Genomic DNA, 57,671 nt, shown 5'->3' with positions numbered 1-57,671 from the left:
TTATTTGAGGAAGGAGTGCGCCGATGAACCGATACATGCTGTTCCTGATTGCCCGGCGAATTGGCGCCGGCATCCTGACTTTGCTTATCGTCTCGGCGGTGGTGTTTTTCATCACCAGCCTGCTGCCGGGCGACGCAGCGCAGATGATCCTCGGCCAGAACGCCACGCCGGAAACGGTTGCGGCGTTACGGCAGCAGCTGGGTCTCGATCAGCCTTTGCTGATGCGCTACTTCCACTGGCTGACAGGCATGGTGCAGGGCGACTTTGGCACCTCGTTTGCCAGCCATTTGCCGGTCTCGCAGCTGGTGGCGCAGCGCATTCCCGCCACCTTTGAACTGGCGGGTATCACCACGCTGATCTGCGTGCCGCTGGCGCTGATTATCGGCATTATTGCGGCGATGAATCGCGGTTCACGGCTCGATCGGGCGCTGGTCATCGGCACCATGGCGACAGTTGCCGTGCCGGAGTTTCTGGTGGCGACGGTGGCGGTGCTGATTTTTGCCGTCAAGCTGCACTGGGTGTCAGCGATGTCGTTCGGCAGCCCGGATAGCGACCTGCTGAGTTACCTCAAAGCCTACGCGCTGCCGGTGCTGACCCTCTGCTGCGTGCTGGTGGCGCAGATGGCGCGTATGACGCGGGCAGCCATTATCAACCAGCTCGACAGCCCTTATCTGGAGATGGCGCTGCTGAAAGGGGTTTCACCGCTGAGAGCGGTACTGCGTCACGCACTGCCTAACGCGGTCGGCCCCATCGCCAATGCCATTTCACTCAGCCTCTCCTATCTGTTTGGCGGGGTGATCATCATCGAAACTATCTTCAGCTATCCCGGTCTGGCCAGCCAGCTGGTGGATGCGGTCAGTAACCGCGACCTGCCGGTGGTGCAGCTCTGCGTGATGCTGTTCGCCGCCTGCTATCTGGTCCTGCTGCTGGCGGCAGACATTCTGACTATCGCCTTTAACCCGAAATGGAGAAGCGCATGAATATTCTCTCGTTGCCCTGGCGTTTCTTACAGTCGCTCTCCTGGTCGGGACGGCTGGGTCTGATAATGTCGCTGTTCTGGCTGCTGATGGCGGTATTCGGCACCCCGCTGGCCCCGCACAGCATTGATGACATCGGCGGCGGCCCGCTGATGGGCGGCCTGACGTCCGATAACCTGCTTGGCACCGACTACCTTGGGCGCGACATGCTGAGCCGGATTCTCTATGGCGCGAAGTTCTCTATCGGTCTGGCGCTGAGTGCGGCGCTGCTGGCCAGCCTGATCGGCACGCTGCTGGCGCTGCTGGCAGCGGTGGCGGGGCGCTGGCTGGAGGAGTTACTGGGCCGCGTCAACGACGCGCTGCTGGTACTGCCGGGTAAAGTGCTGTCCCTGATGATAGTCGCGGTATTTGGCTCCTCACTGCCAATGCTGATCCTCACGGCGGTCTTCACCTACTGGCCGGGCGCATTCCGTATCGCGTTTGCCATGGCCAGCTCGCTGCGCAGCATGGACTACGTCCGGGCGTCACGGCTGCGGGGCGAAAGCCGCTGGTATATCGCCATTCACGATATCCTGCCCAACATGGTGCACCCGATGCTGACTGACTTTGGTCTGCGCTTTGTCTACATCGTTCTGCTGCTGAGCGGCCTGAGCTTCCTCGGTCTGGGTGTTCAGCCGCCCTACGCCGACTGGGGCACGCTGGTGCGTGAAAATATGCAGGGGCTGTTTGACGGCTCGCCTGCGGTGCTGATGCCCGCGCTGGCGATTGCCAGCCTGACAATTGGCGCCAACCTGTTTATTGACAGCCTGCAGGCGATGCGTCCGATGACGCTGGCGAAGGAGGGAGCATGAACGTGACACCACATACCGCCATGCCGGTGATTTCGGTGGATAAACTGCGCGTCACTGCGCAGACCGATCGCGGCGAAGAGATCGACCTGGTTTCCGATATTCACTTTACCGTGCAGAAGGGCGAGGTGCTGGCGCTGATTGGCGAATCCGGCTCAGGTAAAACCACTATCGCGATGGCGCTGATGGGTTACGCCCGCAGCGGCTGCCGCATCGCCGACGGCAACATTCACGTTGCCGGCACCGACGTTAACAGCCTGACGCCGGGGCAGCTGCGCGCCTTTCGCGGCAACAAAGTCGCTTATATCGCCCAGAGCGCGGCAGCGTCGTTTAATCCGGGCATGAAGATCCTCGACCAGGTGATTGAGCCGGTGGTTATCCACGGCACCCTGACCCGCAAAGCGGCAAAAGCCAAAGCGATTGAGCTGTTCCGCGAACTGGCGCTGCCCAACCCCGAGACTATTGGCGACCGCTTCCCGCACCAGGTGTCGGGCGGTCAGTTACAGCGTCTGATGACGGCGATGGCGCTGATTGGCGATCCTGACGTGGTCATCCTTGATGAACCTACTACCGCGCTGGATGTGACCACGCAGGTGGAAGTGCTGAAGGCGTTTCGCCGCGTGGTGGTGCAGCGCGGCGTCACGGCGATTTACGTCAGTCACGATTTAGCCGTGGTGGCGCAGATGGCAGACCGGATACTGGTGCTGCTGCGCGGCAAAATGGCGGAGTATGGCAGCACCGCGCATCTGATCGGCGCACCGCAGGCGGAGTACACCCGCTTACTGATGGAGGCGGCGCGGCAGAAAGAGCGGCCCAGCAACTGGTGCCCGGTTGCCGCCGATATTCAGCCGCTGCTAGAGGTGCGCGACCTCAGCGCAGGTTATGGTCCGCGCGGCAGCGATGGCTACCCGAAAGTACGCATTCTGGAGGATATCAATCTCAGGCTGTGGAAAGGGCAGGCGATTGGCATTATCGGTGAGTCAGGATCAGGTAAAACCACTCTGGCGCACGCCATTGCCGGACTCAACGCTCCCAGCCACGGCCATATTCTGTTCAACGGCCACTACATCTCAGGCGATATGCAAAAACGGCCTGACAACGAGCTGCGCCGCATTCAGTATGTATTCCAGATGGCAGACACCGCGCTGAACCCGGCTCACAGCGTTGAACGCATCCTGTCGCGTCCGCTAACGCTGTTTCACGGTCTGAACGGTGCGCCCCGACAGCAGCGGCTTTATCAGCTGCTGGATCTGGTGCAGCTTCCGCGCAGCGTGCTGTGGCGCCGTCCCTGGGCGCTCTCCGGCGGGCAGAAGCAGCGCGTCAATCTGGCGCGCGCGCTGGCGGCTGAGCCGGATCTGATTCTGTGTGATGAAGTGACCTCGGCGCTGGATACGGTGGTTGCCGCCGCCGTCCTCGACTTAATCAGCGAACTGCGCCGCGAACTGGGACTCTCGGTGATCTTCATCAGCCACGACATGCATGCGGTACGCGCGGTGTGTGATGAAATCGTGGTGATGAAGAGCGGTCGTATCGTCACCCAGCTGGCGCGCAGCGACTACGACAAGCCGACCAGCGAGTTGTATTTCGAGCGGCTGAAACGCGCGGTGCCGGAGCTGCGTCAGGGCTGGCTGGATGAGCATGAAGAGATTTTAAAAGCAGAGTGAGTTGCCTGAAGCAACTGGCACCCTGATTAATCCGCCGGCACAGCACTAATGTAATGCGCGGGCGGCACGGGTCAGCACACAGCGGTGATATCGCTCTGCGCTGATCAGATACTGACAACAGAGGTAGTCTTGTTATGCCTGCACCGATTCGTTATGTACAGGACAGTGCGAATTTTCCCGATTCCGCCGATGTAGTGGTTATTGGCGCCGGTATCGCCGGAGCCGCCGCCACCTGGGAGCTGGCGAAGCAGGGACTGAAGGTCGTGCTAATCGAAAAAGGCCTGGTAGGAGCGGAGCAGTCGAGCCGTAACTGGGGCTGGTGTCGCCAGCAGAACCGCGATGAACGTGAATTGCCGCTGATTATTTATGCGCTGCAACGCTGGGGTGAGCTTAACGATGAAACCGGCGAAGAGCTGGGTTTCCGCCGCAGCGGCCTGGTTTACGCCACGCAGGAAGAGTCGGACATCGCGGCCTGGGATAAGTGGATCCAGATGGCAAAAGGCTATGGCGTGCGCAGTTCGATTCTCACAGCGGAGCAGGCCAAAGCGATGACGCCCGGCAGCACCACAAGCTGGCGGGGCGGTCTCTCAGCACCTACCGACGGTCACGCCGAACCTCGTCTGGCTGCGCCCGGGCTGGTGGCGGGCGCGCTGAAAAAAGGGGCGCTGCTGTTTCAGCAGTGCGCGGTGCGCGGGCTGGATATCGCCGCCGGACGGGTCAGCGGCGTCTGGACCGAGCGTGGCCTGATCAAAACCAGCCGGGTAATCTGTGCCGCCGGGGCCTGGACCTCCATGTTCTGCCGTCGTCACGGTATTGATCTGCCGCTGGGCAACGTGATTGGCACCGCCTTCCGCACGCAGCCCATTGAGCAGGCGATTGCGATGCCGCTTTACACGCCAGGCTTTGCCTGTCGGCCACAGATGGACGGCAGCTACACCGTATCCGTCTCGGGTCGCGGTCGGCTGGAGCCGGGGGCGCAGGGGCTGCGCTATGCCCGCCAGTTCTATCCGACGTTTAAAAGTCGCCGCAAGAATCTCACCCTGAATCTTGGCCTTTCGCCGTTCTTCAATGGCCCGGAAGCGATGGGTGGCTGGGCATTTGACCGCGAGTCGCCGTTTGAGCGCATGCGCATTCTCGATCCGGCAGCCGATGCAACGATCGTAGAAGAGGGACTGGCGGCGATGCGGCGTGAATATCCGGCGCTGGCGAACCTGCGGCTGGCGCAGTCGTGGGGCGGCATGATTGACAGCACCCCGGACGCGATTCCGGTGATCTCCACCGTGGCGAAATTGCCGGGGCTGGTGCTCTCGGCGGGCTACAGCGCCCACGGCTTTGGTATCGGACCGGGTGCCGGACGACTGGCTGCCGATCTGGCGACCGAAGCCACGCCAGTTGTTGATCCCACCCCTTATCGCTACAGCCGTCTGGTTGACGGCAGCGGACTTGAAACGCCAGGCATGATGTAAGGAGACCTGCAATGAGCCCGAAAATACGCGCAATGACGCCGGACGATCTCGACCACTGTTTCACCTTAACTCAGGCACTGAAATGGCCCCACCGACGCGAAGACTGGGCGCTGGCGCTGCAGCTGGGCGAGGGCACAGTGATTGAAGAGCAGGGCAAGCTGATTGGCAGCGCCGTGCTCTGGCGCTGGGGCGACAGTGCCGCCACGCTGGGACTGATCATTGTCGATAACCAGCAGCAGGGGCGCGGCCTGGGCAAACAGCTGATGCTGGCGCAACTGGAAAAATTGCCTGATTGTAACGTGCGTCTGCACGCCACCGAAATGGGCAAAGGTTTGTATGAGAAGCTCGGGTTTGTCAGTTGCGGTGAGATTCGCCAGCACCAGACCCGCGCCGTGACCACGCTGCCAGAACCCGTGATCCCGGCTGGGCTGCTGCTGCGTCCGGCAACACTGGCCGACCACGCCACCCTGGTGACGCTGGATCAGCAGGCGCACGGTATGCATCGTCCGGCACTGTTCGACCACCTGCTGCGCGACTGCCAGACGGTGCTGTTGCAGGATGACCAACAGCAAATTCAGGGCTTCGCCAGCCTGCGCCGCTTTGGTCACGGCTGGGCGATTGGCCCGATCATCGCGGGAGACTTCGCGGTAGCGAAGGCGCTGGTCGCCTCGCTGATGCAGTCGCTGCAGGGGGAATTTCTGCGCATCGACACCGATGCCGCGCTGCCGATGGCCGCCTGGCTACAGAGCCTCGGCATCCCTCAGGTCGATGCGCCTGCGACTATGGTGCGCGGTACGCCCTGGACGCCGCAGGGTATGCAGGCGTTTGGACTGATGACGCAGGCGATGGCCTGATGCATATCGTCTATAAATCGGAGCCGGAACGTGGCCGCATCTGGCAGCGCTGGCTGGCAGCGCAAGCGCCTGACATTCAGCTGCATATCTGGCCTGAGACCGGCGATCCAGAGCAGGCTGAGGCGCTGGTTGCCTGGCAGCCACCGGCTGACATCACTGCGCTTTTCCCCCGGCTGAAACTGCTGTTCTCCGTGGGTGCCGGGGCCGATCAGTTTGACCTTGGCGCGCTACCAACCGAGCTGCCGGTGATAAGAATGATCGAACCAGGCCTGACCCAGGGCATGGTGGAGTATGTCACCTTCGCGGTGCTCGGCCTGCATCGCGACATGCCGCGCTATTTTCATCAGCAACGCCAGCAGCAGTGGCTGGCACACGCGGCATTACCTGCCGCGCAGCGTCGGGTGGGCGTCATGGGACTGGGCGAACTGGGCCAGGCCGCACTGCAACAGCTGGTGGAGCTGGGCTTTGACTGCGCCGGCTGGAGCCGCACACCGCGCCAGATTCCCGGCGTCCGCTGCTGGCACGGTGACGATCAGCTCGGGGCGTTTCTGGCGCACAGCGAGATTCTGGTCTGCCTGCTGCCATTGACTGACACCACACAGGGTCTGCTTAACCGCACCCTGTTTAATCAATTACCACAGGGCGCGGCGCTGGTGCAGGCCGGGCGCGGCCCCCAGCTGAATCAGGACGATCTGCTGCAGGCGCTGGAGAGCGGACAGCTCCGTGCCGCCGTGATCGATGTGACCGACCCGGAGCCGTTACCGTCGGGCCATCCCTTCTGGCACCATCCCGCCATCTGGCTCACACCCCACGTTGCCAGTCAGACGCAGAATGAGAGCGCCATTGCGGCACTGCTGGAAAACCTGCGGCGCTATCAGCGTGGCGAGCCGCTGCGCGGTGAGATTGACCGTTCACGAGGATATTAAGATGGAACATCTGGTGGCACTCCGCCGCGACCTGCATGCGCATCCGGAACTGGGCTTTCAGGAGCAGCGCACCAGCGACATCGTGGCGAACTTTCTGCAACAGCTGGGCATAGAGGTGCATCGCGGCATCGGTAAAACCGGCGTGGTCGGGATACTGAAAAAGGGCAGCAGTGAACGCATGATCGGCCTGCGGGCTGATATGGATGCGCTGCCGATGCAGGATCAGAGCGGCACCGACTGGCATAGCCGCGTGGAGCAGGTGAGCCACGCCTGCGGCCACGACGGTCACACCGTGATGCTGCTGGGAGCCGCAGAAAAACTGGCGCGCGACGTCAGCTTTGATGGCAGCGTCTGCTTTATCTTCCAGCCCGCCGAAGAGGGGCTGGCGGGTGCAAAGGCGATGATTAACGATGGCCTGTTCAGCCGGTTTCCCTGCGAGGCGGTCTACGCCATTCACAACTGGCCGGAACTGCCGCTCGGCCAGGTACAGACCCGTCCTGGCGCGATCATGGCGGCGGCTGACCGCTTTGATATCCGGGTACTGGGCGGAGGTGGTCATGCCGCACAGCCACATCTGACGCGCGATACTCTGCTGGCGACCAGCGAACTGGTGGTGCAGCTGAATACCCTGGTGTCACGCGCGCTGGAACCGTGCGAAACGGCGCTGCTCACCGTCACCCGGATGCAGGGCGGCTTTTCGCACAACATGATCCCGGCGGAGGCGAACATCACCGGCACGGTGCGCACTTTCAGCCCGGCAGCGCAGGCGACGATTGAAGCGCGGCTGCGTCAGATGGCGGAGCACATCACCGCCGCTCACGGCCTGCACGCAGAGGTCAGCTATCTGCGCTACTACCCGGCGACCCTGAATAGCACTGCTGAAGCGCAGTTTTGCCTGCAGGCGCTGACGCAGGCGGGCATCACGGCTGAGGCCGCGCCCCAGCCCGCACTTACCTCAGAAGATTTCGCTTTTATGCTGCAGGCGCGGCCCGGTGCCTATCTGTGGCTGGGATCGGCACCCTGCAAGCCGCTGCATCATGCCGCTTACGACTTCAACGATGCGCTGATCCCGCATGGCGTTAACGTTTTTGTCACGCTGATTCGTCAGGCGCTGGCAGAGAAATTTCCCTGCTGAATGCCGCAGGATTTTGACAGGAAATGCCGCTGTCTGAGGAATTACGGCAGCGTGACAAACCAGCGGGTTGCGATACTTGAGCCAACCGAACGTTACGTGGATGAGGGTTTAAAATGCAGAATGTCATGGCAGAGCAGCAAGCATACTCCGATAACAGCCTGTTACTGGATGCACGCGAGCAGAATGTGCCGCGCGGCGTAGTTACCGCCCATCCGCTGGTGATCGAACGCGCCAGAGGCAGTGAAGTGTGGGACGTGGAGGGCAATCGCTATCTCGACTTTGTCGGCGGCATCGGGGTGCTGAATGTCGGCCACAATCACCCGGCAGTGGTCAATGCGGTGACCCGCCAGCTCGGTCTGGTGTCTCACGCCTGTTTTCAGGTGGTGGCCTATCCGGGCTACATCGAGCTGGCGCAGCGGCTGAACAAACTGGTGGGCGGCGATGAGGCGTACAAAAGCGTCTTCTTTACCAGCGGCGCCGAAGCGGTGGAAAATGCGGTGAAGATTGCCCGCTCACACACCCAGCGCTCTGGCATCATCGCTTTTGATGGTGCGTTTCATGGCCGCACCCTGCTGGGTATCACCCTGACCGGCATGTCCGCGCCTTACAAACAGAATTTTGGCCCGTTCCCCGGCGATATTTACCGTCTTCCCTTCCCGAATCCGCTGCACGGCATTACTGAAGCGGACTGTCTGAAAGCGCTGGATCAGCTGTTTGCGGTGCAGATCCTGCCAGAGCGGGTCGCGGCAATTATCATTGAGCCGGTTCAGGGCGACGGCGGCTTCCTGCCCGCTGGCCCGGCATTTATGCAGGCGCTGCGTCGTATCACCAGCCAGCACGGTATTCTGCTGATTTGCGATGAAATCCAGTCCGGCTTCGGGCGTACCGGCACGATGTTCGCCTTCCAGCAACTGGGTATTAAACCCGATTTAGTCACGCTGGCGAAAAGCCTTGGCGGCGGTTTGCCGATTTCCGGCGTGGTGGGGCGTGCAGAGATCATGGATGCACCCACACCCGGCGGCTTAGGCGGTACTTATGGCGGCAATGCACTGGCCTGTGCGGCGGCGCTGGCGGTACTGGATCTGTTTGAGCAGGAAAACCTGTTGCAGCGCTCCTGCCAGCTTGGTGAGCAACTCAATGCACGACTGCGGCAGCTGGCGGATAAATATGCCTGCATCGGTGACGTTCGCGGCGTGGGTTTTATGCAGGCGGTGGAGATCCTCGATTTCGAAACCGGTCGCCCGGATGCGGCCTTAACCCAGAAGATCCTCGACAGCGCCTGCCAGGAAGGATTGCTGCTGATTAAATGCGGCCTGCATCGCAACACTATCCGTTTCCTGGCGCCGCTGGTCACTACCGACTCACAGCTGGAAGAGGCGCTGCATATCTTCGATATTGCGCTGGCCCGCGCCACAGGCCGGTTGGGATAAAGTGCGATTCCTCATTGATATTGTTAAAGTAATTTGAAAATCTCCCGCTGGTATAACCACTGCGAAGCGCTGGCGCGTTTACGGTAAAGCGTGATATACCTTCGGGAGGTTCTGCACATTTAATTAAGCGTCTATCCCATCAGGCTATTTCATTTGTCAGTCTGAACCTGGTCAGTGCTTACAATCCTCACGTACGTCATGTACGCGCCGGTTGTTGCGCGCTGTCCGTCTCCAGACTGCCTGCAACAATGACGCCTGGCGGGACAGGCTCTGACAATGAGGGGGGTGCTATGAACGGCTTAATGAAACTCGACCGCATCGACATCAACATCCTGGTGCAACTCCAGAAAGATGGCCGTATCAGCAACGTTAACCTCGCCGACGCCGTAGGTCTTTCGCCCAGTCCCTGTCTGCAACGGGTCAAACGTCTGGAACAGGCCGGTTTTATCACCGGTTATGAAGCGCACATTAATCTCACCCGCATTACCGATTCGGTGACCGTCTTTACCGAAGTCACCCTGTCAGGCCATCGCCGCGAAGACTTTATGAAATTTGAAAGTGCGATGCGCGACGTCGATGAGCTGATGGAGTGCCATCTGATTACCGGCGGCTATGACTATTTGCTGCGCTTTATTACCCGCAGCATTGAACATTACCAGGAAGTGATTGAGAAGATGCTCGACGCTCAGATCGGCATCGATAAGTACTTCAGCTATATCGTGATCAAATCCCCGATCATGAAAAGCAGCGTGCCGTTGCGATCGCTGATCGGCAAGCACAATTCGGTGGAGTTCGGCGTGTAGCGGGCGGTCAGGCGTCGCCCTCGCCATGTTTACCGGTGGAGAGAGGGCCGTCACCTGCCTTGTATCTGTCTGCTCTTTCGCGATTCACACCAGCCGCACTTATGTTCGCCCATCCGCTTCACTTCTCCCATTAATCTGCAAGATGCCCCCTCAGCATAAAATTTCTTCATGACGCAAAATTCAGTCGCAACAGCCGGTTCTGTAGCGCGCTACAGCCTCAACCGTTGGGCGAACCCTTTTACACTGTTTTCAACCGATACAAGGAGTTGTCATGGACTCATTACAGATTGCTGACCAGCAGTGGCAGCGCGAGGCGTTCACTGTCTCCACCAGCCGCCAGCAGCTCGACCTGGCGTGGATCCACATCCAGCTGGCGGAGAAGTCCTACTGGGCCAAAGGCCAGCCGCTGGCCAAAACCGTGCGGGCGATTGCCGGTTCGCTGCCGTTTGGCCTCTATCACCAGCAGAGACAGATTGGTTTTGCCCGCCTCATCACCGACTACACCCGGTTTGGCTGGCTGTGTGACGTAATGATTGATGAAAACTGGCGCGGTCACGGGCTGGGCAGCTGGCTGGCAACCTGCGTCCGTGAACACCCGGAGCTGCAAACGGTGCATCGCTGGATGCTCTCAACCCAGGATGCCCATCAGGTCTATCAGCGGCTCGGCTGGCGTGTGGTGCAGCATCCCGAGGCACTGATGGAATTTCCCCCTTCCTGACACTGGAGTTACCCCGATATGCGATACCGCGTTGGCGTGGATATTGGCGGATCCTTTACCGATTTCGCCGTGCTCGATCAGCAAACGAACCAGATTCACACCCTGAAAGTCCTGTCACGACCGGATCAGCCAGGCAGCGAAATCGTTACCGGGCTGGCGCAGTTTCAGCAGCATCAGGGTATTGACCCCGCTGAGATTGGCTACTTCACCCACGGCACCACGGTAGGTATTAACGCGGTGATCCAGCGACGCGGCGTGCGGCTGGCACTGTTCGCCACGGAGGGCTTCTGCGATGTTTTGGAGCTGGCCCGGCTTAAAATTCCGCATATCCACGATCTTTTCTCCCGGCGTCCTGCTCCGCTGATCACTCGCGATCGGGTGTTTGCCATCCGTGAACGCAGCGACGCGCACGGCAACGTGCTGCAACCGGTGGATCGCCAGAGCGTGCTCGACGCAATCGCTCAGGCACGCGCCGCAGGCTGTCAGGGCATTGTGGTGTCGCTGCTGCACAGCTATCGCAACCGGCACAATGAAGCGGCGGTGAAGGCGATTATCGACGAGGTGGCACCCGAGCTGCTGACCTCCTGTTCCGCTGACATCTGGCCGATCATCCGTGAATATGAACGCACCATTACCGCCACCATTAATGCCTACGTGCAGCCGATGGTGATCCACTACCTGGAATCCTTTGAGCAGGCGATGCACCGGCTGGGCGTCAAGCCGCCGCCGCGCATCACCAAATCCAACGGCGGGGTGATGGGCGTCGATCAGGCGAAACGCGAATGCGTGCAGATGGTGCTGTCCGGCACCGCATCCGGCGTGATTGGCGCCAGCTATCTCGCCAGCGCCTGCGGTTTTGACAAAATCCTCAGCCTGGATATCGGTGGCACCAGCGCCGACGTGGCGGTGATCATCGACGGCAAAGTGGCGCAGGGCAATGGTGAAATCATCGGGGATTTCCCGATCTTTATTCCTTCTGTCGCCGTCACCTCGGTGGGTCAGGGCGGCGGCTCGCTGGCGTGGATCGATGGTCAGGGCGTGCTGCAGATGGGCCCGGACAGTGCGGGATCGCTGCCTGGCCCGGTCTGCTTCCGGCGCGGCGGCACGCAGCCCACCGCCACCGATGCGTTTGCCGCCTGCGGCATGATGGGCCATGGCGCGCTGGGTTATAACGCCGTCACTGTGGATGTGGACGCCGCCTGTGCGGCCTGGCAGCCGCTGGCCGATGCGCTTGGCGTCACGGTGCAGGAAACGGCGGAGACCGCCATCCAGCTGGCGATCTCCAGCATGTACAGCGACACGAGCGGCCTGCTGTCGCGCTTTGGTCTCGATCCGCGAGAATTCTGGTTCCTGGCCTTTGGCGGTGCCGGGCCGATGATGGGCTGTTTTCTGGCCCGCGAACTGAATATGAAAGGGGTGATTGTGCCGCCGACGCCGGGCGTGCTGTCCGCGCTGGGCGGGCTGGTGGCGGACATTCGTAACGACTTTATCCGCACACTCTACGGCGATTTGACGCCCGCCCTGGCCGACACCCTGGCCAGTGAAGCCGAAGCATTACAGCAGCGCGCCTGTGGCTGGCTGGCACAGGAGCACGGCAGCGACATGCCTTACAGCCTGCAGTTCAGCGCGGATATGCGCTATCGCGGGCAGTCGTTTGAGATCGATGTGCCGCTGGAGGCGAACTGGCTGGCGCAGGCGGATTTCACTGCCCTGCATGACGCCTTTGATCGTCAGCACCAGCAGCTGTTTGGTCACTGTGACCCGCAGGCTCCGGTGCAGTTGATCAACCTGCGGCTGGTGATTGCCTCACCGACGCCGAAACCGGTAATTAACCCACTGGCTCCGGCCACGGAACCGGTGCCGGTACTGAAACAGACCAGGGCGTGGATCGACGGCGGCTGGCATCAGGTTGATTTAGTGCTGCGTTCGGCGCTGCGCGCCGGCCATCAGCTCAGTGGCCCGGTCATCATCGCCCAGGATGACTGCACCACCTGCGTGCCGCCCGGCATGGGTGTCACGGTCGATTCATTCGGTAATCTGCTGATCACGGCGAACGAGGCATAATATGGCGATTGATGGACGTAACTTACAGATCCTGGCGAACTACTGCGCCGCCGCTGCCGATGCGATGGCCTTTACCCTGATGCGCACGGCGCACTCCACCTTTGTGAAAGAGACGGAAGATTTCTCCTGTCAGATTGTCAGCCGCAGCGGCCTGGCGTTTGCCTCGCCGCGCAGCTTTGGCGCGCCCTGGTACAGCGGCATCGACTATGCGCCGGTGCTGGCACTGATTGAAGAGTACGCTGACGGCGACATCTGCATTACCAACGACGCTTACGCCGGGAACGTGGCGACCCACTCGCCCGATATCCACATCTGGAAACCGGTGTTCCACCAGGGTGAAATTGTCTGCTTCGTGGTGGGTCACATTCATAACACCGACGTCGGCGGCGCGGTGCCTGCCTCGCTGTCGCGCTCGCTGACCGATATCGTGCAGGAGGGGATTCGCATCCCGCCGCTGAAGATCATGCGGCAGGGTCAACTCAACGAAGAGGTCGCCAGCATCATGCGGCTCAATGTGCGGGTGCCGGATCAGAACTGGGGCGATTTCAAAGCCCAGCTGGCGTCGGTGAACGTCGGCGAGCGTAAAATCCACGACATTATTGCCCGCTTTGGCATCGCCGATTTTTTGCAGGGCATTGAGGGCATACTTGATTACGCCGAAGCGCAGGCGCGCAGCATTATCAAAACCATTCCCGACGGGGAATACTTCTATGCCGACTACGCCGATGAAGATGGCGAGGGCGGTTATCCCTGCCGGATCGCCATTACTCTGCGGGTGCAGGGCGATCAGCTGGAGCTGGACTACACCGGCAGCGACCCGCAGCTGGCCTCGTCACTGAATATGCCGACTGGCGGACGTGAGCGGCATCCGCTGGCGCTGGTGGGTGTTACCTATGTGCTCTCTACGCTGGACCGTTCACTGCTGCTTAACGCCGGTACGCTGCGACCCACCCGTGCAATCCTGCCGCCTGGCACGGTCATGAACTGTGAAGCACCCGCAGCGGTGGGGATGCGCTCCCTGACCTGTGCACTGTCGCAGATTGCCACTATCGGCGTCTTCTCGCTGGCGATGCCGGAGCGTTTGCCCGCGAATTCACCGGGCGGCAACTCAATCATGAACATCCGTACCCAGACGCAGAATCGCAGCGTGGTTGCCTCGCTGGGTCCGGTGGGCGGCGGCGCGGGTGGCACGCCGCGTCACGATGGGCCTGACGGCTCCGGCGGTCTTTCAGCCTTTCTGAAAAACACCCCGATTGAGATCAACGAAGCGGAAGTGCCAATCCGCTTTCATCGCTACGGACTGGCCCAGGACAGCGCCGGAGCCGGTCGCTATCGCGGCGGTTTAGCCACCGAAATGGCATTTGAGATTTTCTCGCCCAATACCACCATTACCGCGCGCAACCGTAACCGATCGGTGTTTGCCTCGGCGGGCGTCGTCGGCGGCCAGAGTGGGGCGCTCTCTTACTTCCGTACCCGGCGCGACGGTGAGGTCATCAATCACGGTAACACTGATGTGATCCACTGCCTGCCGGGTGACGTGGTCGAAGTGCGCGGACCCGGCGCGGGCGGTTATGGCCTGCCGACACAGCGCGATGCCGATGCGGTGATGCAGGATGTGCGCTGCGGTTATCTCAGCGTCGCGGCAGCCAGGACGCAGTATGGCGTGGTAGTGGTTGATCACCACGTGGATCGGGCAGCAACGGAGCACCTGCGCACCACGATGCCGCAGCAGGCTGCGCACCATTTTGAGCACGGCGAAGCACGGAGTCGCTTCGAAATGCTCTGGACGCCACAGCGTTATCAGTTACTTACCGCCTTCCTGGCAAGCGCGCCGGTGAGCTGGCGTCACTTCCTGAAAACCCAGGTATTCCGGGCGGTGGCAGAGATAGGCGAAACGGCGGATATGGCACAAATATTCAGTGATTTGCGTCAGCGATACCCGGCAATGGCGAACAATTAACGGCGATTGCGCATCGTCTACTACGCTTTAAGTCTGCATGGACTACAAGGGGAAACGCGACGATGAGCATGAAAACCAGTGATTTTTTTGTCCAGCGCCTGAAAGAGTGGGGCGTCACACGCATCTACGGCTATCCGGGAGATGGCATCAATGGGGTGCTGGGCGCCATTCAGCGTGCTAACGCCAAAGGCGACGGCATCGAATTTATTCAGGTACGCCACGAAGAGATGGCGGCTTTTATGGCGGCCGGACACGCCAAATTCACCGGTGAGCTGGGCGTCTGCCTCTCTACCGGCGGGCCGGGCGCGACCCATCTGCTGACCGGACTCTATGACGCCAAAATGGATCATGCCCCGGTGCTGGCGATTGCCGGACAGGCGGAAGCGACCGCGCGCGGCTCCAGTTATCAACAGGAGATGAACCTGGATCGCATCTTCTCAGACGTTGCCAACTTCGTTCAGGAAGCTTCGACTTCAACCCAGGTTCGCCATCTGCTCGACCGGGGCGTGCGCATCGCCAAAGCGCAAAACGGCGTGGCGGTGATCATCATCCCTAAAGATATTCAGGATGAAGAGTGGCAGCCGCCGCAGCATCTGCACGGTTTTACCCATTCCGGCAGCGGCTATCAGCGTCCTAAAGTGATCCCTTATGAAGCGGATCTGCAACGCGCCGCTGAGGTGCTTAACGCCGGTAAAAAAGTGGCGATTCTGATTGGCGCAGGCGCACGTAACGCCGCCGTCGAGGTGGTACAGGTCGCGAACGTGCTGGGTGCGGGCGTGGCAAAAGCGCTGCTGGGCAAAGATGTGCTGCCGGACGATGCACCCTTTGTGACCGGTTCGATTGGCCTGCTGGGCACGAAGCCCTCATCCGATTTAATGCAGAACTGCGACACCCTGTTGATGATCGGCAGCGGCTTCCCGTGGACGGAATTCCTGCCGGAAGAGGGCAAGGCGCGTGCGGTGCAGATCGACATCGATCCCGCCATGCTCGGCCTGCGCTATCCCAGCGAAGTGAACCTGCATGGCGATGCGGCTGAAACCCTGCGCGCCTTACTGCCGCTGCTGGAGCACAAAGAGGATCGCAGCTGGCAGGAAGATATTGCGCTTCAGGTGCGCGACTGGTGGACGCTGATGGAAGAGCGCGCCATGGCACCGGCTAATCCGGTCAACCCGCAGCGGGTGGTGTGGGAGATGTCGCCACAACTGCCGGATAACGCCATTGTCACCTCGGACTCCGGTTCCTGTGCTAACTGGTTCGCCCGCGACTATCGGGTAAAACAGGGTCAGCGCGCCTCGCTCTCCGGCGGTCTGGCCTGTATGGGCGCGGCGGTGCCTTATGCGATTGCCGCAAAATTTGCCCATCCCGACAAACCGGTGGTGGCGCTGGTGGGTGACGGTGCGATGCAGATGAACAATATGGCAGAGCTGATCACCATCCAGAAATACTGGCAGCAGTGGGCCGATCCACGCCTGATCGTCTGCGTGTTCAACAACCAGGATCTCAATCAGGTCACCTGGGAGCAGCGGGTCATGGAAGGGAATCCCCGCTTTGACGCCTCGCAGCAACTGCCGGATGTGAAGTATGCTGAGTTTGCGCAGTCGCTGGGGATGGTCGGTATTTTTGTCGATAATCCTGACGATCTGGCGGCGGCCTGGCAGCGTGCGCTCAGCGCCGATCGCCCGGTATTGCTGGAGGTGAAAACCGATCCGGAAGTTGCCCCGTTACCGCCTCACATCACCTTTAAACAGGCGAAAGCCTTTATGGCGTCGATGGTGAAAGGCGATCGCGGCGCGGCACAGATCATCAGCGACACCGCCAGCCAGCTGTTCAATAAAAAGCATTAAGGGCTAAGTGGGGCAGCCGCGCCTCGCTAACCTTAAATCCCGGATGCACTCGCGTCCGGGTCTCCAGTCACTTCATCATCAACGGGAGTCTTACCATGACTGCTCACTCCAGCCCTGTCTGGTTAATATCGGGATGTTCGACCGGATTTGGTCGTGAACTGGCGCAGCAGACCATCGCGCGTGGTTTTAAGGTCGTCGTGACGGCACGTGATACCTCTTCCATTGCCGATCTGGTTGAGGGACACGACAACGCGCTGGCAGTAGCGCTGGATGTCACCCACCAGGCGAGCATCGACCAGGCCGTCAAAGCGGCGCTGGACACGTTCGGCACCATTGATGTGCTGGTAAACAACGCCGGTTACGGCTATCAGAGCTCGGTGGAAGAGGGTGTGGAAAGCGAAATCCGCGCGCAGTTTGATGCCAACGTTTTTGGCCTGTTTGCCCTGACCCGCGCCGTGCTGCCCGCGATGAGAAAGGCGCGTAGCGGCCACGTCATCAACATTACCTCGGTGGCAGGCTTAATTGGTTTTGCCAGCTCAGGCTACTACTCTGCCAGCAAACATGCGGTGGAAGGCTGGTCAGATTCGCTGGCGCTGGAAGCGGGACCGCTGGGCATTCGCGTTACCTGTGTCGAGCCAGGTCCGTTCCGCACCGACTGGGCAGGACGCTCCCTGCATCAGACGCCGAGCACGCTGCCAGACTATGCAGAGACTGCAGCCGCACGGATGAAAGCCACCGCCGAATACAGCGGCACTCAGAAGGGCGATCCGGCGCGAGCCGCCACGGCAATGATCGCCATCACTGAGCATGACAACCCGCCACGCCATCTGGTGATGGGCGCCTGGGGCCATGATGCCGTGACCAGTAAGCTTAAAGAGCGGCTGGCTGAGATCGAAGCGTGGAAACAGACGTCAGTGGAGACAGATTTTCCGGAGTAACAGGTGAGTTGCGGGTGGCAGAAAGCCGCCCGCGTGTGAGCCAGAAGCTGATAAAAAATACGAAAGGCCCGTTATCGGGCCTTTAAGCGTTAAGCGCTGATCTTAGCTTTTTGCATTTCGCGCGCATTCAGCTCTTTCAGCTTGCGGCGTAACAGGGCAGACGACGAGCGTTTTTTCCTCTGAGCTAACTGGGCTTTAATGGCGGGCAGATCGGGTCTGGCCAGCCATTCAGCAATCAATAGTGCCCTTAACTCTTTATACCTGGTTTCGACCGGAGCCAAAGGGGTTGTTTCATCGTGTTTATTGTAAAACGACATAGCAAGCTCTCCCTGTAGTCACTACTTTATAAGCCCGGAAACAGTCCGGGATTAAAGGTTGCGGCGCTTTCTTTGGCAACCCTGTCCGGCGATTGTAGCGTAGTTCATTTTTTAACCCAAGCAAAGCATCGTAGATCTCCTCAAGGGGTGTCGGGCGATTGCGGTCAACGATCTCTCCTGATGCAGCCTGGAAAACAAAACCGCCTATAAAGAAGCTTTCATGGTGTGCCATTAACGCCAGGAGTACGCTTTTGAAAACGACAGCACTGCCTAATCCTGCAAAGCTGATATGACGGAAATCGCCCAGGCACTCCAGACCATCGAACACGTCAAAACAGACTTCAGCCAGCCCGCAAACCATTCAGCTATTACGCCCCCTTATCGCGCAGGCCTGCGCCATCATCGTGCTGGAAAAATAAACAGCCGCCTGCACCTGGCATCATAAGAATTCGATCTTGTATCCCAGCCCGTATTCCATCTGGCATCCCCGGGTCAGACCGGATGATTCACCGCTAACTGGCACGCTTCATGCACTAGCCGAGAGGTACACTTTTGGCGAGGTAACCCATGTTTGACTCCTTATTAGACGAAGATGCCACCACGATGGCCGCTCTGATTCGCAGCGGGGACGTGTCGGCTTGTGAGCTGACCGGGGCGGTGCTGGCACGGATGGAACAGCGGGAACCGGCGATACAGGCTTTTTGTACCCCGACGCCTGAACTGGCGATGGCACAGGCCAGAGCCGTGGATGCCCGACGGGCACGCGGAGAAACACCTGGCGCGCTGGCGGGCGTACCGCTGGCGGTGAAGGACTTAATCTGCACCGCAAACGTCAGAACCACCTCCGGTTCGGCGGCGTACAAAGATTTCGTGCCGGAAGATGACGACATCACGGTGGAGCGGTTGCTGGCCGCCGACGCCATTCTGGTTGGCAAAACCACCGCACCGGAGTTTGGTTACAGCGGGGTCGGGCACAATCCACTGTTTCCGTCGCCACGAAATCCCTGGGATTTGAGCATGACGCCAGGAGGGTCCAGCGCCGGTTCGGGTGCGGCGGTGGCGGCGCGGCTCTGCCCGATTGCACTGGGCAGCGACGGCGGCGGGTCGGTACGCATTCCGGCGGCGCACTGCGGTATTTTCGGCTTCAAGGCGTCGATGGGCCGGGTGCCGCTCTGGCCCGGCTGTCGTGATGAACGCTACCCCGGCGTGTCGAGCTGGGAGTCACTGGAGCACATCGGTCCGATGACGCGCAGCGTGCGCGATGCCGCGCTGATGATGTCGCTGATGGCCGGACCGGATATGCGCGATCGCCACTCGATTCCCTGCAGCGATGTGGACTGGCTGGGCGCGCCACATCATCTGCCAGGCAAACTGCGCATCGCCTTCAGCGTGGATTTTGGCTATGTGGCCGTTGATCCGGAAGTGCGGGCAGTGGTCAGCGCGGCGGTGCAGCGTTTTGCCGCTGAAATCGGTGCTGAACTGGAACTGGCCGATCCGGGCTTCCCTGATCCATCGGCGGCTTTTGGCGCGCTGGTGGCGATGGAGAGCGATCTTACCGGCATGCGCCAGATGATGGCGGAGCAGGGCAGCGAGATGTCGCCGCATCTGGTCGCCATGCTGCAGCGCGACTGGCGGGCGGAAAACTTTACCGATGCTATCACCACCCGCAAAGCGGTCAGCAACAGCCTGTGGCGCTTTATGCAGCGCTTTGACCTGCTGATTACCCCGACGCTGGCGGTGCCGCCGTTTCCACTGGGGATGCAGGGACCGGAGATCATTGATGGCCGCATGGTCCGTAGCGATCACTGGCTCTCGTTCTGCTACCCCTTCAACTTCACCGGTCAGCCTGCCGCGTCCGTACCCGCTGGCTTTACCGCCAGCGGCTTGCCCGTCGGTCTGCAGATTGTCGGACGTCATCTTGATGATGCCTTAGTGCTGGCTGCCAGTGCCGCTTTCGAGCGCATTCAGCCGTGGAATCACCTTCAACCCGGAATCGCCCAATGAAAACGTCTACTACGCCTGCGCTGGAGCAGGAGTTTGAACATGAGCCGGTACCGCTGTCGCACCGTCATTCTACCCGCTCCGTCTCGGCCGTCTGGTTTGGCTTTCCGATGATCCTCACCAATGCGCTGTTTGGCGGCATCATTACCTGGCATCTGGGATTCTGGCCTGCGCTGATCGCCATTCTGCTGGGAAACCTGGTGCTGTTCGCCTATGTCGGCGCGCTGAGCTGGTACGCCGGTAACAGCGGAATGAATTTCGCCCTGCAGACCAGACGCACCTTTGGCAGCAAAGGCTACATCCTGGTCTCGGGTTTTCTCTCGACAGTGGTGATCGGCTGGTATGCCTTTCAGACCGGCCTTACCGGCACGGTCATTAATCAAACCTTTGGCTGGAATGCGCTGGCGGTGACGGCCTTTGCCATGATCCTCTATACCGGGATTACGTTTCTGGGCGTGCGGGCGTTGTCGGTGCTGGGGATGATCGCCGCGCCGCTGTTTGTGGTGCTGGGAATGGTGGCGCTGTGGCTGATTAGCAAACAGCACGACTTCTCCGTGGTGACGCAGTGGAAGGGCAGCGCCAGCGCAGCCGGTGCAATGAGTATGGGCACCGCCGTCACCATGGTGGTAGCCGGTTTTGCTGACTCCGGCACCATGACCGCTGACTTTACCCGCTGGTCGAAGAATGGCCGTTCGGCGGTGATCGCCGCGTTCTCTGCCTTCCCGGTCGCTAACGTCATCTCCTACCTGTTCGGTGTGGTGATTGTGGCCGTAGGCGCAGCGGTTGATCCGCTGACCAATGGCGGTAACTTCCTGCCGATGCTGATGGGGCACAGCGCTTTTTTGTCGGTAGTGGCCTGCCTGTTTGTCTTTATCAATCTCGGATCGGTCTGCACGCACTGCCTCTACAACGGAGCGGTGGGCTTCAGTCATCTGTTCAGCAGCAAAATGCGGCTCTGGACGCTGATCCTGGGTGCCATTGGCGGCGTGCTGGCGCTGGCGGGCGTCTGGTCTTACTTCCTGGAGTGGCTCAGCCTGCTCGGCATTGTGGTGCCACCGTTTGGTGCGGTGATGATCGTGGATTTAATTTTTATGGCGCGTATCAGCGAGCAGCGTCCGGCACAGCGTTTTCGTGGTACTGCGTTTGCCGCCTGGGCGATTGGCAGCCTGTGTGCGGTGATCGCCCACGTCGCTTTCCCCGAGTTCGGTGAAGCGGTTATTGGTCTGGTAACCGCCGCCATCAGCTACAGCCTGATCAGCAGAATGCGCATCCCGCGCCCGGTAATGGAGAACAGCAATGTCCGACTATAGCGTTAATTCAACCCCCTACGCCTGGCCGTTTGACGGCACTTTTACGCCGGCTGATACCGCGCTGATCGTGATTGATATGCAGACCGACTTCTGTGGCGTGGGCGGCTATGTCGACAGCATGGGCTATGACGTGAGTCTGACCCGGGCGCCCATCGCGCCGTTGCAGCAGGTGCTGGCAGCGATGCGCGCCCGGCAGTTTCCGGTTATTCATACCCGCGAAGGGCACCGGCCCGATCTCAGTGATTTGCCCGCCAACAAACGCTGGCGCTCGCGACGGATGAACGCCGGGATCGGGGATGAGGGACCGTGCGGCCGTATTCTGGTGCGCGGTGAACCGGGCTGGGAGATAATCCCGGAGCTGGCACCGCTGCCGGGTGAAGTAGTGATCGATAAGCCGGGTAAGGGATCGTTTTATGCCACCGATCTGGAGCTGATATTGCGCAGTCGCGGCATCCGTAATCTGATCCTCACCGGCATTACCACGGACGTCTGCGTCCACACCACGCTGCGCGAAGCTAACGATCGCGGCTTTGAGTGCCTGGTGCTGTCCGATTGCTGTGCTGCGACCGAGCAGCGTCATCATGAAGCGGCGCTGAGCATGATCCATATGCAGGGCGGCATCTTTGGTGCGGTCGCCCATTCTGCCGCGCTGCTGGATAGCATGGGGGTTTAACGTCTCTGGCCGGGAAAAAAGGCGATGGCCGACTCAGGCTGTCTGGCGCATCGCGCTGTCAGACAGCCTGAGTGCACAAAGCCGCGCTCCGGCCATCCACTCAGGGGATTACCCCTGTTGTACTTCGTCTGGCGCGGATAAGGTCATCAGTGCTGCGAGCTGATCGGCGGGCACCGCCTGACTGAACAGATAGCCCTGCAACTGATTACAGCCCGCATCTGCCAGCGCAGACATCTGCCCTGGCGTCTCGACGCCTTCTGCTGTCACCATCAGACCCATGGCATGACCCAGTTTCACCACCGATTCAACAATTGCCACTGAATTTTCCGCCACGCCCAGCGACTGGGTGAATGAGCGATCGATTTTGATTTTATCCACCGGAAAGTTGCTGAGATAGTTAAGGCTTGAATAACCGGTGCCAAAGTCATCCAGCGCAATCCGGAAGCCCGCTTCACGCAGCGCCACAATAATGGCGCGTGCTTCACGTTCATCTTCGATTAACACCCCTTCGGTGATCTCCAGTTCCAGGCGCTTCGGATCGCCGCCGCTCTGGCTGACAATTGCCATCACCCGCTCAACAAAGCCGGTAGAGCGGAACTGCACCGGCGAGACGTTGACCGCCACCAGCAGCTCGGGAAAACGCTGCTGAGTGACGCAGGCTTCAGCCAGCACCCATTCGCCCAGCGGAATAATCAGGCCGGTCTCTTCGGCAATCGCGATAAATTCAGCGGGCGCGATCAGGCCGCGCGTCGGATGGTGCCAGCGCAGCAGCGCTTCGATGCCCACCATCTGCTGACCGCCAATATCCATCAGCGGCTGATACCACACCTCCAGCCCCTGATGGGTATGCAGCGCCGTACGCAGGTCGGCAGCGATGGTCTGTCGGGTCCGCACCGACTCATCCATCGCCCTTTCAAACTGACGATACGTGCCGCGCCCGCCGCTTTTGGCTTCATACAGCGCAATATCCGCTTTGCGCATCAACTCCAGCCGATCGACCCCATCTTTGGGTGCCAGCGCCAGTCCGATGCTGGCGCCACTCCAGACATCGCTGCCAAACAGTGTAAAAGGCTCACTCAGTTCATCGATAATGCGCTGCGCCAGGCTCTGCACCTGGCCGATATTATCGACGTCCGGCATTACCACAATAAATTCATCGCCGCCGATGCGTCCTACCGTATCGCTGGCCCGCACGATATTGCTCAGTCGCTGTGCGACCGCGATGATCAGTTCATCTCCGGCGTGATGGCCGTGGGTATCGTTGATGGTTTTAAAGCGGTCGAGGTCGATCAGCAGCAGCGCCACCCGCTGATCGTGGCGCGTCGCCAGGGCCAGCGCCTGGGTTAAGCGGTCTTCGACCAGTGCGCGGTTCGGCAGGCCGGTCAGCACATCATGAAACGCCAGATGCTGGGCCTGAGCCTCCGACGCGCCGAGCCTGAGCATGGATTGCGAGAGGTTCACCGACGAGTTCCAGAGTCGCCGCACCATATACAGGCAGAGCAGGGAGATCGCCAGTACCGCCAGCCCGGTAGATGGCCCGATGGTGCGCAGCATCTGCGCACCGGGACGGGAGGGGATCCAGTTCAGATAGCCAACCGCCTCGCCTGCCTGCGCGATCAGCAGATAGCGCGCGCCGGTTCCCGGCTGTGGCGTGCCGTCGGAGAAGTGCAGCCCCTGCAGCTGATTGCGTTCCGCCAGGCCCGCCAGATAGCCGTCATCAAGAAATTTCAGGCTCACCAGCCGGAAACGCGGCAGGGCATTATCATCCCGCTGGATATTACCTACAGCCAGCGCGGCGGCACGATTTGTTATACGGGCATAATCGGCGTTATCCTGGCGCGCCGGATCGTTGACCAGCGGGCTTTGCAGCACCTCACCAATCAGCGGATCATCTGCAGGCGCGGAGACCGGCTGGCCTTCGCGCCAGACTCTGACGATCTGATTTTGCTGGTCCAGCACCAGAATCAGCTGATGGCCGAACATCTCATACAGCCACAGCCCAATGTTCTCATCCAGCCACCTGCTGCTGTTGCCCTCCGCCAGATGCTGCTCAAAGGGTCCCCAGCGCGACAGGCTATGCAGCTGGCGCAGATGCTCATTCAGACTCTGTGAAAATGAGGCTTCAATCATCCGTTGCTGCTGATGCCGGGCCTCAGTATTGGTGAGTGAGGTGCCGATAAACAGCGCAGCCCCTGCACCCACAAACGTCAGCAGTAAGATAGCCACCAGCGGCACCAGGACTTCACGCAGGAAACTGCGACGAAAATCAGAGGAAAGTTTAAGGGTGTTAATCATATTGTTGTTTTTCTCAGCAGCAGGGGAACAGCTTAAAAATTAGCAGATTGCAAAAAAACGTCCACGCAAAGCACTGCGCCTGGTGAGTTTGGCCATGTTTTTGCTGCCGGATGGCCAGGGCAGGCTAAAAAATGGAGAGCGGAAAAGTGGCTGTGTTGTATCAGATATTTTAATGATGTTGGGCTGGCCGGACAGTGACATAAAGGCCGCATTCTGCTTCCGTATCAGTAGCCGTAAGGCTGGCGCGCGACAGCCTCTCTGGCCGCATCACCGCGCATTTCCTGTTAACTTCGCCGCTATGGTTCATACTCATGTGCGCTGATTGTGTTACGAACGGATAGCCGTGAAGACAACGGTTACTGAGTTTGTCACTTATCTGACAGCCTGAGGTTGTCAGCTTACTATAAGGGAAAATAATGCCATTGTTATTCGGTGAGTTATCTGGTTTCCCGTCATGGGTGCCTGTTGTATTACTCGTCTCGCTCTCTTTTGTGCTGGGATTTCTGGCCCGCCTTATCCTGCTCCGGTTCATCCGCTACTGGCAGATTCGTGACAGAAAGCTCTTCAAATCCCTTGAGAAGCATCTTAGCGGCTCGATGTTCTTTTTTATTCCGTTATTAATGATTAATGTCGGCGTTAATTACATCGACTTCCACCCGGAATCTCTCTCTTTAATCACCAATATCATCAATGTCTTTATTATTATGTCATTTTGCTCGGTCTTAATCCGGCTGACCAACGTGGCGCAGGATATGCTTTATATCCGCTATGACATTAATATTTCCAATAACCTTCGTGCGCGCAAAATTCGCACGCAGATTATCTATGTCAAAAAAGTAGTTATTGTTATCCTGGTTCTGTTCTGTGTTTCGCTGATTCTGCTCAGCTTCCCTGGCGTCCGGAAATTCGGCACCACCATTCTGGCCGGTGCGGGTGTTGCCGGTATCATTATTGGTTTTGCGCTGCAGAAGTCGCTGGTTAATCTGTTCGCCGGTATTCAGATCGCCTTTACCCAGCCTATTAAAATTGATGATGCGGTAGTGGTAGAAAAAGAGTGGGGCTGGATTGAGGAGATCAACCTGACCTATGTAGTCGTGCGCATCTGGGATTTGCGTCGGCTGGTGTTGCCGATCACCTACTTTACCGAAAATCCGTTTCAGAACTGGACGCGCAATAACGCCCAGATCTTAGGCTCGGTGTTTCTTTACGTGGATTACTCCATGCCGCTGGAGCCGCTGCGCAAGCACTTTGAAAAGGTGCTGAGCGAAACCAAGCTCTGGGATCAGGAAACCTCTGTGCTTCAGGTGACCGACACCACCGAGAAAACCATGACCATCAGGATGCTGATGACCGCGCAGAACTCCCCGATCGCCTTTGATTTGCGCTGCTATGTGCGCGAGAAGATGATTGAGTTTATTCAGCAGAATTATCCGGAAAGCCTGCCGCAGGTGAGAGCATCACTGACGGATAGCGGGGGTGAGAAGTCAGGAAGGGCAATGGCTGAATAGAGGGTGTTGGGGGAGGGAGCGGTAGTTTGAGCGGGAGTTAAAGCCCCTGCAAAATTATTGCTCCGTTCTTCATTCAGAGGAAAGGGGCGCCAAAGATAAATGCAACCTGATCTGGCGCTTTCATGTCGCTCAGGCAGAATGCAGCGACACGCTGCGCACTTCCCTCCTGTCTGGCTCACTCGATTCATCGTAACTGGCGCCGCTTGCGGATGCTTTCTGCTGGCTATTCCTTAAACAGCCGTCAAAACACTGTCAGCCGTCCCCGTCTCAGCTGAGCTGTTTACCGTTACAAACAGCTGTAAAGGCGCGATACCAGGACAAAAAAAGAGGAGCCAGGCTCCTCTTTGGTAATGCATAAGTGTATTAACGCACGATATGCAGGAAGTGCAGATGCTTCTCATACTGGTCGAGAATATCGTTGATAATCTGCTCCTGATTCCAGCCCATCACATCATAATCCTGACCACCTTCCTTGAGGTAGACAACAGCACGGTAATATTTCTGCTCTTCAGCTTTCTCGCCGTCAGACATCCCTGCCAGTGCAAAGGTGGGCTGCAGATAGGCGCGAGCACGAACTTCATAAACAAAGTTGAGTTCATTACCCAAATCCACCTCAAAGCGAACGCGGTCTTCAACATCATCCCGGGTATGAGACACGGTATTCTGTTTCGCCAGTTCCTGCTCCACCATCTCCATCGCCGGGTAGATGACCTCCGTCATGAAGCGTTTAACCTGTGAGCGTTTCGGGAAGTAGGCAATGTTACGCAACCGTCGCTGCCACGGAATCGGGTTACGTGCAGCCGTGGGTGCAATGGTCGCAATCTGCTTACTGTCGCGCTTCCAGGCGTCAACGCGTAACGCCTTGAGCAGGCCATATATCGACATTAACAGAATAACCGCGAAGGGCAGCGCGCTGGCAATAGTTACCGTTTGCAGCGCCTTCATACCGCCCGCCAGCAGCAGCGTGACGGCCACCACCCCCATCATGGCAGCCCAGAATATGCGCTGCCAGACCGGAGTCTTGTCGGTGCCACCCGATGCCAGCGTATCGACCACCATAGCGCCTGAGTCCGCTGAGGTGACAAAGAACACCACGACCATTGCCATAGCAATAAAGGAGAGCACCGAGCTGAACGGGAAGTGCTCAAGAAAGTTGAACAGTGCCAGCGTCTGATCGCTCATAACTGTCTGCGCCAGGTCAGTGGCACCCTTCTGCATAATCAGCCATATTGCGCTATTACCGAAAAAGGTCATCCAGAGCAGCGTAAAACCTGCGGGCACAAACAGTACGCCAGTGACGAACTCACGGATGGTACGCCCGCGCGAGACGCGGGCGATAAACATACCCACAAATGGCGACCAGGCCAGCCACCAGCCCCAATAGAACAGTGTCCAGCCGCCGAGCCACTTACTTGATTTAGGTTCATAAGCGTAGAGGTTGAAGGTTTTGGTGACCAGTTCGGAGAGATAGCCGCCGGTATTTTCCACAAAGGATTTCAGCAGCAATACAGTTGGACCGAGTGCGCCCACCATAATCAGCAGCAGTACTGCCAGACCCAGGTTAATTTCCGAAAGAATACGGATGCCTTTATCCAGTCCGGAGACCACTGAGAGTGTGGCCAACGCGGTGATGACGACAATCAGAATCACCTGCATGGTCTGATTGACCGGCAGGCCAAACAGGTGATTCAGTCCGGCATTAACCTGCAATACGCCATAACCCAGCGAGGTCGCCACGCCCAGTACCGTACCGATCACGGCAAAAATATCTACGGCATGCCCCATCCAGCCGTAGATGCGGTTACCGATAATAGGATACAGCGCCGATCTTAGCGTCAGGGGTAATCCGTGGCGGTAGCTGAAGAACGCCAGAATCAGCGCCACAATGGCATAAATTGCCCAGGCATGCAGGCCCCAGTGGAAGAAGGTGATACGTAGCGCTTCCCGTGCGGCCTCCACGGTCTCCGGCTGGCCTGTAGGGGGGGCCATGTAGTGCATCACGGGTTCTGCGACGCCGAAGAACATCAGACCAATACCCATGCCGGCCGAAAATAACATGGCAAACCAGGAGTGATAGCTGAAATCGGGTTCTGCGTGGTCGGGGCCGAGTTTGATATCGCCATAACGAGAGAAGCCTAAATAGGCTACCGTCAGCAGGATTAATGCCACTGCGAGAATATAAAACCAGCTGGCGTTCGCAAACAGCGAGCTTTGCAGGGCGCCGAACTGCACATCAGCCTGTTCAGGAAAAAGTGCAGCAAAGGCCACCAGAATAAAAATAAGGGCGGCAGAGGTGAAAAATACCGGCGGATTAATCTGGCTTCTTTTGTGTGGCGTTTCAGTTTCTGATGAAGACATAAGTATCCTGCTCAATGTGAATGAAGACCAAATGTAACAATCAGTGTGGAAGAGTAAAAGCGATGCGGCATCAGGTGGCTAACTATTAAGCAGGCCATCTGAATTATCTGCGTCAATCTGCCAGCGGGAGACACGTTCAACAGCATCTTTGTCTGCTTCACAGGTCATCGCAACATTTGCGCGCGTCAGCGCAAGCTGCGCATGGCGCTTTGCATCAGTGGCATAACGATGAGGAGCAATCATCGCTAACGCATGCAGCGCTTTCTGCAGGCGAAGTTGCACTTCAACCAGAGCGGCACCATCGCGCGCAATGCCGGTGAACATATCGTCGAACATATCGCTAATCTGAGTGGGTCGTATAAAGAGCTGAGAATAATGCGCTGTGGCAGAGTCAGCTGGAGCGGAAAGGCTGAACAACCTGACTGCACGCCCGATAATGTCGATTGCAGTGCCGGGATCGTTAACGGCCGGAGATAAAGCACGAGAAGCAATTTCAGACAGGACACACAGCCCAAAGCGGGGATCCTGCTCAAATGAACGCTGCTCACCCAGCGTAAAGGCGTTACGCAGTATCTGTTGCTCGTCAGCGGAAAGCGGCTGGCTACACCAGAGCAGCGGGGCACCACAGTGAACAAAACTGCCCGGTTGGGCAGCAAGATAAAGATTACAGCCACTCTCTTTTGCGAAGTCGGAGAGATGTTGCAGGTCCAGATGCTGCAGATAGCCCGTCTTCAGCGTGTAGACACTTTGGCTGAAGGCCGTTTCTGGCAGGATACCGTTCCAGTAAGCGCAGCCCATACAGGGTTGCTGGAGGCGATTATGAAGCGCAACCATCGTGGCTTCCTCAACGCGACGCGATGTGTCAGACATACGACCAAACTGTGCCAGATGCTGTATCCAGCGCAGCAGGGTAATAACAATCATCGCAATGACAGCAAGGGTTACAAAAAACAGAACAACGCGGCCCTGTGAGCCATAAGCGCCCATGCCGAGTGCGATAATGCCCACCAGACTGTAAAGAAAAGAGCCGATAAAGGTTGCCAGGACATTCTGCGTCGTCCCATCCTCAAGTAACAACACAGTAGCGCGAGGCGTAACGCTGCTGCTGGCAGAGTTATAAGCAGAGACCATAATATTGAGCGAAAAGGTGGTAACAGCCAGCATACTTGAGGCGAGGATGGCCAGTATTTTATCCACCGCGTCACTGCCCACGATGCCTGATACAGAGACCGGTATGAAGGGTTTAATCGCAATAGCTACCAGGGCAGTAATAATTGCCAGTACAGCGAATAGTGAACTGCGAAACCAGAGTTGTCGGGTCAGTCGGTGAATAAGCCATTGCGTTTTAGACATCATGTCACCTGTTGTTATGAGCTTTTCATTTGCCGCTCAACATTGTCCTGCATCACCTGGCGCAAAGCAGAGCGCCAGCACGGAGTCCATACAGAGCTTAATGCCCTGAAAAAATGTTATCAGTGATGTGAAGAATAGCAGCACATAACGGCAGAACATCGTCATACAGATTGCTTCCAGTCATCGACCTGGCGCGGGGTAGCGGCCGATCACGTTTTCAGGCTGACCTGGATATAGTTGGCTCCAGAATAAGAATAGCCCTATGATTCAGCATTTACATCTGCACGCCCTCACAAAAATCCTGCCGGACTGGACAGATTCAACGCTCCTCTCACGTATCCAGCGCTGCCTCATAGGGCTTTCTTTTGCCCTTCACCGCGCAGGCCCGTCCGGGCAAAGATTGACCTCACTCCTCTTTCGTTTATAGTTATATGCCTGTTCTGGTCAGTTTTCCGCTGAGATCAGACTTCGCTGCCAGCGTTTATCATCGCAATCCGTTGGTTAATTTCAGTCCTGAAGGCATCCTGTTGCCGTAAAGGAGAAATCAAAAAATCATGCGTCTTACGCCACCCTGAGTCGTCACCCTCCTCTGTCGCACTGAGTAAGCTCAGTCGCGCACTCAAAAACATCCCGTCTGCGGATGCGCTTTTTCGTACCTGAAATTTTGTGCCCTCACGGGCTAACTGCATTCAAAATCTGAGAAACTACTATGCTGCTGTCCTCGACGCGTAAGGACTGGCTGGGTAACGTCCGTGGTGACGTCCTTGCCGGTATTGTTGTCGCGCTCGCACTGATTCCTGAAGCGATCGCCTTTTCCATTATCGCTGGCGTAGATCCGCAGGTCGGACTCTATTCTGCGTTCTGTATCCCCATCGTCATGGCCTTCTTTGGTGGCCGCCCGGCGATGATTTCCTCCTCAACCGGTGCGATGGCGCTGCTGATGGTCACGCTGGTTAAGGACCACGGGCTGCAGTATCTGCTTGCCGCCTCTGTGCTGACCGGCATATTCCAGCTGATTGCCGGATACCTGAAGCTCGGGAGCCTGATGCGCTACGTGTCCCGTTCGGTGGTTACCGGCTTCGTGAACGCGCTGGCGATACTGATATTCATGGCGCAGCTGCCCGAGCTTACAAACGTTACCTGGCACGTTTATGCGCTCACGGCTGCCGGTCTCGGGATCATCTATCTCTTCCCGTACCTGAATAAAACCATTCCCTCTCCCCTGGTCTGCATCATCGTGCTGACCGCTATTTCGATGTGGCTGCACCTGGATGTGCGCACTGTGGGTGACATGGGCAAGCTGCCGGACAGTCTGCCGGTGTTCCTCATTCCGGACATTCCGCTTAACCTCGACACTCTGCTGATTATTCTGCCGTACTCGGCGGGGCTTGCCGTAGTGGGGCTGCTGGAGTCAATGATGACCGCCACCATCGTGGATGACATGACCGACACGCCGAGCGACAAGAACCGCGAGTGTAAGGCGCAGGGCATTGCCAATATCTGCACTTCGTTCATTGGCGGGATGGCGGGCTGCGCCATGATTGGCCAGTCGGTAATTAACGTGAAGTCCGGCGGGCGGGGGCGGCTTTCCACACTTACGGCGGGCGTGGTGCTGTTGTTAATGGTGGTATTCCTTCGCGACTGGGTGTCGCAGATACCCATGGCGGCGCTGGTGGCGGTGATGATTATGGTTTCCATCGGCACCTTCTCATGGCGCTCGATTGCTAACCTGCGCAGTCATCCGGTATCAACCAGCGTGGTGATGCTGGCGACTGTCGCCGTAGTGGTGGCAACCCACAACCTGGCATTTGGCGTATTGACCGGGGTGCTGATTGCGTCACTGAACTTTGCCACGAAGGTGGCCCGCTTTATGGCGGTCTCCTCTGAGCTCAAGGGCGATACACGCACCTATACCGTAACTGGCCAGGTCTTCTTTGCCTCGGCTGACCGGTTTACCAGCCACTTTGACTTCCGCGAGGCGCTGGAGCGTGTGGTGATCGACGTGACGCACGCCCATTTCTGGGACATTACGTCAGTCAGCGCGCTGGACCGCATCGTGATTAAGTTCCGCCGCGAGGGCACCGAAGTTGAAATCAGGGGCATGAACGACGCGACACGCACCATCGTTGACCGCTTTGGGGTGCACGACAAACCCGAAGAAGTTGAAAAGCTGATGGGCGGACATTAATTCACAGGAGATTCATCATGAATAATACCGTTATTGCATGCGTGGACGGTTCGCCGTCAACCCGTCCGGTCTGTGAGTATGCGGCCTGGGCGGCAGGTAAACTGGACGTGCCGCTTGCGCTGATGCACGTGCTGGAAAAAAACGATCCTCCCGCCGTGTCCGACCTGACCGGCGCCATCGGTATTGACAGCAGGGAGCAGCTGACTGAAGAACTCGTGCGCGTCGAGGGCGAACGCAGCCGCCTGCTGATGGCTCAGGGAAAAACTGTGCTGGCGGACTGTGCGGCACTGCTGAAACAGTGCGGGTATCCGGACGCGCAAATGCTGCAGAAGCATGGCGCGCTGGACGAAATACTGGCAGAGCTGGGTGATATCCGCTTGATGGTGCTGGGCCGCAGAGGCTCCCATAATCCTGTCGGCAGCCACCTGGAAAGCGTCATCAGGCTGCAAAAACGGCCGGTGCTGGTCGTACCGGAAACATTTTCACCACCAACACGGGTCATGTTTGCGTATGACGGCAGCGAGGCGAGCCGTGAAAATCTGAATCGTATGACCGTCAGCCCGCTGCTGAGCGGCCTGATCTGTCATCTGGTCATGGTTAACGGCGAAGCGGCGACGTTGCATGATGCGCAGGTGATTCTGCAGAAGGCCGGTATCGTCACGGAATCCCGGCTGCTGAAAGATCACTCCGTCACCGGCGCGCTGTGCCGGTATGCGGATGAAAATAATATTGATCTGACGGTGATGGGAGCTTACGGACACTCACGGCTGCGGCGGTTCTTTATCGGCAGTCATACCACGGAAATGCTGTCAGAAAGTCGTCAGCCACTGCTGATGCTGCGCTAAGCCTTACGGGCCGGCGCTCGCAGGCCCTTTTTATAACCTGGCTCCGGAGCCTGCGGGCAGGCCCCGGAGCGCCTTATTTGTGCGGCACCCTGGCTGAGCGTTGATGTATCAGCACGGCCATCATCTCGCTTTTGGGGCAATACTTGATGTCACGCATTGGACAGATCGGTTTTATATCGCTTTACGGCCCTGAGCGGTGGCAGGCGTTCGCTTCTCGCTTTTAGCGGACGATTCCGTGCATCTACGACGCCTGTTTAGACCCGCGCTCCAGTGGTAAAGCAGACCCGTTTGCACATCTATCTGCACGAAGTTATCCCAATGCATTACAGGTGAATGCCAACATTTGCCAGCGGTGAATATTGATGATTCTGCCCGGCTATTCATCTGGCAGTGCTTCAACATCCGCAGCGATAATTGCAGGCAGGTGTCGGGTAATCTTTTCTACCGGCCAGTCCCACCAGGCCAGCTTCTCTAGTCGGGATATGGTTTCATCGGTAAAGCGCTGCCTGATCACTCTGGCCGGGTTGCCACCCACAATCGAATAGGCCGGGACATCCGACGTCACAACAGAACGAGACGATATTATGGCGCCGTTACCGATTTTAACGCCTGGCATAATCAGCGCCTGATAACCCATCCATACATCATTACCAATCACCGTATCGCCTTTATAGGGAAGATCGCCAGCCTGAGGCTGGGCTGTTTCCCATCCATTTCCGAAGATATAAAATGGCAAAGTGGAGAAACCCGCCATGTTATGGTTTGCCCCGTTCATGATGAACTGAACGCCTCTGGCTATCGCGCAGAATTTACCCATGATCAGTTTGTCACCAATAAAGGGGAAGTGATAAAGGACATTGCGCTCAAAGTTTTCTGAGTCTTCAGGATCATCATAATAAGTAAAATCCCCGATTATGATGTTGGGGTTTTTCACCGTATTTTTGATAAAACAAACCTGTGGGAAACCTTCCATTGGATGGGGATTGGCGGGATCCGGTCCGTACATATTCTATCCTAAGCGCAACGTTAGTTCGTTTCAGTGTACACCAACAAGCCCGTCGTTCCTTTCGTGCAAGCCCGGTCTTCATTATCTGCTCATCGCGCGCCGGTCCCGGCAGTATTGCCCGCTCCAGTTTCCTCTTTCCGGGGTGGGCCCGGCAGAGATTCAGCTGATATACAAACGGCTGTTAATTCTCTTTGTGTGCAAAGAAATCTGATTCCTGTAAATTAAATTTTTCTGCATTCTGATAAAGAGTTTTACATGCTGACCGGACTCAATCACCTCACCCTCGCAGTTAGCAACCTGGCCAGTAGCCTGGATTTTTATACGCAAACCCTGGGATTCATCCCCAAAGCGGCATGGGATCATGGCGCTTATCTTTCGCTGGGGAACTCTGGCTCTGTCTCTCTGTGGATACCGTCTCTGCTGGAAATGATTACACACACTATGCATTCACTATTGCTGGTGAAGAATTTGATGCGTTCGTTGAGCGATTGAGAACAGCGGGTGTGACAGAGTGGAAGCGCAACAAAAGCGAGGGGAACTCCTTCTACTTTCTGGACCCCGATGGCCACAGGCTTGAAATCCACGATGGCGATCTTGAGAGCCGTATCAAAGCCTGCCTTGCTCAGCCTTATCAGGGAATGACGTTCTTCTGATTGATTGACTCCCGGCCCGGCAGAGGAAATGATCGCTTAAGCGGGGGCTATCACCCCATACCCGACGGTTTCCTGCCAGTCACTCACCCTGACAAGCACTCCTCATTTTCCGGTCACCACATTCACCTCTCCTTCACCCCTGCGTCACGGTTTTGTCATCTGAGCACCTCAAGCTAACACCATCCCGCAGCGTCTTTTCACTGCGTTCCCACTCTGTAACCCGTGAGGATTTCATCGTGATGGAGTTATCCAGACATCCGACCACTGTCTATCAGGCTGTTGCCGCACAACTGGAGCAGGCGCTGAAAGAGCGCTACCGCTGCGGCGACTATCTTCCTTCCGAGCAACAGCTGGCCGATCACTATGAGGTGAATCGCCACACGCTGCGTCGGGCGGTGGATGAGCTGGTGCACAAAGGGCTGCTGCAGCGCCGTCACGGCGTCGGCATCCTGGTTTTGATGCGCCCTTATGACTATCCGCTGCATGCCCAGGCGCGGTTCAGCCAGAACCTGCTGGAGCAGGGCAGTCACCCGACCAGCGAACGGCTGCTGGCGGTGCTGCGCCCTGCCAGCAATGACGTTGCTAATGCGCTGGGCGCCAAAGAGGGCGAAAACGTCATTCATCTGCGCACCCTGCGTCGCGCCAACGGCGTGCCGCTCTGCCTGATTAACCATTTCCTCGCCGACCTCAGCTGGTGGCCACAGCTTCAGCAATTTAACAGCGGGTCGCTGCACGACTTCTTAGTGGAGCACACCGGCAAGCAACTGGTACGCACCCAGACCCGCATCAGCACCCGCCGGGCGCAGGCCAAAGAGTGTCGGCAGCTCGACATCGCGTTGCATTCGCCGCTGCTCTGCGTGCGGACCCTGAACAAAACCAGTGATGGCGCGGTGGCGGAATACTCCGTCAGCCTGACGCGCGGCGACATGATTGAACTGACTCTGGAGCACTAATGGAACAGCAAACGGATCGTCAGCGCTGGCTGTCGGTGCTGGCGCACAGCAGCGCCGCCTTGCTTGAGACGCACTGGCAGGCGCTTAACCTCCAGCCCGCTTTTACCCTGATCCGTCCGGCAGAGATCGGGCTGACGCGGTTGCAGGCGCGGATGGGTGCCACCGGCAAACGCTTTGTGATGGGTGATGCCACGGTGACGCGCGCGGTGGTGCAGCTCAGCGACGGCACTCTGGGTTACAGCTACCTGTTAGGGCGTGACAAAGCCCATGCCGAGCGCTGCGCCCTGCTGGATGCGCTGTTGCAGCAGCCGGAAACCCGGCAACTGCTGGAAGAGAAGATTATTACCCCGCTGGCAGCGTGGCGCGATGAGCAGCGACAGCTGCGCGCGCGCGAAATCGCCAGCAGCAAAGTGGATTTCTTTACGCTGGTTCGCGGAGATAACTGATGACTTTACTGGCAAGTTTTAACCATCCGGTGGCGGATGCGCAGCGCGCGTTTCGCCGCATTCTGAAAGCGATGAGCGAACCGGGCGTGATGGTCTCGCTGCCGCTGCAACAGGGCTGGGGCGCACTGTCACCGGCGGCCACGGCGCTGCTGCTGACGCTGGTTGATCAGGAAAGCCCGGTCTGGCTGGATGCGGAAATTGACAACGAACAGCTGCGCAACAATCTGCGCTTCCATACCGGTGCGCCGATCACCACGCAGCAGGATGCGCCTTTTGCCCTGAGCCATGCGGCGGCGCAGCCCGACCCGACGCAGTTCGCGGCCGGTGACAATATGTCACCGGAAAAAAGCACCACGCTGATTATCGAAGTGCCGTCACTGAATGGCGGCCTGACTCTGCGTCTCTCCGGCCCTGGCCTGCGCGAAACCCGGGCCATCGCGCCACAGCTGCCCGAAAGCGTGCTGGAATATCTGCGCACCCGTCCGCATCCGTTTCCACAGGGTGTGGATCTTATCTTCACCTGTGGCGAAGCGATCATGGCCGTGCCGCGCACCACCGTTGTGGAGGTGTGCTGATGTATGTCGCGGTAAAAGGGGGCGAAAAAGCCATTGCGAACGCCCATCAGTTGCAGGCCGATCTGCGGCGCGGCGATCGGGCGGTAGCCGAGCTCGGCTGCGATCAGGTGGCGCAGCAGCTGGGACTGGCGGTGGATCGGGTGATGACCGAAGGCGGGATTTACGATCCTGAACTGGCGGCGCTGGCGATTAAGCAGGCCAGCGGCGATCTGGTGGAGGCGATCTTTCTGCTGCGCGCCTATCGCACCACGCTGCCACGCATGGCGGAGAGCACGCCGCTGGCGACCGGTGCGATGCGCATCGAACGCCGCATCTCGGCGGTCTATAAAGATCTGCCGGGCGGCCAGGTATTGGGGCCAACTTACGACTATAGCCACCGTCTGCTCGACTTCACCCTGCTGGCCAATGGCGAAACGCCCGCCGCGCCGCGTGACGATCGTTCGGTGCCTGACCAGTGCCCGCACATGTTCAGCATGATGAGCGATGAAGGGCTGGCTGCCGCTGAGATGGATGACGGCAGTGAGCCTGTCGATATCACCCGCGAGCCGATGAGCTTTCCCGCCTCACGCGCCGCGCGCCTGCAACAGCTGGTGCGTGGCGACGAAGGCTTTCTGCTGGCGCTCGGCTATTCAACCCAGCGCGGCTATGGCCGCACCCATCCTTTTGCCGGCGAGATCCGCACCGGCACTCTCAGCGTCAGTATCTGTCCCGAAGAGCTGGGTTTTGAGCTGGAGATCGGTGAACTGCTACTGACGGAGTGTGAAATGGTCAACGGCGTTGCCCACAGCGACGACACGGCGCCGCACTTTACCCGGGGTTATGGGCTGGTGTTTGGCCGCGCCGAACGTAAAGCGATGGCGATGGCGCTGGTGGACAGGGCGCTGCAAAGCCGCGAACAGCATGAGCGGGTTACCAGCCCGGCGCAGGATGAGGAGTTTGTGCTGTCGCACGCCGACAACGTGGAAGCCGCAGGCTTTGTCTCGCATCTCAAGCTGCCGCACTACGTCGATTTCCAGGCGGAACTGGAACTGCTGAAACAGCTGCAGCACGATTATCAGGAGCGCAACCATGGCTGAACTCACCGGCTATAACAACGGCTATCTCGATGAGCAGACCAAACGCACCATCCGCCGCGCCATCCTGAAAGCGGTGGCGATCCCCGGCTATCAGGTGCCGTTCGCCGGACGTGAGATGCCGATGCCCTACGGCTGGGGCACCGGCGGCATCCAGATCACCGCCAGCGTGATTGGCGATCAGGATGTGCTGAAAGTGATCGATCAGGGCGCAGATGACACCACCAATGCGGTGTCGATCCGTCAGTTCTTTAAGCGGGTCAGCAATGCTGCCACCACCGAGCGCACCGCCGATGCCACCCTGATCCAGACCCGGCACCGCATCCCGGAAACGCCGCTGGAAGAGGATCAGATCCTGATTTTCCAAGTGCCGATCCCGGAGCCGCTGCGCTTTATCGAGCCGCGTGAAACCGAAACCCGCACCATGCATGCGCTGGAGGAGTACGGCATCATGCAGGTGAAGCTGTATGAAGATATTGCCCGCTACGGCCACATCGCGACGACTTACGCCTATCCGGTCCGGGTCAACGATCGCTATGTGATGGATCCATCGCCCATTCCCAAATTCGACAACCCGAAGATGAACATGATGCCCGCGCTGCAGCTGTTTGGTGCCGGGCGTGAAAAACGCATCTACGCCTTGCCGCCTTACACCCGCGTGGAAAGCCTGGACTTCGACGATCATCCGTTCACCGTGCAGCAGTGGGATGAACCCTGCGCGCTGTGCGGCTCGCGCCATAGCTATCTCGATGAGGTGGTAATGGACGATCAGGGAACGCGGATGTTTGTCTGCTCCGACACCGACTTTTGCCATCAGCAGCAGGAACAGCAATATGCACAGTGAACAGCCGCTGCTTGCGGTGAACCAGCTCACCCACCTTTATGCGCCGGGCAAAGGGTTTGAGCAGGTCAGTTTTGATCTCTGGCCCGGCGAAGTGCTGGGCATTGTCGGCGAGTCCGGCTCCGGTAAAACCACGCTGCTGCAGAGCCTGTCGGCGCGTCTGACGCCGCAACAGGGCAGCATCCTCTATCAGAATCGCGACCTCTATCAGATGAGTGAAAGCGATCGCCGTCGCCTGCTGCGCACCGAATGGGGCGTGGTGCATCAGCATCCCATGGACGGTCTGCGTTCGCAGGTCAGCGCAGGCGGCAATATCGGCGAACGGCTGATGGCGACCGGACAGCGCCACTATGGCGATATCCGCGCCGAGGCGAGCCGCTGGCTGCAGGCGGTGGAGATTGACGCCGGTCGTATCGACGATCTGCCCACCACCTTTTCCGGCGGTATGCAGCAGCGGCTGCAGATCGCCCGGAACCTGGTGACGCAGCCGCAGCTGATGTTTATGGATGAGCCGACCGGCGGGCTGGATGTGTCGGTGCAGGCGCGGCTGCTGGATCTGCTGCGGACGCTGGTGCGCGAACTGAATCTGGCGGTAGTGATTGTCACCCACGATCTCGGCGTGGCGCGACTGCTGGCGCATCGCCTGCTGGTGATGAAGCAGGGGCGGGTGGTGGAGAGCGGTCTGACTGACCGCGTGCTGGACGATCCTCATCATCCTTACACTCAACTGCTGGTCTCTTCGGTGCTCAATTAAATGACAACTATCACTCCGCGCCTGCGGGTCGAGAATTTGTGTAAAACCTTTGTGCTGCATAACCAGAACGGCGCGGCGCTGCCGGTGCTGCATAACGCCAGCCTGACGGCAGGCGAGGGCGAATGCGTCGTGCTGCACGGCCACTCCGGCAGCGGTAAATCCACACTGCTGCGCGCGCTTTACGGCAACTATCAGCCCGACAGCGGCCATATCCGGGTCGCGCATCAGGGCGAGTGGATCGACATGGCGCAGGCGTCGGCGCGCCAGATTATCGCCCTGCGCCGCGACACGCTGGGTTGGGTCAGCCAGTTTCTGCGGGTGATCCCGCGCGTGCCGACGCTGGAGATTGTGATGCAGCCGCTGCTGGAGCGCGGCGTCGAGCGCGCCTTCTGTGAAGCGCGTGCTGCCGAACTGCTGACCCGGCTCAACGTGCCGCAGCGTCTCTGGTCGCTGGCCCCGTCCACTTTCTCTGGCGGAGAGCAGCAGCGCGTCAATATCGCCCGCGGCTTTATCGCCGACTATCCGGTGCTGCTGCTGGATGAACCCACCGCCTCGCTCGACAGTGTCAACAGCGAGGCGGTAGTGAGCTTAATTGAACAGGCGCGCGCCCGTGGTGCCGCCATCGTCGGTATTTTTCACGATCGGGCGGTGCGCGAGCGGGTAGCTGACCGGCTGCACCTGATGCACCCGATCGAGACAGGAGCGCAGGCATGATCATCAATAACGTCAGACTGGTGCTGGAAAACGAAGTGGTAACCGGATCGCTGGAGTTTCGCGACGAGCGCATCAGCAGCTTCAGCGAAACCACCAGCCAGCAGCCGGGCGCGCTGGATGGCGAGGGCGCCTGGCTGATGCCGGGTCTGGTGGAGCTGCACACCGATAATCTCGATAAGTTTTTCACGCCGCGTCCGAAAGTGGACTGGCCGGCCCACTCGGCGATGAGCAGCCACGATGCGCTGATGGTTTCCAGCGGCATTACCACAGTGCTGGATGCGATTGGCGTAGGGGATGTGCGCGACGGCGGGCACCGGCTGGATAACCTCAGCAAGATGATCGACGCCATCCGCGACAGCAACCGCAAAGGACTGAACCGGGCCGAGCATCTGCTGCATCTGCGCTGTGAACTGCCGCATCCCACCACTGCGCCGCTGTTTGAAGCGCTGATGGGCACGCCGGAGCTGGCGCTGGTATCGCTGATGGACCATTCACCGGGCCAGCGTCAGTACGCGTCACTGACAAAGTATCGCGAATATTATCAGGGCAAATATCAGCTCAACGACGCGGAAATGGATCAGTTCGAGCATGACCAGCTCACCCTGGCAGCAGCGTGGTCACAGCCCAATCGTCAGGCGATTGCCGGACTCTGCCGGGAACATGGCATCGCCATTGCCAGTCACGATGATGCCACCGCGGCGCACGTTGAAGAGTCTCACGCCGCGGGCAGCCGCATTGCAGAGTTTCCTACCACGCTGGAGGCGGCACGCGCCTCGCGTTATCGCAATATGCAGGTGCTGATGGGCGCGCCTAACATCGTGCGCGGCGGCTCGCACTCCGGCAACGTCGCCGCCTGGGAGCTGGCGTCACACGGCCTGCTGAATATTCTCTCTTCCGATTACTACCCGGCGAGCCTGCTGGATGCGGCGTTCCGGCTGGCAGATGATGAGCGCAACAGCCTCGGCATGGCGCAGGCGATTGCACTGGTCACCTGTAACCCGGCGCGCGCCTTAGGGCTCGAAGATCGCGGGGTGATCGCCGAAGGCTGCCGCGCCGATCTGGTGCTGGCGCACACCGCACACGGCTACCCGCACGTGCGGCACGTCTGGAGCAAAGGCCGGCAGGTGTACTGATGGCGCGGCTGATCTGGCTCACCGGTCCTTCGGGTTCGGGTAAAGACAGCCTGCTGGACGCGCTGCGGGCAGCACCCCCGCCACGGCTACTGATCGCCCATCGCTACATTACCCGCGCCGCCGATGCGGGCGGTGAAAACCATGTGGCGCTCACCGAGGCGGAGTTTGCCCGTCGCGCCGCGCTGGGACTGTTCGCGGTGAGCTGGCAGGCGCACGGTTTCAGCTATGGCATTGGCTGTGAGACGGAACAGTGGCTGCTGCGCGGGCAGAATGTGGTGGTGAATGGTTCGCGGCTGCATCTGGCGCAGGCGCAGGCCCGTTTCGGCTCGCAGCTGCTGCCGGTCTGTCTGCAGGTCACGCCCGCCGTGCTGGCCACGCGGCTGCGCCAGCGCGGACGGGAAGATGAGGCGGAGATCGCCCGGCGGCTGGCGCGCGCCGCACAGCCGCAGCCCGATGGCTGCCTTATCCTCAACAACGACGGCGCGCTGGCGGATACCGTGTGCCTGCTGCGTCAGATACTGGAGGCGCATCAATGAAACTCTCTTATCCTGGCACCGGCGGAGACAGTCCGGCATCGACATCCGCCACCGAAGGCGCATCAATGAAACTCACTTTTCTGGGTACTGGCGGGGTCACTGCCGCACCGCTGCCGGGCTGCGCCTGTCGCGCCTGTCAGCGGGCGCAGCTTAACAGCGGCTACGCGCGTGCGCCCTGCAGCGCGCTGATTGATTTTGGCCGCGAGCGCATCCTGCTGGATGCCGGCCTGCCGCTGCTGGCGTCGCGCTTCCCGCCCGGCACGCTGACGCGCATTCTGCTGACCCACTACCACATGGATCATGTGCAGGGGCTGTTTGCGCTGCGCTGGGGAGTGGGCGCGCCGGTTCCGGTCTGGGGTCCACCCGACCCGCGAGGCTGTGACGATCTCTACAAACACCCTGGCCTGCTCGATTTCCGTCCCGCCTTAACCCCGTTTGTGGCGCACGCCTTTGGAGAACTGCAGGTCACACCGCTGCCGTTGCAACACTCGAAGCTGACGCATGGCTATCTGTTCGACTGGCACGGCACCCGGCTCGCCTGGCTGTGTGACACCTGCGGTCTGCCGCCTGACACCGCCGACTTCCTGCGCGGCCAGCCGCTGGATCAGCTGGTGATTGACTGCAACGATCCGCCGCAAGCAGAACCGCGTAACCATAATGATGTGACCCAGGCGCTGGCGATAGCAGAGATGCTCCAGCCGCGTCAGACCTGGCTCACCCATCTCAGTCATGAGATGGATAACTGGTTAGCTGAGAACCCGTTACCGGACGGCGTGCTGGCTGCCCGTGACGGCCAGACATTGCTGTGCGGCGCGCACTGGCCTGTCACGGTTTGATCATCTGACTGTCATCTCGTGTTCATCGCGTCACGCCTTAATAACCCGCAGAACGCAATCAGCGATGACGGAGAACACCATGGCACAGGCACTTCTGAAAACGGTGGTCGACAACGACCTGCCACCGGCCAGCCTTAGCGGACAAAAAGTGTTGTCGGTGCAGAAACTGAGCAAAGCCTACGGCGACACTCAGGTGCTGGATCAGGTCAGTTTCGACCTGCACGCCGGTGAGCTGGTGGCGGTGATTGGCCGCTCTGGCGCGGGTAAATCGACCCTGCTGCACATGCTCAACGGCACGATCGAGGCGACTTCCGGCGCGATTATCAGTCTGCATCATGGCGAAGCGGATCGTAACGTGGTTACGCTCAACAGCCGCCAGCTGCGCGAATGGCGCAGCCAGTGCGGCATGATCTTTCAGGATTTCTGTCTGGTGCCACGCCTCGACGTGCTGACCAACGTGCTGCTGGGCCGCCTGAGCCAGACCGGCACGCTGAAATCCTTCTTTAAAATTTTCTCCGACAACGACCGGGCACACGCCATCGAACTGCTGCAGTGGATGAACATGCTGCCGCAGGCGCTGCAGCGGGCGGAAAATCTCTCTGGCGGGCAGATGCAGCGTGTGGCGATCTGCCGCGCCCTGATGCAGAACCCCAAAATCCTGCTGGCCGATGAGCCGGTGGCGTCACTCGATCCCAAAAATACCAAGCGCATCATGGATGTTCTGCGTCAGGTCAGCGAGCAGGGCATCAGCGTGATGGTCAACCTGCACTCGATTGAGCTGGTGAAAAGCTACTGCACCCGGGTGATTGGCATTCAGCGCGGCGTGGTGCTGTTTGACGGCCATCCTTCAGGACTGACCGACAGCCTGCTGCACCAGCTGTACGGCGATGAACTTAACCAAATCCATTAACTTCCACAGCAAGAGAACAACCCCGAATGAAACTGACTTCTTTAGCACTCCTGACCAGTGTAATGGCGTTTGGTGTCAGCGCAGCGGATGCGCCGAAACAGCTTAATCTGGGGATTCTGGGCGGTCAGAACGCCACCCAGCAGATTGGCGATAATCAGTGTGTGAAGACCTTCTTTGATAAAGAGCTGGGTGTGGATACCCAGATGCGCAACGCCTCCGACTACTCTGGCGTGATTCAGGGTCTGCTGGGTGGCAAGATCGATATGGTGCTGAGCATGTCGCCAGCCTCGTTTGCGTCGGTCTACATTCAGGACCCGAAAGCGGTCGATGTGGTTGGCATTGTGGTGGATGACAAAGATCAGTCACGCGGCTACCACTCGGTGGTGATTGTCAAAGCGGACAGCCCGTACAAAAAGCTGGAAGACCTGAAAGGGAAATCTTTCGGTATGGCCGATCCCGACTCGACGTCCGGCTTCCTGATGCCGAACCAGGCGTTCAAGAAAATGTTCGGCGGCTCAGTGGATGACAAATATAACAACACCTTCTCCAGCGTCACCTTCTCCGGCGGCCATGAGCAGGACATTCTGGGCGTGCTGAACAACCAGTTTGATGGCGCAGTGACCTGGACCTCACTGGTCGGTGACTACAACAGCGGCTATACCTCTGGCGCGTTTGGCCGTCTGATCCGCATGGACCATCCTGATCTGATGAAGCAGATCCGCATTATCTGGCAGTCACCGCTGATCCCCAACGGTCCGGTGCTGGTCAGCAACAAGCTGCCCGCTGACTTTAAAGCGAAAGTGGTGTCGGCGATTAAAAAGCTGGATAAGGAAGATCACGCCTGCTTCGTGAAAGCGGTGGGCGGCGAGCAGCACATCGGTCAGGCGACGGTTGCCGATTATCAGAACATCATCGATATGAAGCGCGACCTGATGAAAGGCAGCCGCGGCTAAATCCAGCTACTTCTTCTCTTCTCCGCTCAGGCGGGGAAAGCGGGACGCAGCAAACTCGCCTGCGTCCCGCTGCTTTAGCGCCGGAGATCCCCTTTGACCGAATTCGAACACTACTACCAACGCATCCGTCGCCAGCAGAAACGAGACACGCTGCTCTGGTCACTGCTGCTGGTGGCACTCTACCTGGCGGCGGGCAGGGTGGCAGAATTTAATCTGCTCACCGTCTGGCAGTCACTGCCGCACTTCTTTGACTACCTGCACGAAATCCTGCCGGTGCTGCATCTGCCGCTGCTGTTTGCCGACGGCAAGACCGAAGGCTCGCTGGCCTGGTGGGGCTATCGCCTGCCGATCCAGCTGCCGCTAATCTGGGAAACACTGCAACTGGCGCTGGCTTCGACGCTGGTGGCGGTGGCACTGGCCGCGATGCTGGCCTTTTTCGCCGCCGACAACACTCAGACGCCGGTCAGCGTGCGGATGACGATCCGCGCCTTTGTCGCCTTCCTGCGCACCATGCCGGAGCTGGCGTGGGCGGTGATGTTTGTGATGGCGTTTGGCATCGGGGCGATCCCCGGTTTTCTGGCGCTGGCGCTGCACACCGTGGGCAGCCTGACCAAGCTGTTTTACGAGGCGATTGAGTCGGCGTCAGATAAGCCGGTGCGCGGCCTGGCCGCCTGCGGAGCCAGCAAGCTGCAGCGGATGCGCTTCGCTTTCTGGCCACAGGTTAAGCCGGTCTTTCTCTCCTACAGCTTTATGCGACTGGAAATTAACTTCCGCTCCTCAACCATCCTTGGGCTGGTCGGCGCAGGCGGCATCGGCCAGGAGCTGATGACCAACATCAAACTGGACCGCTACGATCAGGTCAGTATTACGCTGCTGCTGATCCTGATTGTGGTGTCGCTGCTGGATACGCTCTCCGGCCAGCTTCGTCGCCGTGTGACAGGAGACAGGACATGATAAGCACCGTTCCCGATATCGCGCTAATGAAGCAGCAGCATCGTGAACTCTTCGCCGCACAGCCGCGCTATCTGCGTCGCCTGGCGCTGATCACACTGGCGGTGCTGCTCTATTACCTCTTTTTCTTTTCGGTATTTGGTCTGGAGTGGTCGCGCCTGCTGATGGGCTGTCAGCAGCTGGGGCGCTATTTCCTGCGGATGTTTGTCTGGCACGATTTCGTGAACTGGCCGTTTGGCTACTATCTGTCGCAGGTCGGCATCACCTTAGGGATTGTCTTTGCCGGCACGCTGACTGCCTCGCTGCTGGCGATGCCCCTGTCGTTTCTGGCGGCGCGCAACGTGATGCACAGCCGAACCGCGAAACCGCTGGCGTTTCTGATGCGCCGTCTGTTTGACGTGTTGCGCGGCATCGACATGGCGATTTGGGGGCTGATCTTCGTCCGGGCGGTCGGCATGGGGCCGCTGGCCGGGGTGCTGGCGATTATCCTGCAGGATGTCGGTCTGCTCGGCAAACTCTACGCCGAAGGGCACGAAGCGGTGGAGCGTTCACCGGGTCGCGGACTGGGCGCCGTCGGTGCCAACAGCCTGCAGAAACACCGCTTCGGCATTTTCACCCAGTCCTTCCCGCAGTTTCTGGCGCTGAGCCTTTACCAGATAGAGTCCAATACCCGCTCAGCGGCGGTGCTGGGCTTTGTCGGCGCCGGGGGCGTCGGTCTGGTTTACGCTGAGAATATGCGCCTGTGGAACTGGGATGTGGTGATGTTCCTGACGCTGATTCTGGTGGTGGTAGTGATGGTGATGGATGTGATCTCCAGCCGCCTGCGCAAGCGCTACATCAGTGGGAAGCCGGTGCCGTTGTGGCAGCCTGCTGCGCGCGATTAAGCCGTTCGCTGCGCTGCCAGGCCCGCTGTAACGCCTGCACCAGCTGTGCCTGCTGCCAGGGCTTCGCCAGCCGTTCGCACAGCGGCAGCGTCACCGGCTGGTGGCGCAGGTCCTGACCGCTGATGAGCAGCGTCGCCAGCTGCGGCCAGTTCTGCTGCGCCTGGCGGATCACCTCCGCGCCGTTAATCTCGCCGGGCAGCATCAGGTCGCTGATCAGCAGGTCGATATCGGGGGTCTGGCGCAGCAGCGCCAGCGCCTCTTCACCGTCTCCGCACTCCAGCGTCAGATAACCCAGCTGATGCAGATGCTCACAGAGTGTCTGGCGCACCGCCGGTTCATCATCCAGCACCAGTACCAGCCGGTTACTGGCCGCCTCAATCTCCGCCGATATGTCCGCCTCAATGGGTGATGGCGGGGCGATCACTGCGGCGGCGGCTTCCGGCGCACGCGGCAACAGCAGCCGCACCGTGGTGCCCTGGCCTGGCGCGGTTTCCAGTTCAATCTGGCCGCCTGACTGCCGTACAAAACCATAAACCATCGACAGGCCCAGCCCGCTGCCGCTGCCGGTAGCCTTGGTAGTGAAAAAAGGCTCAAACACCTGCTCACGAACCCCGGCCGACATGCCGCAGCCGTGGTCTATCACCTCGATTGTGACCCTGTCACGCTTTTCATCGCCCTCCAGACGACGCTGATTCCAGATGCGCAGCCGGATTTCGCCGCTTTGCTGATGCATCGCATCGCGGGCATTTACCACCAGATTCATCAGCGCATTCTCCAGCTGGCTGGCATCAATCCAGGCGGGCCAGCCGGGACGCTGCGCATCAATAATCAGCTGCTGGCCGGGCAGCAGCGAGTGCTGCAGCAGCCCCTGCAGGTTATCCACCAGCGTCACCACCGACACCGCACGGGGATAGAGAGCCTGCTTGCGCGAGAACGCCAGCAGCCGCTGGGTCAGCTGTGCAGCGCGGTCGGCCGCCTGCCGCGCCCGCTCAATCCGGCTGGCCAGCGGGCCGGGCGTCAGCTGGCCTTCGGTCAGCGCCAGACTGCCGATAATCACCGCCAGCAGATTGTTAAAGTCGTGCGCCAGTCCGCCGGTCAGCTGGCCGACCGCCTTCATCTTCTGGCTGTGCTGCAGCGCCTCCTCCAGCGTTTTACGCGAAGTCCGGTCCAGCACGGTATTGACCATGCCGCGCCGCGGGATTGGGCTGAAGCGCAGCTCCAGCGTACGACCATCGTCCAGCCGGATCTCCTGCGGCTCACCGGGATCGTGCAGATCCACCGCCAGCGGCGCCAGCAGTTGCTGCCAGGGAACGCCGCGATGCAGTTCATGCGGCGCGATGCCGAGCAGTTCCGCATACTGGGCGTTCCACACCACCAGCTGCCCGTTGTTATCAAACAGCGCAAAGCCGTCGCGCATCGCCAGAAAGGTGGATTCCAGCTGGTTGCTCTTCTCTTTCAGCAGTCGTGAGGTGTGAGCCAGAGAGGCGGTATTACGCGCAAAGACGTTAAACGCCCGCGCCAGCTCACCCAGCTCGTCGCGGCGTTGCAGCCCTGGCACGCTGACGTTCTGCTCACCCTGCGCCAGCCGCGTCATGGCCCCGGCAATCGCCGTCAGGCTCGACCCGAGATTGCGATAGATGTAGATACCGGCATAGCCGGTAATTGCCAGCGCCAGCAGCGCAAACAGCGCGATAAAGCCGATGATGGAATCCAGCTCACGGTGGGTCGCCAGGGTGCGCGCTTCACTCTGTAACGCCACCTGCTGCACCGAGGCACTAATATCTTCATTCAGCATCGCCACCAGCGCTTTAATCCGGTAGGTGGCATAGGCGATCGCCAGGTCGCTCTGTTCCAGCGCCTCCGCCAGCGGCAGCAGGCGCTGCTGGGTGGCCAGCAGTCGCTGCACGTTTTCGCCGGTCACGCCCGTCAGCGGCACGTTGCGCCACTGCGCCATCACCTGCTGGAGCTGTTCGATGACGGCGATGGGCGAGGGTGTGCGGATCGCGATGGTAATCAGCCGTTCGGTTTGCTCCCGCAGTGCGGCATCCGGCAGCGTCCGCTGTTCCCGCTGCACCAGCTGGTCGATATGGCTGAGCAGAATCTGCGTCTGCCACAGGTCGCTCAGCATGTTGTTGCGCTGCAGATGACGCTGGTGGCCGGTCAGCAGCAGGCTGTTAATCGTCTGTTCCAGCATCAGGCTGCGGGCGCGGATCCGGGCGATGCGCTCCGGCTGACGTGCCGCCAGCGGCGCACTGGCCAGCAGGCTCAGCGACTGCTGCAACGCCTGCTGATTCTGCTGCAGCCGCTGTGATTCGCTCTGATACTCCAGCGCGCCCACCACCTGTGACAGCCGCACTGCCGCTGTCGCCACGTTGGCGGTATCCCGCGCCAGCGCCAGGCTGCCGTTCATGTCGGCCAGGGTCTGTGCCTGCGCCTGCTCCTGAATCGCCCCGGCATGACGAAAGCCGAAGATCGCCACCACGCTGACCATCAGCGTGACCGACACCACCAGCAGATTGAACAGCAACAGGCGGCCACGCGCCCCGGCCTGCCACGGATAAGTGCGCTGCATCCCACGACCTCTTATTCACTGCAACGATGGGCCGAGTATAGGAGCGTGCAGGCGGGCGTTTATGACAAATATGAATGGGCGCTGACATTTTCCGTTTATCTGGCGTTGCTTTACTGACGGCTATCCACAGTCCGCAGGAGCGAGGCGATGACAGCCACACCGATACTGGAAATGCGGGGAATTACCCGGCGCTTCGGCAGCTTTTATGCCCTGAAGGGCGTCGATCTCACGGTTTACCCCGGTGAGGTCCACGCGCTGATGGGGGAAAACGGCGCAGGTAAAAGCACACTGATGAAGATTCTGGCCGGTGCCTATACCGCCAGCAGCGGGGAAATTTTAATTGAAGGCAAGCCCTGGGCGCTGAAAGGGCCGAAAGAGGCACTGGCCGCCGGGATCACCCTGATTTATCAGGAGATCAACCTGGCACCCAACCTGACGGTGGCGGAGAACATTTTTCTCGGCAGCGAAATCGCGCCCGGCGGGCTGGTGAAGCGGCGGCAGATGGCCGAAGAGGCGCAGCGGGTCATTGACCGGCTCGGCGCGCAGTTCAGCGCCTGGGATCTGGTCAGCCGTCTGAGCATCGCCGAGCAGCAGCAGGTGGAGATCGCCCGCGCGCTGCAGCGCAACAGCCGCATTCTGGTGATGGATGAGCCGACCGCCGCGCTCTCCAACCGCGAAACCGAACAGCTGTTCGCGCTGATCAAACGGCTGCGCAGCGAAGGCATGGCGATCATCTATATCAGCCACCGCATGGCGGAGGTGTATGAGCTGTCCGACCGCGTCAGCGTGCTGCGTGACGGGGAGTATGTGGGCAGCCTGACCCGTGACCAGCTCAACGCCAGCGAACTGGTGCGGATGATGGTCGGACGGCCGCTCAGCGACCTGTTTAACAAAGACCGTGCTATCCCGCTGGGCGATATCCGGCTGGCGGTCAATCACCTTACCGACGGCGGCAAAGTGCATCCCAGCAGTCTTGAAGTGCGTGCCGGAGAGATTGTCGGCCTGGCCGGGCTGGTAGGCGCAGGCCGCAGCGAGCTGGCACAGCTGATTTTTGGCGTGCACAAGCCGAAAGAGGGCGATATCTGGATCGATGGCGAAAAGGTCACCATCCATTCACCGCGCGATGCAATTGCACGCGGCATCGGTTTCCTCACCGAAAACCGCAAAGAGCAGGGACTGTTTCTGGAGATGGCGGCGCAGGAGAACATCGTGATGGCGACGCTGGAACGTGACGCCAGTTACGGGATGCTGAACCGCCGCAAAGGGCAGACCATCGCCAGTGAGGCGATCGCTTCACTCAATATTCGCGTTCCTCACGCTCAGGTCCGGGCGGGCGGTCTGTCGGGCGGTAACCAGCAGAAGCTGCTGATTTCGCGCTGGGTGGCGATTGGCCCGCGCATCCTGATCCTCGATGAGCCGACGCGCGGCGTCGATGTCGGGGCGAAAAGTGAGATCTACCGGATGATGCAGGAGATGGCGCGGCAGGGCGTGGCGATTCTGATGATATCCAGCGAACTGCCGGAAGTGGTCGGGATGAGCGACCGCGTTTACGTGATGCACGAAGGCACCATCGTCGGTGAGCTGGAGGGCAGCCACATCAGTCAGGAAAATATTATGACGCTGGCAACCGGTGCGCACAGCGCGTCAGCAGGCGAAAACTAAGGAGACCACCATGACACAACTGGCCCGCACCAAAGCACCGACGCTGAAACGCGCCCTGATGGGCGATCTGCTGCAAACGGTGGGTATCCTGCCGATTCTGATCCTGATCGTGGCGGTATTTGGTTTCGTCACGCCGAACTTCTTTACCGAAGCAAACCTGCTCAACATCACCCGTCAGGCGTCGATTAACATCGTGCTGGCGGCGGGCATGACCTTTGTGATCCTCACCGGCGGGATCGACCTGTCGGTGGGGTCAATGCTGGGGACCACCGCGGTGGTAGCGCTGGTAGCGTCGCTGGATCCGATGCTGGCTTCCATGACCATTCCAATGGCGCTGGGCGCAGGCCTGGTGATGGGGCTGTTCAACGGCATCCTGGTCGCCTGGGCCGGGTTGCCGCCCTTTATCGTCACGCTTGGCACCTACACCGCGCTGCGCGGAGCCGCTTACCTGCTGGCGGATGGCACCACGGTAATCAACTCCGATATTAACTTTGAGTGGATCGGCAACGGCTATCTGGGGCCGGTGCCGTGGCTGATTGTGATTGCCTTTGCGGTGATCGCCATCTGCTGGTTCATCCTGCGCCGCACCACGCTGGGCGTCCATATCTACGCAGTCGGCGGCAATATCCAGGCGGCGCGTCTCACCGGGATCAAGGTCGGAATGGTGCTGCTGTTTGTCTACGGCATGAGCGGGCTGCTGTCGGGGCTGGGCGGACTGATGAGTGCCTCGCGGCTTTACAGCGCCAACGGCAACCTCGGGGTGGGCTATGAGCTGGATGCTATTGCGGCGGTGATCCTCGGCGGCACCAGCTTTGTCGGCGGCATCGGCACTATCACCGGCACTCTGATTGGCGCACTGATTATCGCCACGCTGAATAACGGCATGACGCTGATGGGGGTCTCCTACTTCTGGCAGCTGGTGATTAAGGGCGCGGTCATCATCATCGCGGTCCTGATCGACAAATACCGTACCCGTCATCATGTGAGTTGAGTCTTAAAAGGGCGGATGTGCCATTACACCTCCGCCACTTAAAAAACGCCATTAAGTGGTTGGCACCTTGAAAACAGCAGGAGAAGGTCTATGCGTTTTAATCCGATTGTAACCGGGCTGCTGGCGGCGACGCTGTTCAGTACCGGCCTGGCTCAGGCAAAAGAACTCAAATCTATCGGCGTAACGGTCGGTGATCTGGCAAACCCCTTCTTCGTGCAGATCACCAAAGGCGCAGAGATGAAGGCGCGTCAGCTGGCGGGCGATAAGGTGAATGTGACGCTGGTCTCCAGCGGTTACGATCTCGGTCAGCAGGTGGGCCAGATTGATAACTTTATTGCGGCCAAAGTCGACATGATTATCCTCAACGCCGCGGACTCCAAAGGGATCGCCCCGGCGGTGAAGCGGGCGCGTGATGCCGGTATTGTAGTGGTGGCGGTCGACGTGGCGGCCGATGGCGCGAATGCGACCATCACCTCCGATAACACCGAGGCGGGCGCGATGGCCTGTAAATATATTGCTGACCGCCTGAAGAACAAAGGCAACGTGGTGATCATCAACGGACCACCGGTCTCTGCAGTGCAGAACCGCGTTGAAGGCTGCATGACCGAGCTGAAAACCCATCCTGACATCAAGCTGCTCTCTTACAACCAGAACGCCAAAGGCAGTCGTGAAGGCGGCCTGGAAGTCATGACCGGTCTGCTCTCTGCTAATCCAAAAATTGATGCGGTGTTTGCCATCAACGACCCGACAGCGATTGGTGCAGACTTAGCGGCGAAACAGGCGCAGCGCAGTGAGTTCTTTATCGTTGGCGTCGATGGCTCACCGGACGGTGAAGAGGCGCTGAAGCGCAAGAATTCACTGTTCGTCGCGACGCCTGCGCAGGACCCGCAGGTCATGGCCGCCAAAGCGGTCGAGATTGGTTATGACATTCTGCAGGGCAAACCGGCACCCGATAAGCCCGTGCTGATCCCGGTGAAACTGATCGATCGTAATAATATCGGCAGCTATCAGGGCTGGACGGTGAAATAAGCTTTAGTGCGGCACCTTTAGGGTGCCGCTCTCAGGAGGCCGCTATGCAACGTTCAGAGGTTAATTATTACCTGCAACATACGCGCGAGTTTTTCCGGCAGCAGGATGTGCATCTGCCGCCGTGGGCCGATTTCGATATGAGCCAGTGGCGGGCTCAGGATCGTGAGGTCGCGCAGGAGATTCTGGCGTTGCGGCTGGGCTGGGATCTCACCAGTTTTGGCGCGGCTGATTTTCTGCAGACCGGGCTGACACTGTTTACCCTGCGCAACGGTTCGCCGGGTGGGCAGCCGTGGCATAAACCTTACGCCGAGAAAATAATGCACGTACGGGAAGGGCAGCAGACGCCGATGCACTACCATCCGCGCAAGATGGAAGACATCATTAATCGCGGCGGCGGGAATCTGATTGTCGAACTGCATAACCGCGATGGTGACGGGCTGGCTGACTCGCTGGTGGCGGTGTCGCTGGATGGCCTGCGCCAGACCCACGCCGCCGGTTCACAGCTGCGGCTCTCACCGGGTGAAAGCGTGACGCTGGAGGCGGGCATCTGGCACAGTTTCTGGGGGGAAAGTGGCTTCGGCGACGTGCTGGTGGGCGAGGTGTCGATGCCCAACGATGACGAAAACGACAATGTGTTTCTGACGCCGCTGGCTCGTTTCAACCCGCTGGAGGAGGATGAAGCGCCGCGCTGGCTGCTGTGCAACGATTACGCGCACTGGCTATCCTGCGCGCGGCAGGCGTAATCAGGCAATCTGACTGGCACGCGTTGTTGAATCGCGTTTCACCACATCGGCCGAAAAGACATAGCCCAGTCCGCGGATAGTGCGGATCAGGTCGGGCTGGTGCGGATTAGTTTCGATTTTACGGCGCAGCCGCATGATCAGCACGTCGATGGTACGGTCAAACACGTCGAGACTTTCGCTGTGGGTCAGCTCCAGCAACTGATCGCGGGTCAGTACCTTGCGGGCATGGCGTACCAGCGCGCGTAACAGGCTATATTCCCCCTGGGTCAGCGGCACCAGCTCACGCTGCGGATTAAACAGCTGGCAGCGGCCATCATCCAGTTGCCAGCCGCCAAAACGCCAGCCCTCCTGTTCAGGGTCGGCCTGGGCAATGCGTCCGCTGCGGCGCAGGGCCGCCCGGGTTCGCGCCACCACCACGCGTGGATTAAAAGGTTTGGCGATGTAGTCATCTGCGCCCATCTCAAGGCCCACTACCATCTCCGCTTCAGAACCCATACCGGTCAGCATAATCACCAGCACTTCGGGTCGCTGACGCTGAAGCTGCTGCAACACCAGTAGCCCGTTGGTATCGGGCAGCATCATATCCAGCATAACCAGCGAGATCTCAGGGTGCTCGCTGAGCATCGATAGCGCCTCGCGTCCCTGATGACAGCGGTAGACCGTTAACAAATGTTCACTTAACGCATCCTGCAAGACGTCGCAGACTGCAGGATCATCATCCACCACCAAAATTGCTGGCTTCATTGCGCGGCCTCTAATGTTACGAAAGAGTTAATTCAGGAGTCTACACAGGCCAGAAAAGGTTGCTGAGGCAGCGTGCTGAAACGTGACCAGCTTCGCCTGTGAGAGTGCGGAAGCGTGCGCTGGCGCAGAGTTTTCCGGGGTTGCCTGTTTGCCGCAGGAAAACGATTGCGCGGCATCGGTGCATTGCACCATAATCGCGCCTCGTTTTGGTTCGGAATTCTCTTAGGCGTACCCGGCTCCGCCAGGTAATCGATTGCGTCGGGAGATGGCATGGCAATTGCTTTGGGCAGTGGGTAAGTCAGGGATTTCAGGCGATTCTGGCACGCAAGTATGCAGCGGCCAGCATCAGTGTCCCGGAAACAGAATAATCAGCATGCAAACCCCTTTGGCAAGTGAGACTGATGTCTCCTGTATCGAGAGATGATGATGTTAGAAAAACTATTCAAACTCAAAGCGCATAACACGACGGTTCGTACTGAGATTATCGCCGGGATCACCACCTTCCTGGCGATGGCTTATATTCTGTTTGTGAACCCAAGCATTCTGGGCGCAACCGGCATGGACAAGGGCGCGGTATTTGTCGCCACCTGTCTGGCGGCGGCGATTGGCTGCGTGCTGATGGGGCTGATTGCCAACTATCCGATTGCGCTGGCGCCGGGTATGGGACTGAACGCCTTTTTCACCTACACCGTTGTGCTGCACATGGGCTACACGTGGCAGATTGCGCTGGGCGCGGTGTTTCTCTCGGCGGTGATTTTCTTCGCGATGTCGCTATTTAAGATTCGTGAATGGATTATTGCCAGTATTCCGCTGCCGCTGCGCGCCGGGATTGGTGCCGGTATCGGGCTTTTTCTGGCGCTGATTGCGCTGGAAGGAGCGGGCATCGTGGTCGATAACCCGGCGACGCTGGTGGGCATTGGCGACCTGACTAAACCGGGTCCGCTGCTGGCGATGCTCGGCTTTGTAGTTATCGTGGTACTGGAAGCGCGTCGGGTGACGGGCGCAGTGCTGATCGGTATTCTGCTGGTGACCTTTATCTCCATGGGCATTGGTCTGTCGCCCTTTGCCGGGGTCTTCTCTGCACCGCCGTCGATTGCACCGACCTTTATGCAGCTGGATATTGCCGGCGCGTTTAACGTCGGCCTGATCAGCGTGATTTTTGCCTTCCTGTTTGTTGACGTGTTTGATAACACGGGCACGCTGCTGGGTGTGACCAAACGCGCCGGTCTGGCGGATGAGCAGGGTAACGTGCCGAAGATGGGCCGTGCGCTGATTGCCGACAGTGCGGCTGCGCTGTTTGGTTCGCTGCTCGGCACCTCGACCACTACCAGTTATGTGGAATCGGCGGCGGGCGTGAGTGCCGGTGGCCGTACCGGCCTGACCGCGATTGTGGTCGCCGTGCTGTTCCTGCTGGCCCTGTTTTTCTCGCCGCTGGCCTCCAGTGTTCCGGTTTATGCCACCGCGCCTGCGTTGCTGTTTGTCGCGGTGCTGATGGCCTCGGGCCTGGCAGAGATTGACTGGAAAGATATCACCACCGCCGCGCCGGTCACCGTGACCGCGCTGACCATGCCGCTGACCTATTCGATCGCTAACGGCATCGCGTTTGGTTTTATTACATGGACGCTGGTGAAGCTGCTGAGCGGACGCGCGAAAGAGGTGAATGCGGCGCTGGTGATCCTGTCGATTCTGTTTGTGATTAAGCTGGGATGGTTGAGTGCTTAGTTGTTGCCTGGCGGCAAGGAAGGTCGCTTAGCAGCGGGCTGGCTATGAGCAGGTTACGCCCGCCAGTCGATGGGGAGTTTCAGGTTGCCTGTGCAGGCGGACGCGTTAAGGGTCGGACGCCCGCCCCTTAACAATCCCGGCGTCCGGCTGCCTGCGCGCCCCGCTGTGCGGGGTGCCTTCGTCACGCCCTGCGGCCGACGGACCGTCCGGACTCGCCATCCCTGGCTCGTACCGTCCTTTCGCCGACGTCCTGTCGGCTCCCGGCTTCCGGTTGTTCCTCAGCGCTTCGGACGCCTCTGGTAAACCCCCCGCTGGTGGGTTTGTTACCCGGACGGGCAGGGCAATTCTGTCGGCTATCTGGTGAAAAATCTGGATCCAGCACATCAGGTAATCAGTACATGCCCTGTGTTCAGGAAAAAAGGCGGGATGTAGTTATCCCACCCCTGCTGAATACAATGCTGCTTCAGGGCAGCATTGCTGGTTGCACCTGATTTGTCGTAGCAGCGAATGAGCCGGTTACGAAGTGCTGGAGAGCTTATACCAAGAATTCCCGGCATGACGTTCTGCTTTACCCCACAAAGTAATAACAGAACCACTTCCCACTCTTTGTCGGTGAAAATATCCGCCGGCCGGGTAAATACAAACGGTCTCCTGTCGCGTGGCATGAGGAATGTTGAGAAATAAACATTGGTTATTTCCAGGTAGGTACAAATAATGCCATCCGTTCCGTCACTGAACGCCCAGGGACGTTTTTCAACCATAAACGATCTTAACCTGCTCTCTCTTCCGTATTTGAACGTTTTAAGAGCAATGCTCATTTCTTTAGTTTTCAGGATTTTATTGTCATCATGCAAAATGTGGTGGTAATAGTCGCTGATGTCCGGCGTCAGGTCTGTGTCGAACAAACCGGTTAATGTGCCATACGGAACATTAAAGTAGCTGCATGCAAGCTTATTTGCATAAACATAGCGTGATACACTGTTCTTGATGACCCAGCCAAACAGCGAGTTTTCAAAGTAATATTCGACAGGATTTACTTTTTTAGTCATCAGTTTAGCCTCTTATTATAATATGTCCTTTTTTAAGAAAAAATGGCGGAATATAGTGATCGAACTTGCTCTCGCGACAGTATCCGATCAGCGCGGAGAGAGAGTTAAGGCTGGTCTTTCTGTAACAGCTTCTCAGTCTGCCATTCACTGCGTCGGTTGAAAGCGTCAATATGCTACTTATTTCTTTTATATTCATGCCACAGACCAGCAAATAAACGACTTCCCACTCTTTTTCCGTGAAAACTGATGAGGGCGATTCAAAAGTGGCATGCTGGATTATTTTGCCGTCCAGCAATGCACCTGGCGTGATGATCCTGACATGTCTGACGCTAACGAGTGTCCCGATACAGTTATGCGCGTCATCATACAGTGGCTCCTGAACGCTATAAGCGGGCTGCATAATTTTTTCTTTGCCCTGAATATGCGTAGTGATCGCTCTCACCGCCTGACCTGTTCGTTCTATTTCTCTTTCCTGCTGGCTGAACAGGTCAGCAAACTCTGCCACCGGAACAGGCATGTCTCTGATGTGGCGGCCTTCATAATCAAATCGGGTTGATAACGTCTGCCAGCTTTTAAACGTGTTATTGACATAAACAAAGCGGGACAGCTTGTCTTTCACTCCCCAACCGACATGGGGATCGCTTTCAAACATATCGATAAGTCTATCAGGTAACGTAATTTCTTTCATAAATGTATCCTTACATTTTAACGGCTCTACATTAAATTGACCTTGAAAATTAATAACCCTACAAAGAAATAACACTTCTTATTAATCGCTGTACTTCATTTATACCTTTGTGATGAACCATAAAAATTATAAAAGTAATATCACAAGCCAATGCTCAGGGAAAGTTGTCTCAATAATAAAAAAGAAGTGCGCCCATAGCCGGAGGGTTATGGGCTTTTTTATTTTAATAAATCGATTAATGACAGAATCTGATTATGTTCAGCAATAAGGCGTTAAGGTCTGCAGGGGTTTCGCCTGGCGTCAGGTTTGCACTGAGTAAGCTTCGCCTGCCAGGCGATGGGGATTTTCAGGTCATTTAGCCGCACGTAAGCACTGAGCAGGTTACGCCCGCCAGACGTATGGGAGTTTCAGGTTGCCTGTGCAGCAGGCGCGTCAAGGGGCGGACGCCCGCCCCTTAACAATCCCGGCGTCCGGTTGCCTGCGCGCCCCGCTGTGCGGGGTGCCTTCGTCATTCGCTGCGGCCGACGGACCGTCCGGACTCGCCATCCCAGGCTCGTGCCGTCCTTTCGCTGACGTCCTGTCGGCTCATCCTTGCCTTCGGTTGTTCCTCAGGGCTTCGGACGCCTCGCACAAACCCCCGCCTGTAATTATCTTTTCATTTCGCTGTTGCCGTGCTGTCTGATGGTCTGATCGCAAAGACAATCCCAAAACCCACAGCGATAAACTACCCGACATAAAAAGCAGAGATAACAGCGAGGGGTTGGGGAGGCCGTCAGAG

General features: G+C 58.9%; 49 protein-coding genes and 1 pseudogene. 40 read left to right on the top strand and 10 right to left on the bottom strand.

The genetic code is table 11. The features are described from left to right. The first annotated feature begins 23 nt into the window (after positions 1-23). From EPG66_RS08140 to EPG66_RS08075, 14 genes are all read left to right on the top strand, one after another. Entirely contained in the window at positions 24-980 is a 957-nt protein-coding gene (locus EPG66_RS08140; RefSeq protein ID WP_010247875.1) for an ABC transporter permease, read from the top strand. Continuing rightward, complete coding sequence (locus tag EPG66_RS08135; RefSeq protein ID WP_031591097.1) at positions 977-1,828, top strand: ABC transporter permease; 852 nt, start codon at positions 977-979, stop codon at positions 1,826-1,828. Before EPG66_RS08140 ends, EPG66_RS08135 begins: the two co-directional genes overlap by 4 nt. Continuing rightward, entirely contained in the window at positions 1,825-3,489 is a 1,665-nt protein-coding gene (locus EPG66_RS08130; RefSeq protein WP_182686472.1) for an ABC transporter ATP-binding protein, read from the top strand. The genes EPG66_RS08135 and EPG66_RS08130 overlap by 4 nt, the downstream gene beginning before the upstream one ends. A gap of 134 nt (positions 3,490-3,623) precedes the next feature. Then, positions 3,624-4,955 carry an NAD(P)/FAD-dependent oxidoreductase gene (locus EPG66_RS08125; RefSeq protein WP_010247869.1) on the top strand — a complete coding sequence of 444 codons (1,332 nt, stop codon included), beginning with the start codon at positions 3,624-3,626 and terminating at the stop codon, positions 4,953-4,955. Between the two features lie 11 nt (positions 4,956-4,966). Then, on the top strand, positions 4,967-5,809 hold the full coding sequence (locus EPG66_RS08120) for a GNAT family N-acetyltransferase (RefSeq protein ID WP_182686470.1): 843 nt from the start codon (positions 4,967-4,969) through the stop codon (positions 5,807-5,809). Next, a complete protein-coding gene (locus EPG66_RS08115) occupies positions 5,809-6,735 on the top strand; it encodes a 2-hydroxyacid dehydrogenase (protein WP_182686468.1) in 927 nt (308 codons plus the stop codon). The genes EPG66_RS08120 and EPG66_RS08115 overlap by 1 nt, the downstream gene beginning before the upstream one ends. 1 nt (position 6,736) lies before the next feature. Next, positions 6,737-7,870 (top strand): M20 aminoacylase family protein, encoded by a 1,134-nt coding sequence (locus EPG66_RS08110; protein WP_182686466.1) that lies wholly within the window; start codon positions 6,737-6,739, stop codon positions 7,868-7,870. Between the two features lie 113 nt (positions 7,871-7,983). Continuing rightward, complete coding sequence (gabT, locus tag EPG66_RS08105; RefSeq protein WP_010670905.1) at positions 7,984-9,300, top strand: 4-aminobutyrate--2-oxoglutarate transaminase; 1,317 nt, start codon at positions 7,984-7,986, stop codon at positions 9,298-9,300. Between the two features lie 290 nt (positions 9,301-9,590). Further along, positions 9,591-10,103 carry an Lrp/AsnC family transcriptional regulator gene (locus tag EPG66_RS08100; protein ID WP_010247853.1) on the top strand — a complete coding sequence of 171 codons (513 nt, stop codon included), beginning with the start codon at positions 9,591-9,593 and terminating at the stop codon, positions 10,101-10,103. 271 nt (positions 10,104-10,374) lie between these two features. Further along, positions 10,375-10,821 carry a GNAT family N-acetyltransferase gene (locus tag EPG66_RS08095; protein ID WP_010247848.1) on the top strand — a complete coding sequence of 149 codons (447 nt, stop codon included), beginning with the start codon at positions 10,375-10,377 and terminating at the stop codon, positions 10,819-10,821. Between the two features lie 18 nt (positions 10,822-10,839). Next, positions 10,840-12,885, top strand: coding sequence for a hydantoinase/oxoprolinase family protein (locus tag EPG66_RS08090; protein WP_182686464.1), 2,046 nt, complete (start codon positions 10,840-10,842; stop codon positions 12,883-12,885). 1 nt (position 12,886) lies between these two features. Beyond that, positions 12,887-14,845 (top strand): hydantoinase B/oxoprolinase family protein, encoded by a 1,959-nt coding sequence (locus EPG66_RS08085; protein ID WP_163657673.1) that lies wholly within the window; start codon positions 12,887-12,889, stop codon positions 14,843-14,845. Positions 14,846-14,907: 62 nt separating this feature from the next. Continuing rightward, positions 14,908-16,689 (top strand): thiamine pyrophosphate-requiring protein, encoded by a 1,782-nt coding sequence (locus EPG66_RS08080; RefSeq protein ID WP_033767679.1) that lies wholly within the window; start codon positions 14,908-14,910, stop codon positions 16,687-16,689. Positions 16,690-16,784: 95 nt separating this feature from the next. Continuing rightward, positions 16,785-17,627, top strand: a complete 843-nt coding sequence (locus EPG66_RS08075; RefSeq protein ID WP_010670900.1) for an oxidoreductase — start codon at positions 16,785-16,787, stop codon at positions 17,625-17,627. 89 nt (positions 17,628-17,716) lie between these two features. Here the strand turns inward: EPG66_RS08075 and EPG66_RS08070 are convergent, their stop codons facing one another. Beyond that, positions 17,717-17,944, bottom strand: a complete 228-nt coding sequence (locus EPG66_RS08070; protein ID WP_029519618.1) for a hypothetical protein — start codon at positions 17,942-17,944, stop codon at positions 17,717-17,719. Next, the gene (locus EPG66_RS08065; protein WP_235528052.1) at positions 17,928-18,272 is read right to left on the bottom strand and encodes a hypothetical protein; all 345 of its coding nucleotides are present in this window, start codon (positions 18,270-18,272) and stop codon (positions 17,928-17,930) included. The genes EPG66_RS08070 and EPG66_RS08065 overlap by 17 nt, the downstream gene beginning before the upstream one ends. A gap of 239 nt (positions 18,273-18,511) precedes the next feature. Between EPG66_RS08065 and EPG66_RS08060 the strand changes: the two genes are divergently transcribed. Genes EPG66_RS08060 through biuH form a run of 3 tightly spaced genes read left to right on the top strand, consistent with a single transcriptional unit; the run spans position 18,512 to position 21,928 of the window. Next, positions 18,512-19,948, top strand: coding sequence for an amidase (locus EPG66_RS08060; RefSeq protein ID WP_182686461.1), 1,437 nt, complete (start codon positions 18,512-18,514; stop codon positions 19,946-19,948). Continuing rightward, complete coding sequence (locus EPG66_RS08055) at positions 19,945-21,255, top strand: purine-cytosine permease family protein (protein WP_182686459.1); 1,311 nt, start codon at positions 19,945-19,947, stop codon at positions 21,253-21,255. The genes EPG66_RS08060 and EPG66_RS08055 overlap by 4 nt, the downstream gene beginning before the upstream one ends. After that, positions 21,242-21,928, top strand: a complete 687-nt coding sequence (biuH, locus tag EPG66_RS08050) for a biuret amidohydrolase (RefSeq protein WP_039388865.1) — start codon at positions 21,242-21,244, stop codon at positions 21,926-21,928. Before EPG66_RS08055 ends, biuH begins: the two co-directional genes overlap by 14 nt. Positions 21,929-22,036: 108 nt before the next feature. On the opposite strand, the gene EPG66_RS08045 is transcribed toward biuH, so the two are convergent. Beyond that, the gene (locus tag EPG66_RS08045) at positions 22,037-24,223 is read right to left on the bottom strand and encodes a putative bifunctional diguanylate cyclase/phosphodiesterase (RefSeq protein WP_163793044.1); all 2,187 of its coding nucleotides are present in this window, start codon (positions 24,221-24,223) and stop codon (positions 22,037-22,039) included. A gap of 416 nt (positions 24,224-24,639) precedes the next feature. Here EPG66_RS08045 and EPG66_RS08040 point away from each other — a divergent pair, with 416 nt between their 5' ends. Continuing rightward, on the top strand, positions 24,640-25,731 hold the full coding sequence (locus tag EPG66_RS08040) for a mechanosensitive ion channel family protein (RefSeq protein ID WP_039388861.1): 1,092 nt from the start codon (positions 24,640-24,642) through the stop codon (positions 25,729-25,731). A 363-nt stretch (positions 25,732-26,094) separates the two neighbouring features. Here the strand turns inward: EPG66_RS08040 and EPG66_RS08035 are convergent, their stop codons facing one another. Further along, entirely contained in the window at positions 26,095-28,089 is a 1,995-nt protein-coding gene (locus tag EPG66_RS08035) for a BCCT family transporter (RefSeq protein WP_039388859.1), read from the bottom strand. Positions 28,090-28,167: 78 nt separating this feature from the next. Beyond that, complete coding sequence (locus EPG66_RS08030) at positions 28,168-29,442, bottom strand: DUF2254 domain-containing protein (RefSeq protein WP_182686731.1); 1,275 nt, start codon at positions 29,440-29,442, stop codon at positions 28,168-28,170. A 709-nt stretch (positions 29,443-30,151) separates the two neighbouring features. On the opposite strand from EPG66_RS08030, the gene EPG66_RS08025 reads away from it, so the two are divergent. Continuing rightward, complete coding sequence (locus EPG66_RS08025; RefSeq protein WP_182686458.1) at positions 30,152-31,630, top strand: SulP family inorganic anion transporter; 1,479 nt, start codon at positions 30,152-30,154, stop codon at positions 31,628-31,630. Between the two features lie 17 nt (positions 31,631-31,647). Next, positions 31,648-32,475 (top strand): universal stress protein, encoded by an 828-nt coding sequence (locus tag EPG66_RS08020; protein ID WP_069026521.1) that lies wholly within the window; start codon positions 31,648-31,650, stop codon positions 32,473-32,475. A 376-nt stretch (positions 32,476-32,851) separates the two neighbouring features. Here EPG66_RS08020 and EPG66_RS08015 read toward each other — a convergent pair whose 3' ends face one another. After that, the gene (locus EPG66_RS08015) at positions 32,852-33,481 is read right to left on the bottom strand and encodes a Vat family streptogramin A O-acetyltransferase (RefSeq protein WP_182686456.1); all 630 of its coding nucleotides are present in this window, start codon (positions 33,479-33,481) and stop codon (positions 32,852-32,854) included. A 255-nt stretch (positions 33,482-33,736) separates the two neighbouring features. Between EPG66_RS08015 and fos the strand changes: the two are divergent. The 15 genes and pseudogenes from fos (at position 33,737) to phnE (EPG66_RS07940) (ending at position 45,693) form a co-directional block, all read left to right on the top strand. Further along, positions 33,737-34,134: pseudogene (fos, locus tag EPG66_RS08010) on the top strand (fosfomycin resistance glutathione transferase). A gap of 239 nt (positions 34,135-34,373) precedes the next feature. Then, positions 34,374-35,087 (top strand): phosphonate metabolism transcriptional regulator PhnF, encoded by a 714-nt coding sequence (gene phnF / locus EPG66_RS08005; protein ID WP_182686729.1) that lies wholly within the window; start codon positions 34,374-34,376, stop codon positions 35,085-35,087. Next, positions 35,087-35,533, top strand: a complete 447-nt coding sequence (phnG, locus tag EPG66_RS08000; protein ID WP_010247802.1) for a phosphonate C-P lyase system protein PhnG — start codon at positions 35,087-35,089, stop codon at positions 35,531-35,533. The genes phnF and phnG overlap by 1 nt, the downstream gene beginning before the upstream one ends. Continuing rightward, positions 35,533-36,108, top strand: coding sequence for a phosphonate C-P lyase system protein PhnH (phnH, locus tag EPG66_RS07995; protein WP_010247799.1), 576 nt, complete (start codon positions 35,533-35,535; stop codon positions 36,106-36,108). The genes phnG and phnH overlap by 1 nt, the downstream gene beginning before the upstream one ends. Next, the gene (locus tag EPG66_RS07990; RefSeq protein WP_182686454.1) at positions 36,108-37,184 is read left to right on the top strand and encodes a carbon-phosphorus lyase complex subunit; all 1,077 of its coding nucleotides are present in this window, start codon (positions 36,108-36,110) and stop codon (positions 37,182-37,184) included. Before phnH ends, EPG66_RS07990 begins: the two co-directional genes overlap by 1 nt. Further along, on the top strand, positions 37,177-38,025 hold the full coding sequence (locus EPG66_RS07985) for an alpha-D-ribose 1-methylphosphonate 5-phosphate C-P-lyase PhnJ (protein WP_115758857.1): 849 nt from the start codon (positions 37,177-37,179) through the stop codon (positions 38,023-38,025). Before EPG66_RS07990 ends, EPG66_RS07985 begins: the two co-directional genes overlap by 8 nt. Beyond that, positions 38,015-38,776, top strand: coding sequence for a phosphonate C-P lyase system protein PhnK (phnK, locus tag EPG66_RS07980; RefSeq protein ID WP_013358336.1), 762 nt, complete (start codon positions 38,015-38,017; stop codon positions 38,774-38,776). The genes EPG66_RS07985 and phnK overlap by 11 nt, the downstream gene beginning before the upstream one ends. Then, entirely contained in the window at positions 38,777-39,490 is a 714-nt protein-coding gene (phnL, locus tag EPG66_RS07975) for a phosphonate C-P lyase system protein PhnL (RefSeq protein ID WP_022624938.1), read from the top strand. Beyond that, positions 39,487-40,623: an alpha-D-ribose 1-methylphosphonate 5-triphosphate diphosphatase gene (phnM, locus tag EPG66_RS07970; RefSeq protein WP_010670886.1), complete on the top strand. Its 1,137-nt coding sequence runs from the start codon at positions 39,487-39,489 to the stop codon at positions 40,621-40,623. The genes phnL and phnM overlap by 4 nt, the downstream gene beginning before the upstream one ends. Continuing rightward, positions 40,623-41,159 (top strand): ribose 1,5-bisphosphokinase, encoded by a 537-nt coding sequence (gene phnN, locus EPG66_RS07965; protein WP_031591074.1) that lies wholly within the window; start codon positions 40,623-40,625, stop codon positions 41,157-41,159. Before phnM ends, phnN begins: the two co-directional genes overlap by 1 nt. A gap of 65 nt (positions 41,160-41,224) precedes the next feature. Further along, positions 41,225-41,995, top strand: a complete 771-nt coding sequence (phnP, locus tag EPG66_RS07960; protein WP_182686727.1) for a phosphonate metabolism protein PhnP — start codon at positions 41,225-41,227, stop codon at positions 41,993-41,995. 79 nt (positions 41,996-42,074) lie between these two features. Continuing rightward, positions 42,075-42,905, top strand: a complete 831-nt coding sequence (gene phnC / locus EPG66_RS07955; RefSeq protein WP_010247776.1) for a phosphonate ABC transporter ATP-binding protein — start codon at positions 42,075-42,077, stop codon at positions 42,903-42,905. 26 nt (positions 42,906-42,931) lie between these two features. After that, the gene (phnD, locus tag EPG66_RS07950; protein WP_010247773.1) at positions 42,932-43,858 is read left to right on the top strand and encodes a phosphonate ABC transporter substrate-binding protein; all 927 of its coding nucleotides are present in this window, start codon (positions 42,932-42,934) and stop codon (positions 43,856-43,858) included. A gap of 93 nt (positions 43,859-43,951) precedes the next feature. Then, positions 43,952-44,812: a phosphonate ABC transporter, permease protein PhnE gene (gene phnE / locus EPG66_RS07945; protein WP_069026518.1), complete on the top strand. Its 861-nt coding sequence runs from the start codon at positions 43,952-43,954 to the stop codon at positions 44,810-44,812. Next, the gene (gene phnE, locus EPG66_RS07940) at positions 44,809-45,693 is read left to right on the top strand and encodes a phosphonate ABC transporter, permease protein PhnE (RefSeq protein WP_182686452.1); all 885 of its coding nucleotides are present in this window, start codon (positions 44,809-44,811) and stop codon (positions 45,691-45,693) included. The genes phnE (EPG66_RS07945) and phnE (EPG66_RS07940) overlap by 4 nt, the downstream gene beginning before the upstream one ends. Here phnE (EPG66_RS07940) and EPG66_RS07935 read toward each other — a convergent pair. Then, entirely contained in the window at positions 45,647-48,265 is a 2,619-nt protein-coding gene (locus tag EPG66_RS07935; protein WP_143789088.1) for an ATP-binding protein, read from the bottom strand. The genes phnE (EPG66_RS07940) and EPG66_RS07935 overlap by 47 nt on opposite strands. Positions 48,266-48,412: 147 nt before the next feature. Between EPG66_RS07935 and EPG66_RS07930 the strand changes: the two genes are divergently transcribed. From EPG66_RS07930 to EPG66_RS07915, 4 genes are all read left to right on the top strand, one after another. Further along, entirely contained in the window at positions 48,413-49,927 is a 1,515-nt protein-coding gene (locus EPG66_RS07930) for a sugar ABC transporter ATP-binding protein (RefSeq protein WP_182686450.1), read from the top strand. Between the two features lie 10 nt (positions 49,928-49,937). After that, positions 49,938-50,918 carry an ABC transporter permease subunit gene (locus tag EPG66_RS07925; protein ID WP_010670880.1) on the top strand — a complete coding sequence of 327 codons (981 nt, stop codon included), beginning with the start codon at positions 49,938-49,940 and terminating at the stop codon, positions 50,916-50,918. Between the two features lie 90 nt (positions 50,919-51,008). After that, positions 51,009-51,947 carry an ABC transporter substrate-binding protein gene (locus EPG66_RS07920; protein ID WP_010247755.1) on the top strand — a complete coding sequence of 313 codons (939 nt, stop codon included), beginning with the start codon at positions 51,009-51,011 and terminating at the stop codon, positions 51,945-51,947. A gap of 44 nt (positions 51,948-51,991) precedes the next feature. Then, complete coding sequence (locus EPG66_RS07915; protein WP_182686448.1) at positions 51,992-52,690, top strand: D-lyxose/D-mannose isomerase; 699 nt, start codon at positions 51,992-51,994, stop codon at positions 52,688-52,690. On the opposite strand, the gene EPG66_RS07910 is transcribed toward EPG66_RS07915, so the two are convergent. Beyond that, entirely contained in the window at positions 52,691-53,434 is a 744-nt protein-coding gene (locus tag EPG66_RS07910; protein ID WP_039388825.1) for a response regulator, read from the bottom strand. A 423-nt stretch (positions 53,435-53,857) separates the two neighbouring features. Between EPG66_RS07910 and EPG66_RS07905 the strand changes: the two genes are divergently transcribed. Further along, entirely contained in the window at positions 53,858-55,156 is a 1,299-nt protein-coding gene (locus EPG66_RS07905) for an NCS2 family permease (RefSeq protein WP_212685931.1), read from the top strand. Positions 55,157-55,539: 383 nt separating this feature from the next. Here the strand turns inward: EPG66_RS07905 and EPG66_RS07900 are convergent, their stop codons facing one another. Then, a complete protein-coding gene (locus EPG66_RS07900; protein WP_064703640.1) occupies positions 55,540-56,205 on the bottom strand; it encodes a PAS domain-containing protein in 666 nt (221 codons plus the stop codon). Between the two features lie 4 nt (positions 56,206-56,209). After that, complete coding sequence (locus tag EPG66_RS07895) at positions 56,210-56,893, bottom strand: helix-turn-helix transcriptional regulator (RefSeq protein ID WP_083068914.1); 684 nt, start codon at positions 56,891-56,893, stop codon at positions 56,210-56,212. Positions 56,894-57,671: the final 778 nt, after the last annotated feature.

Source organism: Pantoea pleuroti (assembly GCF_014156615.1).
GTDB classification, from domain to species: Bacteria; Pseudomonadota; Gammaproteobacteria; order Enterobacterales; family Enterobacteriaceae; genus Pantoea; species Pantoea agglomerans.
The sequence above is the reverse complement of the archived record's forward strand: the minus strand, read 5'-3'. Positions and strand labels throughout refer to the sequence as shown.

Bases quoted from the DNA above. Each gene is read 5' to 3' on its own strand.
- EPG66_RS08140 (WP_010247875.1), top strand. From the start codon at position 24: ATGAACCGATACATGCTGTTCCTGATTGCCCGGCGAATTGGCGCCGGC.
- EPG66_RS08135 (WP_031591097.1), top strand. From the start codon at position 977: ATGAATATTCTCTCGTTGCCCTGGCGTTTCTTACAGTCGCTCTCCTGG.
- EPG66_RS08130 (WP_182686472.1), top strand. From the start codon at position 1,825: ATGAACGTGACACCACATACCGCCATGCCGGTGATTTCGGTGGATAAA.
- EPG66_RS08125 (WP_010247869.1), top strand. From the start codon at position 3,624: ATGCCTGCACCGATTCGTTATGTACAGGACAGTGCGAATTTTCCCGAT.
- EPG66_RS08120 (WP_182686470.1), top strand. From the start codon at position 4,967: ATGAGCCCGAAAATACGCGCAATGACGCCGGACGATCTCGACCACTGT.
- EPG66_RS08115 (WP_182686468.1), top strand. From the start codon at position 5,809: ATGCATATCGTCTATAAATCGGAGCCGGAACGTGGCCGCATCTGGCAG.
- EPG66_RS08110 (WP_182686466.1), top strand. From the start codon at position 6,737: ATGGAACATCTGGTGGCACTCCGCCGCGACCTGCATGCGCATCCGGAA.
- gabT (WP_010670905.1), top strand. From the start codon at position 7,984: ATGCAGAATGTCATGGCAGAGCAGCAAGCATACTCCGATAACAGCCTG.
- EPG66_RS08100 (WP_010247853.1), top strand. From the start codon at position 9,591: ATGAACGGCTTAATGAAACTCGACCGCATCGACATCAACATCCTGGTG.
- EPG66_RS08095 (WP_010247848.1), top strand. From the start codon at position 10,375: ATGGACTCATTACAGATTGCTGACCAGCAGTGGCAGCGCGAGGCGTTC.
- EPG66_RS08090 (WP_182686464.1), top strand. From the start codon at position 10,840: ATGCGATACCGCGTTGGCGTGGATATTGGCGGATCCTTTACCGATTTC.
- EPG66_RS08085 (WP_163657673.1), top strand. From the start codon at position 12,887: ATGGCGATTGATGGACGTAACTTACAGATCCTGGCGAACTACTGCGCC.
- EPG66_RS08080 (WP_033767679.1), top strand. From the start codon at position 14,908: ATGAGCATGAAAACCAGTGATTTTTTTGTCCAGCGCCTGAAAGAGTGG.
- EPG66_RS08075 (WP_010670900.1), top strand. From the start codon at position 16,785: ATGACTGCTCACTCCAGCCCTGTCTGGTTAATATCGGGATGTTCGACC.
- EPG66_RS08070 (WP_029519618.1), bottom strand. From the start codon at position 17,944: ATGTCGTTTTACAATAAACACGATGAAACAACCCCTTTGGCTCCGGTC.
- EPG66_RS08060 (WP_182686461.1), top strand. From the start codon at position 18,512: ATGTTTGACTCCTTATTAGACGAAGATGCCACCACGATGGCCGCTCTG.
- EPG66_RS08055 (WP_182686459.1), top strand. From the start codon at position 19,945: ATGAAAACGTCTACTACGCCTGCGCTGGAGCAGGAGTTTGAACATGAG.
- biuH (WP_039388865.1), top strand. From the start codon at position 21,242: ATGTCCGACTATAGCGTTAATTCAACCCCCTACGCCTGGCCGTTTGAC.
- EPG66_RS08045 (WP_163793044.1), bottom strand. From the start codon at position 24,223: ATGATTAACACCCTTAAACTTTCCTCTGATTTTCGTCGCAGTTTCCTG.
- EPG66_RS08040 (WP_039388861.1), top strand. From the start codon at position 24,640: ATGCCATTGTTATTCGGTGAGTTATCTGGTTTCCCGTCATGGGTGCCT.
- EPG66_RS08035 (WP_039388859.1), bottom strand. From the start codon at position 28,089: ATGTCTTCATCAGAAACTGAAACGCCACACAAAAGAAGCCAGATTAAT.
- EPG66_RS08030 (WP_182686731.1), bottom strand. From the start codon at position 29,442: ATGTCTAAAACGCAATGGCTTATTCACCGACTGACCCGACAACTCTGG.
- EPG66_RS08025 (WP_182686458.1), top strand. From the start codon at position 30,152: ATGCTGCTGTCCTCGACGCGTAAGGACTGGCTGGGTAACGTCCGTGGT.
- EPG66_RS08020 (WP_069026521.1), top strand. From the start codon at position 31,648: ATGAATAATACCGTTATTGCATGCGTGGACGGTTCGCCGTCAACCCGT.
- EPG66_RS08015 (WP_182686456.1), bottom strand. From the start codon at position 33,481: ATGTACGGACCGGATCCCGCCAATCCCCATCCAATGGAAGGTTTCCCA.
- phnF (WP_182686729.1), top strand. From the start codon at position 34,374: ATGGAGTTATCCAGACATCCGACCACTGTCTATCAGGCTGTTGCCGCA.
- phnG (WP_010247802.1), top strand. From the start codon at position 35,087: ATGGAACAGCAAACGGATCGTCAGCGCTGGCTGTCGGTGCTGGCGCAC.
- phnH (WP_010247799.1), top strand. From the start codon at position 35,533: ATGACTTTACTGGCAAGTTTTAACCATCCGGTGGCGGATGCGCAGCGC.
- EPG66_RS07990 (WP_182686454.1), top strand. From the start codon at position 36,108: ATGTATGTCGCGGTAAAAGGGGGCGAAAAAGCCATTGCGAACGCCCAT.
- EPG66_RS07985 (WP_115758857.1), top strand. From the start codon at position 37,177: ATGGCTGAACTCACCGGCTATAACAACGGCTATCTCGATGAGCAGACC.
- phnK (WP_013358336.1), top strand. From the start codon at position 38,015: ATGCACAGTGAACAGCCGCTGCTTGCGGTGAACCAGCTCACCCACCTT.
- phnL (WP_022624938.1), top strand. From the start codon at position 38,777: ATGACAACTATCACTCCGCGCCTGCGGGTCGAGAATTTGTGTAAAACC.
- phnM (WP_010670886.1), top strand. From the start codon at position 39,487: ATGATCATCAATAACGTCAGACTGGTGCTGGAAAACGAAGTGGTAACC.
- phnN (WP_031591074.1), top strand. From the start codon at position 40,623: ATGGCGCGGCTGATCTGGCTCACCGGTCCTTCGGGTTCGGGTAAAGAC.
- phnP (WP_182686727.1), top strand. From the start codon at position 41,225: ATGAAACTCACTTTTCTGGGTACTGGCGGGGTCACTGCCGCACCGCTG.
- phnC (WP_010247776.1), top strand. From the start codon at position 42,075: ATGGCACAGGCACTTCTGAAAACGGTGGTCGACAACGACCTGCCACCG.
- phnD (WP_010247773.1), top strand. From the start codon at position 42,932: ATGAAACTGACTTCTTTAGCACTCCTGACCAGTGTAATGGCGTTTGGT.
- phnE (WP_182686452.1), top strand. From the start codon at position 44,809: ATGATAAGCACCGTTCCCGATATCGCGCTAATGAAGCAGCAGCATCGT.
- EPG66_RS07935 (WP_143789088.1), bottom strand. From the start codon at position 48,265: ATGCAGCGCACTTATCCGTGGCAGGCCGGGGCGCGTGGCCGCCTGTTG.
- EPG66_RS07930 (WP_182686450.1), top strand. From the start codon at position 48,413: ATGACAGCCACACCGATACTGGAAATGCGGGGAATTACCCGGCGCTTC.
- EPG66_RS07925 (WP_010670880.1), top strand. From the start codon at position 49,938: ATGACACAACTGGCCCGCACCAAAGCACCGACGCTGAAACGCGCCCTG.
- EPG66_RS07920 (WP_010247755.1), top strand. From the start codon at position 51,009: ATGCGTTTTAATCCGATTGTAACCGGGCTGCTGGCGGCGACGCTGTTC.
- EPG66_RS07915 (WP_182686448.1), top strand. From the start codon at position 51,992: ATGCAACGTTCAGAGGTTAATTATTACCTGCAACATACGCGCGAGTTT.
- EPG66_RS07910 (WP_039388825.1), bottom strand. From the start codon at position 53,434: ATGAAGCCAGCAATTTTGGTGGTGGATGATGATCCTGCAGTCTGCGAC.
- EPG66_RS07905 (WP_212685931.1), top strand. From the start codon at position 53,858: ATGATGTTAGAAAAACTATTCAAACTCAAAGCGCATAACACGACGGTT.
- EPG66_RS07900 (WP_064703640.1), bottom strand. From the start codon at position 56,205: ATGACTAAAAAAGTAAATCCTGTCGAATATTACTTTGAAAACTCGCTG.
- EPG66_RS07895 (WP_083068914.1), bottom strand. From the start codon at position 56,893: ATGAAAGAAATTACGTTACCTGATAGACTTATCGATATGTTTGAAAGC.